Origin of the sequence: Marinobacter sp. F3R08 (genome assembly GCF_018860425.1) — a bacterium.
In the GTDB taxonomy this organism is placed as follows: domain Bacteria; phylum Pseudomonadota; class Gammaproteobacteria; order Pseudomonadales; family Oleiphilaceae; genus Marinobacter.
The window spans coordinates 284,336-340,766 of record NZ_JAHKPI010000020.1 but is presented as its reverse complement, the minus strand read 5'-3'; the positions used below and the strand labels follow the sequence as shown (position 1 = coordinate 340,766).

Below are 56,431 nucleotides of genomic sequence, written 5' to 3'. Positions count from 1 at the left end.
ATGGGTCTGGACACCCAGTTCATGGGCACTTTCTGGTCTTCGGACAAGCTGATCATCGACAAGATGGGGGCCGATGCAGACGGCTACATGGGCGTGATGCCCTACAACTACTACGACAGTGAAGAGAGCGGGCCAGTGCTGGATGCCCTCCGGGCCCAGGCGGAGAAGAGTGACCCCGAAGCCGGCTACCGTCCTACTGGCTACATGCAAGGCTGGTTTAACGCCATGGTCTGGACCGAAGTGGTCAAGCGTACCCTGGACGCGGGTAAGGCACTGACCGGAGACAACATGGCAGAAGCGCTCGCGTCCATTGAGGACTGGGATACCGGTGGCATTATCGGCATCCCGGTCACTGTGCGGGACATGTCGTTCCCGGTTGGCCGTATCTGGCGAGTGAATGCCGAGGCAGGCCGTTACGAGCCGGTTTCAGACTGGATTCACCTCGACTGAGGGGCTGTATGGAAGCCTTACTGGAAATTGACAACATCGAGGTGGTCTACAACAAATCGGTGCAGGTCCTGCGGGGCCTGTCGCTGAGGGTGCCGGAGGGTGCCATTGTGGCGCTCCTCGGTTCCAACGGCGCCGGCAAATCCACCACACTGAAAAGCGTCTCTGGCCTGCTGACTCTGGAAGACGGGGAAGTGACGGCCGGTGAAGTGCGTTTCAGGGGCAAGGATGTAAAGGGCACCCCTCCCGAGAAGCTTGTGCGTAACGGCCTTTTCCATGTGATGGAAGGCCGCCGGGTGTTTGAAGACCTCACGGTAGAAGAGAACCTGATTGCCGCCACCTACGCACTCAGTGGCAGCAAGCCGTCCCTGACCGACAGCTACGAGCTGGTTTACAACTATTTCCCGCGCCTGAAGGAGCGCCGCAAACAGTTGGCAGGCTACCTGTCTGGCGGTGAGCAGCAGATGCTGGCCCTCGGGCGGGCATTGATAGCCCAGCCGGATCTGATCATGCTGGATGAACCATCACTGGGCCTGGCGCCCCTGCTGGTAGAGGAAATCTTCACCATTGTGGCCCGGATCAATCGTGAGCAGGGCACGGCCATTCTGCTGGTGGAGCAGAATGCGGCGGTGTCGCTGGCGATTGCCTCCTACGGTTACATCATGGAGAACGGCAAGATTGTGATCGACGGGCCGGCGGAAAAGCTCACCGCCAACGAGGATGTACAGGAATTCTATCTGGGTGTCGGTGGCAAGGAAGGTGAGGCCCGCAGTTATCGCGATATCAAGCACTACAAACGCCGTAAACGGTGGCTGTCATGACAACATCTTCCCTACCTGACCTGACCCTGACCCAGATGCTGCGGGCCCACGCCAAAGAGCGGCCGGATGCCCTGGCGCTCCGCCAGAAAGACTTTGGTATCTGGCAGGCCTATTCCTGGCGGGACTACTACGAGCGAGCACGGCATTTTGGCCTCGGACTTCGCGCCATGGGGCTGGAGCGAGGTGGCCATGTGGCCATCATTTCCGAAAACCGGGTGGAGTGGGTGATCGCCCAGATGGGCATTGGCCTGGTTCGGGGTATCTGTGTGGGTGTCTATCCCACCAGCCCCTGGAATGAAGTGGCCTACGTTCTGGAGCACAGCGATGCAGAGTTTGTCGTCTGTGAGGATCAGGAGCAGACCGACAAGGTGCTGGAGGCCTGGCCGGATCTGCCAAAGCTGAAGCACTGCATTGCCATCGATATGAAGGGCTTGCGTTCCTACCCGGAACCGCCTGCCGCGTTTGATGACATTGAAGCCCGCGGAAGGCAATACGAGGAGGCGCATCCCGAGCTGGTGGATCAATTGCTGGATACTCAGCAGATGGATGATACCGCTCTGATGATCTATACCTCCGGCTCCACCGGCCGACCCAAGGGTGCCATGATCAGTTGGCGGAACCTGCATGCAGCCGCGCCGGGACTGATTGAGCTATTGGGTGCCGACGAAAACGGATCCAGTCTCTCCTACCTGCCGCTATGCCATGTGGCCGAGCAGGCGTTTACCAATATTGCGCCGGTCTATGTAGGTAGCACCGTCAGCTTCGGTGAGAGTCTGCGAACGATTCAGGAAGATTTACGGGAAATTGCGCCGACCTTTTTCCTGGGCGTACCAAGAATCTGGGAGAAACTGCACTCCTCCATTTACATCAAGATCCAGGAAACCGGGCGGGTCCGGCAGGCGTTGTTCAACTGGGCGCTCAGGGTGTGCTCTCCCATGGCGGTCAAGCCGCGGTCGCAATGGAATCTGAAGGAGAGGTGCACATACAGCGTCAGTTACTGGCTGGTACTTCGTGCGTTGCAGAATTTCATCGGCTTGCGTCGATGCACGATCGCACTCACCGGTGCGGCCCCTATTTCGACAGGGATCCTCGAATTCTTCCGAACCATCGGTATCCCTCTGGTGGAAGTCTATGGCCAGACTGAAAGCACCGGCGTTGCCACCGCCCAACGTCCTGATGATGTGCATCTGGGAACCGTGGGTGCAGCTATTTCCGGTGTCGAGGTGAAGCTCGGAGAGTATAACGAGATCATCATGCGCGGTGGCAGCATGTTCCGGGGCTACTACAAAAATGAAGAGGCCACCGTCTCGACCCTAAAAGACGGCTGGCTGCATACCGGCGACGTGGGTGAATGGCGAGACGGTCAGCTCAAGATTGTGGACCGATTGAAAGACATCATGATCACCGCTGGTGGCAAAAACCTGTCACCCACGGAAATTGAGAACACCATCAAGGCCAGCCCTTACATCAAGGAATGCATTGTTATCGGCGAAGCCAGGAAGTTTGTTTCCGCGCTGATCCAGATTGACTTTGATACGGTGGCCAAGTGGGCGGAACAGGAGCGGATTGCCTACACCACCTTCCGGAGCCTGACCGAGCAGGAGCGGGTGAACGCACTTATTGAGGCTGAGGTGAACAAGGGCAACGATCGGTTGCCACAGGTGGCGCAGATCAAACGCTTCCATCTGCTTGGCAAGGAGCTGGACCACGACGACGATGAAGTGACGGCCACCATGAAAGTGCGCCGGAGTAACATCTACGAGAAATATACAGACGTGATTGAATCGCTTTACGCGTAACAGAGGCTGGCGTCAGAAACGGGCGCCTTCTTCCACCCGGACCCGCTCGAGGTAGTGGGTCAGGGCTGCGCTTAGCACCGCGAAGATCAGGAACAGCAGGATGCCCTTGGGCACCAGGGCGTGGATTTCCGGATTGGGGGCGGTGCTGGCGGTCACCAGGATCAGTCCCAGGATGTTGCGCGCCAGGCGCATGGTCAGCAGGGCACAGAGATACCCGGACTGTAATGCCGACTCAGCACCCTTGATTAACCGGCCGAAGGCAGGCATCAAATGCACGGTGTTGAACAGCAGACCAGAAAAAATAAGTAATTGAATAACGCTGTAAATGGTCATGACCAGAGACTACCAAACGACACTGCTGGTTAAGAAACGGGCAAAATTATCGCTGATTGAGCGAATTTAATCCAGTTCAGGGCCGGGTTGCGTTTCGGCTTTTCTTTCTTGAGGATAGGGGCAAATACTCGCTGGTACATCAAAGGAGGCATTCCATGTCACTGAAAGATGAACTGATCAGAAAAACCGAAGCGCAACTGGAAGAATGGGAGAAGCAAGCAGATTCCCTGAAAGCGAACGCCAAAGCCAAAGAAGCTGAGGCTGAGAACGAAAAGGCCAGCGCGGATATCCAGCAGAGTGCCTCGGATACCTTGCGTTCAATCGAAGACAAGATTTCTGATGGCCGCAAAAAACTGAATGAGTTGAAGCAAAGCGGAGAAGACAACGTAGATTCACTTCGCGAGCAGTTGTCTGATCTTATCGGGCCGGGAGACAAGCGTTAAGGCTGCATGGATCGGGGTAGTCCTACGTATGACCCGTAGATCCTACCCCTGATCAAGATGCTGGTCAGGTTCTGTAGGCATCAAGCTGTGATTGCAATTGTTCGGTGAGGTTCTTCAGTACCTCTGCTGCGTCATTGGTTGATGCCGCGTTCTGTTGGCTACTTCCGGCCATCTGGCGGATGTGCTCCAGACGCTGATTAATGTCCTCTGAAACCTGACTCTGTTCTTCGGCTGCGCTGGCCATTTCGATGTTTGTGTCCCGGATACCACGGACACTTTCCCTCAGGGCCTCAATCGCCTCGCCGGTTTCCCGGATCATTTCATTGGCTTCAGAAGCGTACTTGCTACCGAGATTGATCACTTCGGTGACACTGCTGACACCTTCCTGCAGGTGTTGGATCTGGTCCTGGATCTCCTTGACGGATTCCTGAGTGCGGCTCGCGAGATTGCGGACTTCGTCCGATACAACCGCAAATCCTCTGCCATGCTCACCGGCCCGTGCAGCTTCAATCGCCGCGTTCAGGGCAAGCAGGTTGGTCTGTTCTGAGATGTTTTCAATCACCGCCAGGATGCTGCCGATATTGTCGGAGGCGTCTTTCAGAGAGGCACTGGTCTGAACGGAGCGCTGATTATTATCGAGCTGGCTCTGAATGGTGGCCGTTGTCTGACCAATCAATGATTGCCCATTCTCGGCCAGGCCATCGGCATCCCTGGCAATGCTTTCTGCCCTGGAGGCACTCTCGGCAACGTTCTGTGCCGTTGCCGTCATTTCGTTCATGGCCGTGGCTACTTGCTCTGTTTGTTCTGTCTGGCTTGTGACCACAGAGGCGGAATCAGCGGCAATGCGTTTCAGATCACCAGAGGCGTTGCCCAGGCTTTCCGAGAACTTCTTTGTGTCTTTGATGGTCGCCTGCAGCCGGTCGAGCAAGCGATCGAAACCCTGAGCCATCAGACCCAGTTCGTTTTTGCTTGTGGAATTAAAGCGGACGGTCAAATCCCCTTCACCGCCGGCAATATCGTTGATTGCTTCAATCATTTCCCGCAATGGGCGGGAAACCACCAGTTGCGCCAGGAAACTCAGACAAACGATAAGAACGAGCCCGCCAATCAGGATCGCAACGATGGCTCCGAGGGTTTGAGTGCGGACCATGCCAGAAACCTCGTCCTCGGAATAGCCGGCAACGATCTGATAGCCCCAGGGCTCGAAAGCGGTCCGGTTCAGCATCCATGTCTCAGGTTGTGCGTCCAGAATGTCCTGTAACTGCTCGGCCGGGATTGTGTCCGAGTGCATGCGGAGTCTGTTCTTGTCGTCGAGAAGGCCAATGAACCCTTCGTCAAGCAGGCGAGCCGAGGTGATGGCTTCCTGGAGCTCCTCAAGATCCGCCGAGTAACCGACATACCAGATACCAATGATCTGGCTGGAGCTGTTTCGAATCGGGCTGTAGGCCGTCAGATAGGGATTTCCGAGAATATCCACCTGCCCGAAGTAGGCTTCGCCCCGACTGATGGCCTTGCCAGCAGCGCCACTCATATTGAGCTTTGTTCCGATGGCCCGTGATCCGTCATCTTTCTTGACGTTGGTTGATACCCGGATGAAATCTTGCCCATCGCGCACGAACAGAGTGGCGGTGCCACCCATTACCGTTGTTACACCATCAACCAGGTCAAAATTGTTGTTCACGAGTGTGCTGCCGAGAAACAGGGCGGGTGTTGGTTGTCCGGCAACGGTTTCCTGACCGTTGACGGTTGCCTGCCCCAGCCGGTTTCCCCTTTCAATGAGCAGGTTCAGAGAATTATGAACGCGTTTTGACATCAGATTGTCGGTAACGGCCAGAATGCTGCTGATCTCATCCGTCAGATCATCACGGTTCTCGAGCACCTCTGAGGTGATCGAATTCTGGGTATCAATCGCAATGAAAGCACTTGCGACCAGCGCAATGACAAAGAGAACGATGGATATGGAGACGATAAACAGCTTTCGGATGGACATGTCCACTCCTTTGATGGGGGTCAGCAGCCTGTACAACAACGATTAGCCTGGGTGGAGAAGACGCGATACCTTTCAGATTGTATTAACGGCAAGAATTGGGGAGCCGTTAAGTGCCAATGGGCATAAGGATATAGCGGATAGTTTTTCTGGAGTGTAAGACTCATCTGCCCAAAAGATCCGGGGGCAGGTTTCGGCTGGACGCGTTTGCACAGGATCGAATCGTTGGGGCGCTCATGCCAGACAAATACGGTAACGGGTGACGCCTGCACCCTCTTCCCTGATCCACTCAATCCGATGGCCGGTGATTTCACACAAGGCTTGCAAATCCTGACGGCCGGTAGGGTCATCGGCAAGAAATTCGACCTGTGTTCCGCTGGGAAGGTCTTTGGTGCGTTTTTTGAATCGTAGAATGGGAAGAGGGCATACCAGACCGATTGCATCGATCTGGTATGCCTCTGATTGCTCAGTCAAGGCGGACACTCTCGGCACTTGTCTGGTCTGCTGAGGACCAGCCAAACTGGTTCAGAACAGCGGGAGCTGTATAAGCAATAACAAGTGCTGCGACAAATGCAGAAATCATGACCTTCATGATGACGAGTCTCCTTTGCCTTGTTTGGCCTCGACTTCCGCGACCCACAGGTCATGGTGCTGGCGAGCCCACTCAAGATCCACCTGGCCGTTGCCCATGGCGTCGTATGCACCTTCCATTCCGACTGTGCCGATATAGATGTGAGCGATGATGGCCAGCATCATCACAAACGCGACGATCGAGTGCCAGAGGTTGGCGTATTGCATCTCCTCATGCGGAGTGAGATTGGTTGGCAAGCTGGTGCCCAGAACGCTGTTCACGAACCCGAAGGTGTCGGAAAACATCGGGATCTGGAACGGAAACAACAGTGACAATCCGGACAGAGAGACCGAGGCGCCGAGTAGCATCACTGTCCAGAAAACAACCTTCTGCCCCGCATTGAATTTCTTTGCATGGGGGTGAGATTTGGTGAAGATGCCGCCACCCACTTTGATCCATTGCCAGTCCAGCTTATTGGGAATGTTATGTGTGACCCACATGATGAACGTCATCACCAGTCCCAGCATAAAGGCCCATGCGATGTTGTTGTGCAACCATTTGGAGCCAGCCGCGAGGGTTGCAAAGACCTCTGGTCCCAGTACTGGGATCAGGAAGCTACGTCCCATCAGGGTTAGTAGGCCGGTCAGGCCCAGGGCGATAAAGGAACCTGCCAGCAGCCAGTGCCCAAATCGTTCGATGGCTTTGAATCGCTCGATGGTGGTGCCAGCGGGTCCGCCTTCGATCATGATTTTCCCGCGCACCAGATAGAACACCAGAAGCAACACGATAAGCCCGAGAAGCGCGCCGCCGCCATAACGGATGACGGGGCCTTCACGCAGCTTGTACCAGGGCATGCCGCCGTCCTGAATCAGAACGTTCGCCGCCGGTCCGCGGGACTGTGTACGGATATCGGTCTCGTTGTAGCGAATACCGCGCCAGTTTTCGGCGTCAGAAACCCCGCCCCGGCTACCCAGTTGATCTGTGGTCGGTGCTGCGTTGGCCGGATTGCCCGTGTTCTCTGAGCGAAAACGTTCGTCAACCTTCATCTGTTGCTGACGAGCCATGATATCTTCCAGGGTCTGCGCGCCCCCGGTAGCGGTGCGATCAACCTCGGGGGCATCCTGTGCCCAGGCAGGATTAATCAGCAGCATCACCAACATCAGACTGGCGACACTCAATAGTCTTTTAGTCATCAGAGCACTCCAGCGGAAATCTACAAGAAGAATTTACTGCCTCGTTGCATGCCAGGGCCCAAAGGGCCCTGGCATGCACAGGTCGGTTTATGCACCTTTCTTCTCGTAAGCTGTGCCCCATCCCCAGGCGCCGGAACCGAAACCACGATTCACCACACGCTGGCGATAGATGTCCGCCACCTCGTTGCCGTCGCCGGCCAACAGGGCTTTGGTTGAGCACATTTCCGCACAGATCGGCAGTTTACCCTCCGCAATACGGTTGCGACCGTACTTGGAGAACTCGGTAGCTGAATTGTCTTCCTCAGGGCCACCTGCACAGAATGTGCATTTGTCCATCTTGCCGCGGCTGCCGAAGTTGCCCGCTTGCGGGAACTGGGGCGCACCGAACGGACAGGCATAGAAGCAATACCCACAACCGATACACAGATCTTTGGAGTGCAGCACTACGCCGTCTTCGGTCTGGTAGAAGCAATCCACCGGGCAGACGGCCATGCAGGGCGCGTCTGAACAGTGCATGCAGGCTACCGAGATCGAACGCTCACCAGGCTTGCCATCTTCGATGGTGACCACGCGTCGGCGGTTAATGCCCCAGGGGACTTCATGTTCATTCTTACAGGCCGTTACGCAAGCATTGCATTCGATGCAGCGTTCGGCATCGCAAAGGAATTTTGCGCGTGCTTGTCCTTCAAGTGCCATGGTCTACACCTCTTGTTATGCCGGCATAATCGAACACAGGGTGGCTTTGGTCTCTTGCATCTGCGTGACCGAGTCATACCCGTATGTTTGAACAACGTTTGTAGATTCACCCAGAACGTAGGGGTCAGAGCCCTTGGGATATTTATCCCTCAGGGATTTACCTTCCAGGTGTCCGCCGAAGTGGAACGGCATGAAGGCGACACCTTCGCCAACACGTTCCGTCACCAATGCCTTGACCTTGATGCGACCGCCTTCCGGTCCGGATACCCAGACGTCCTTGCCATCGCGAATGTTCAGGTTGTTCGCATCCCGCGTATTCACCTCAATGAACATTTCCTGCTGTAGTTCTGCCAGCCAGGGGTTGGAGCGGGTTTCGTCACCGCCACCCTCGTACTCGACCAGACGGCCGGAGGTCAGAATGATGGGGAAATCCTTGCTGAAGTCGTTCTTCTGAATGGACTCGTACAAGGTGGGGACACGCCAGAACGTCTTGTCGTCGTACGTGGGGTAGTCTTTGACCAGATCGCGACGAGTCGTGTACAGAGGTTCGCGGTGGATGGGGACCGGATCCGGGAAGTTCCAGACCACGGCCCGGGCTTTGGCGTTACCAAAGGGCGCACATTCATGCTTGATGGCTACGCGCTGGATACCGCCGGAAAGGTCGGTCTTCCAGTTTGTCTTGGGCCCGGCGACCGCGTCGATGCTGGCGCGCTCTTCAGCGGTCAGGTCACCGTCCCAGCCCAGATCCATCAGCATCTGCATGGTGAATTCCGGGTAGCCGTCCTTGATATCGGAATTCTTGGAGTAGACGCCGTCGGCCAGCAGGCTTTCACCATTGCGCTCAACACCGAAGCGGGCGCGGAAGGTCAGGCCCCCCTTGGATACCGGCAATGACAGGTCATACAGGTTGGGCGTTCCCGGGTGGTTCATCTCCGCGGTGCCCCAGCACGGCCACGGCATGCCGTAGATGTCGCCATCGCAAGGCCCGCCATTTGCCCGAAGCGTGGTCCGGTCGAAGTGATGCTGGTACTTCATGTGTTTCTGAAGCCGCTCTGGCGATTGCCCTGTGTAGCCGATGGTCCACATGCCGCGGTTGAATTCGCGGGTGATGTCCTCAATTGAGGGCTCGTCGCCTTCAATGGCAATGTTGCGGAACATACGATCGGTAAAACCGAATTTGTCCGCAAAGAGCTTTATGATTTCGTGATCGACTTTGGAGTCAAACAGCGGCTCTACAACCTTTTCACGCCACTGGATTGAGCGGTTTGAGGCCGTGACTGAACCGTAGGTCTCGAACTGGGTCGTTGTCGGCAGCAGATACGCACCGTCTTTACGGTCGTGCAGTACGGCTGACACCGTCGGGAAGGGATCCACGACGACCAGAAGGTCGAGTTTTTCCATCGCCTCCTTCATCTCGAGCATCCGGGTCTGGGAGTTGGGCGCGTGGCCCCACAGCACCATGGCCCGGGTGTTATCAGGCTGATCCAGGTTTTCCTTGGCTTCCAGAACACCATCAATCCAACGAGATACAGGAATACCCTTCTCGTTCATCATGGCTTTGGATTTGCCGTTTTTGTCCCAGGTTGCGAACCGGCCTTTCAGATAATCCAGGTCTTCTTCCCAGACTCTTGCCCAATGGCCCCAGGCACCTGCGCTCAGACCATAGTAGCCGGGCAGGGTGTCTGCCAGAACGCCCAGATCGGTAGCGCCCTGAACGTTATCGTGGCCACGGAAGATGTTGGTGCCACCACCGGCAACGCCCATGTTACCCAGTGCCAGCTGCAATATGCAGTAAGCGCGGGTGTTGTTGTTGCCATTGGTGTGCTGGGTACCACCCATACACCAGATAACGGTGCCCGGACGGCTGTTGACCAGGGTGCGGGCGACACGCTCCAGTTGCGCTCCCGGTGCACCGGTTACACGCTCCACTTCTTCCGGATTCCAGCGTTTTACTTCTTCACGGATCTCGTCCATGCCGTATACGCGGGTGCGGATGAACTCTTTGTCTTCCCAGCCGTTTTCGAAGATGTGCCAGAGAATACCCCACACCAGGGCAACGTCTGAACCCGGGCGGAAACGCACGTATTCGTCGGCATGTGCAGCGGTACGTGTGAAGCGTGGGTCGCAAACGATGAGCGGGGCGTTGTTTTCTTCCTTCGCTTTCAGGATGTGCAGCAGCGATACCGGGTGCGCTTCGGCGGGGTTGCCACCAATCAGGAAGATGGCCTTGGACTTGTGGATGTCGTTGTACGAGTTGGTCATTGCGCCGTAGCCCCAGGTGTTGGCTACGCCAGCTACGGTGGTGGAGTGACAGATCCGGGCCTGGTGATCGACGTTGTTGGTGCCCCAGTAGGCGGCAAACTTGCGATACAGATAGGCCTGTTCGTTGTTGAACTTGGCACTACCGAGCCAGTAAACCGAGTCAGGTCCGCTTTCGTCGCGGATCTGCAGCATCTTGTCGCCGATTTCATTGATGGCGGTGTCCCAGGAAATCTTCTTCCACTGGCCGTCGACCATCTTCATGGGATGTTTCAGACGACGCTCATTGTGAGCGTGCTCGCGAACCGCAGCCCCCTTGGCGCAGTGAGAACCCATGTTGAAAGGGCTATCCCAGCCCGGCTCCTGACCAGTCCATACGCCATTTTCAACCTCGGCTTCAACGGTGCAGCCGACCGAGCAGTGCGTACATACCGATTTCTTGCGAACAACTTCGCCGCCGCCAGTCGAAGGGGTCGCTGCTTCAACCCGTCCCGACGTCAGCGACAATGCCGCCATGCCACCCACTGCAACGCCGGAGGCCGCCAGAAATTGACGACGATCCAGAGTCTTGGCAGTGAGAGATGAAAGCAAAGAGCCTGCACGGGGGCCTTTCGCTACCCCGTTGGTCTTCTTCCGTAACATGTCTCATACCTCTCTCATTTTTATTCTCGTTTTTCTGGAGGTGTGATCATTCAAGAGCATCACGCAACCTTGAATGAATCACGCTTCCTCAAAAGCGAGCCGATTCGAAATATTTGCGTGTATGTTCTGTGTCACGCAGGCCACGGCTTTTCGGGACGTCTTTGGTGACGACCTCGGCTGCGGCGTTCGGTGCAACCGTCATTGCAACGGCAGCCGGAGCTGCAGCTGCGGCCATTTGCAGGAAACGGCGACGGCTGTTTTCACGCTTCGGGTTGTCCATCGGACTTCTCCCCCTGGGTTAAGAGATCGTTCAGATCCCGGTTACTGAATTGCAAAAGCGTCTGTCTCTACACTTATGAAGGCCCGCCCCAACGATCCCACAGGTGCGTAGAAGACCGCGCTTTGCGCTTCTTCCAAATCTGTAAAAAACAAGGCTGCCCACTTGGCTATATGGGCTTCGAAAAACGCTTTCTGCGAAGAAAGGCCGCTATCGCAGGGAAACTCGCCGGTAATGATGCCCGCCATGATCTCGCACAGCGTGCCGATATGATCTTCGGGCTCTTTGACATCGCTGCGGGCCTGGATGCCACGGGACATTAAATCCGTGCGCAGCTCTGCCAGGGGCTTCTCGTTCAGAAATCCGGTGAGGTAATAGCTGGCGTATGGCAGCAATTCGCCACGGCCGAGGCCAACGAACAGGTTGTTGTACTCCCGCTCGGCATCGAAAGGATTGGTGCGTTCGGCAAGTGCAGCCAGGTTTCTGGAGGCCGCTCCCAGAGGGGTGTCGTCGCCCTGCAAAGAGGCCAATCCTTTTAGCAAGTCAGCCGAAGGCGGGCCGGCAAGCAGGACGCCCAGCAGCTGATAGATCTGGGCCCGGGCACGATCCTCATCGGTGATCGAGCGCGGACACTGGATTTCCGCAGTGTTACTCAAATGGTGTTCCTTCCAATTATTATTTGCGGTCTGTCTCACTATTCTAGTTCATATTCAGGAATAATTTCCTCAAATACGTGTCTGTTACCGGCTAGCCTGATGGCATTCTGTCAGTGGTCAAAACGCATCCGGGGTCGATAGCGCGGTTCCGGCGTTTCCTCCGACTGGTGACTCTCGTTCTGAATCAGCGAATGATCCGGAAACTGTGCCCGTGGGGCGGTGTGTTCGGAGTCAGCGCCAGCATCTGGCTCCGGGGTTTCAGCGACTGGCTGAACAACGTCTGGGCTGGGGGTGTCCGTTGGGGGTTCAGTCTGGCTCTTGAGCACGCCGTCGGCATCTCTGGCTTTCTCAACCAGGCCCTGGCCTACCTTGTACACGGTTTTCACGGTCTGACCGGCCGTGGAGGCCAAAGTGTAGTCCTCGTCGTAGTCATTCAGTCCGTCCAGTACCGCAAGAACCGGGTTGGATCTCCAGAGTCCTCGCAGGGCCTTGCGGCGCAGGAGTTCTGGAATCTCTTTTCGCATGAATCCGGTGATGTCTGTGCCAAGCTGGATGCTTTCCGGATCAGGAAGGCCGTATTTTTCCAGCAATTCGTGTTCCGGCAAGGCCTCGTTGATGGCAAGTTCCTGCTGTTCCGGCGTCGGCTCTGACTCAGTAACCGCAGGCGGAGACTGCTCAGTGCGCTTACCGGCTTCGGCTTTTTTACGCGCCCAGCGCTGCAGACGTGATTCGGCCATTACTGAATTCTCGGCTTTTTGATGTTTGCGGGAGCGCGGAAAACATCACTTTCCTGACGTATGCGGGGGTCGCCTTTGGCATCTTCAATGCCATCGACACGAATCTCGTCACGACGTCGTTTCTTGAACGGTTCTTCGATGTAGTGCTTGTCGATGAATTCCTTGATCCAGGCCGCCATGGACTCTGGAATCGGGACCGCTTCAACGATGCTCTCGCCACTGTCCAGAGCATCCAGTGCTTCGTGGGCGCTGGCCGTGATTGTGCTGACAACCCATCCGGAAGGCGACTGGCTCGTTACATCTCTGTCCAGGATAATCCAGGCCGAAGGGACGGCCATGTTCAGGGATACCAGATAGCCCTCGACATCGGCACGGAACAGCTCCATGGTGACCGTGCCCGCGTGAAAGTCGACAATCTCGCCCTCGCGAACCATTTCTTTCCAGAAGGCATCCGGTGCTCCCGGGATCACGGCAACCGGTTGCCAGATGTCACGGGCCCAGCGGGTCACGCCCGGTGACCTGCGAACAACGGCGCCGACCCTTAATTCGCGTCTCCAATCCTCTGTCCGACTGTTCATGCTTATTCTCTTCGTGTTATCGCTTAAAACTAACAGGAGCCAGACAATTATCCAATTGTTCAAAAGTAAATGCCTGTGGCATGCTCGCAAAGCGATACAACTGCGTATACGTAGAAAAACAACGTAAGAGTCAAACTCCTGATGACGGCAACCAAGACCCTACTGTTATGTAGCTGTGACAAATCACAGTCTTTCAACCCGCAGACACTGCAGAAGGCCGCGGCAGCCGAGCAGGTAATTGCAGTGGATCAACTGTGTGGCAAGGAAATGAGTATGGCCGCTGAGCATCTGGCTGCCAACAACGATGTGCTTATTGCCTGCGGTCAGCAAGCCGCTTTGTTCGAGCGACTCGCCGAGGATGTATACGCTGAGATTCAACATTCGGCGCCGCTCAGTACTATCGATATCCGGGATCGGGCGGGTTGGAGCGCGCCCAACGCGAACCCGGGGCGCATCCACGCCAAGCAGGCAGCCCTGATCGCCGCCGCCCAGCTACCGGCACCGATAGCCCCGGCGAAAACCATTCAGTCCAGCGGAGTGTGCTGTATTGTCGGTCCGACGGAATCGGCGATAAGAATGGCAGAGCTGGTTCAGGATGAGCTGGGTGTCACCTGTATTGTTAGTGATGCCGGTCCCATACAGCTGCCGTCCGCCGCCTACGATGTTGCCAAAGGGCAGCTCACAGGAGCTTATGGCGCGCTTGGTAATTTCAGGCTGGAATTTGCCCACTTGCAGACCCTGCATCCGGCCGGGCGAGGTGAACTGGGTTATGGCGAAGCAAAACCCACCGCCCGCAGTGAGTGCGATGTGTTTATCGACCTTCGCGGCGGCGCGCCGGCGTTTCCCAGTCATGAAAAGCGCAATGGTTATTTCTGGGCTGACCCGGACAAGACCGGGGAATTGGAGCGAATTGCCCTGACAGCCCGGGAGCGGGTTGGAGAATTCGAGAAAACCGTATATTTCAGGCTCGAAGAGTCCCTGTGCGCCCACTCGCGGGCGAACAAGCCCGGATGTACCCGATGTCTGGATGTGTGTCCCACCGAGGCCATTTTCTCGGCCGGGGACCACATCCAGATTGATTCGGATATCTGTGCCGGGTGCGGATCCTGCGCTGCGGTCTGTCCCACATCTGCAGTGACCATGAATGAGTCCCCGTTTGAGGCCCTGACCAGGGCCGTGGACGTGATGGCCAGGGTCTACCGCGAGCACACCAACGAGTCTCCCCGCCTGGTTTTCCATACGCTGGGCGCTGGCACCGAAGCCATTGCCAACCTGGCCCGGTACGATGATGGCCTTGCGGATGATCTGATCCCGATGGGGCTGGAGCACGTTGACCGGATTGGCCATGCCGAAATCATGGCGGCGTTCGGAGCGGGCTGCGCCGAGGTTCTGATCCTGGCGGATAACGAGACAGACCGGCGGGCAGTGACTGCAGAAGTCGAGCTCGCCCAGGCCATGCTCAAAGGGACCCACAACGCCCCTGGCCGGGTGCGGGTTATTTCCGCTATTGAGTTGTGCGCCGCCGGTGACAATGCCGGACGAGTGAGCGAGCCGGTGTTGCTGGTCGGGGGGCGCCGTGACATCACGCGGGTGACGGTTGCCGCGATGTCCGAAAACGTCGAAGAGCCGATTCCGCTCCCCGTGGGAGCACCGTATGGCGCGATAGCCATCGATTCCGATAAATGCACTCTGTGTCTGGCCTGTGTATCGCTATGCCCAACCGGTGCCCTTGGTGACCATCCGGATCGTCCGGAGGTGCAGTTCACGGAAAACGCGTGCGTTCAGTGCGGTATCTGCGACAGCACCTGTCCGGAAACGGCCATCACCCTCAAGCCTCAGCTGGATGTGTCCAAGGCGGCATTGAGCGCCCGGGCTCTGCATGGTGAAGATCCGTTCGAATGCATCAAGTGCGGAACGCCGTTTGGTGTTGCCAGCACGATTAACCGAATCGTCGAGAAGCTCGAAAACCAGCACTGGATGTATAAGAACTCTGATAACGTTCAGCTCATCAAAATGTGTGACGACTGCCGGATCAAAGCCCAGTTCCACGGGGACGGCGCACCTATGGCGGGCGGTGATCGTCCCCGGATCCGCACCAGTGATGACTATCTGGACAGCTAAAAACAACAGGACACAGCATGGTTGAGTACACCGAAGTAGGAAAAAAACCGAACCTGATCGGAACCGATGCCCCCCGGCCTCAGGACAAAAACCCCAGGGGTGTTGATCGGATCATTGCCATCGCCTCGGGCAAAGGTGGCGTTGGCAAGTCCACCGTGTCGTCCAATCTGGCCGTTGCCCTGGCTTCAAAAGGTCTCAAGGTTGGTCTTCTCGACGCCGATGTGTACGGCCCGAGCCAGCCCCGCATGCTGGGCGTTTCCGGCCGTCCTTCCAGCCCGGATGGCAGTACCATTCTGCCCCTGCGCAATCATGGCGTAACGCTGATGTCTCTCGGGCTGATGGCGCCGGATGATGAGGCCATTGTCTGGCGTGGGCCGATGTTGATGGGCGCCCTGCAACAGATGATGAATCAGGTGGAGTGGGGACGGCTCGATGTGTTGCTGGTGGATCTGCCACCGGGAACCGGCGATGTTCAGATGACCCTGAGCCAGAAATTCTATGTTGCCGGGGCGGTTGTGGTCTCGACGCCTCAGGACATTGCACTGATGGACGCCCGCAAAGGCATTGATATGTTCAAGCGGATGGACGTTCCGCTGTTCGGTCTGATTGAAAACATGGCCTCGTTTATCTGCGATGGGTGTGGCAAAGAACATCATCCGTTCGGACACGGTGGCGCGCGGGCGGAGGCTGAAAAACTTGGGTCCCCATTCCTTGGCGAGATCCCGCTGGATCTCGATATCCGGATCGGCTCCGACGGTGGCGTCCCGATTGTGGTGTCGAAGCCAGACAGTCCTCAGGCGCAGGCTTTCCAGCGTATTGCTGATGAAATTGTTGCTTCTGACCTCTACGCCCGGGCTGTTCAATGATCGAGTCACCCCAGTTTCCGCCGTTACTCACCGGAGAAGTGGTGCCAAGGCATACGGATCCGTTTGACAAGGCCGTCAGCCGGGCTATCGCAGGTGTTGATTCAGGTACGGTATTTTACTCCGAGGCGGCAGATACCTTGCGGGCCGCCCTGGTGCTAGCGCCTGAAACGCCTCTGGAAGAGGCGATTCAGGCGGTCTATGTTGCCGAGATCGGGCTGGCTGAGAGCCTGGGCGCGCTGGCCCCGCCCGAAGTGCCTGTGCACTTTCAATGGCCCGACCGGATCAAGGTTAATGGCGCCCTCTGCGGCAGTGTTCGTTTCGCAGCGGATGTTTCGGACCCCATGGCGCAGCCCAACTGGCTGATTGTTGGCATCGAGGTGCCGTTCAGCAGTATGAGCAGCGAGCCGGGAGAAAGTCCGAACGAAACCTGTCTCTATGAGGAAGGCTGCGTCGATATTGCCCCCATGGCGTTGCTGGAGAGCTGGTCCAAGCACACGTTGCTGTGGCTGACCTACTTCATGGACAGCGGCTTTGAGCGTGTGCATAACGAATGGCGGCCACGCTGTGACACTCTGGGCAAGATGATCGAACAGCCCCGGCCGGGCATCTTTGTTGGCCTGGATGAAAAAGGCCGGATGCTGTTGCGTCAGGATGTCATGACCGAGACATTGAGCTTGATTGAATTCGCGGAGCACCTATGAAGCTGGCCCGAACCCTGCAGCTGGATATATCGGACGAAAACGTCTTTGAAAAGCCCGCACCCAGTGGCGAATGGGCGATCTCCGGCGGTTTCGAGTTTTCCAACTGGACCGACGCAAACCTGACCGGCAAGGCCCGTCAGGCATTCAGCAATGGCTGGTACAGCGTGGAGTCTGGTGGCCGTGCCAGTTTCGTTGGTGTGTGCAATATCACCGAAGCCGAACTGGAACAGTTACGCACGACGCTGGCCCAGACGTTTGTCGACCACTACGGCGCGCCCAGTATCGACGCAGCCTATCCGGTCGCCTGTGAAGAGATCGACCAGATGCGCAGCATGTGCGAGGACTTCGAGGACAACACTCTGCTGATGGTCAGTCGTACGCTGACCGAGCTGGGAGTCGAGGAAACCTACCGCTCCCGTGCCCCGCAGGATGCGTCACTGGAGGCCTTTGCGGTTCACGGTAGTGTCGACTGACTAGAGCCCGAAACTGCCGTAGGGAATGAAGCGTACGGGAGTTCCCGGTTCGATCTGCCGGGCGCTTTCATCCAGTTCCACCAGTCCCTCGGACCAGGCCAGACCGGTGACCCGGCCGGAACCTTCTGAGCCGAATACCTCAACCTGACCATCCCTTGTCCGTGCCCGAAGCATCTCACTGCGTCCGGGTTTTTTGTTCTTCGAGAAGTTGGCCGGCATGACATAGGCCTGGGGTTCGAACCATTCCCCTCCGGCCAGTAATGCCATGGCCGGTGCGCCAAATCGCAGGGCGCAGACCCAGGCCGCCACCGGATTGCCTGGCAGACCTAACACAGGCGTTCCCTGGAACATGGCGAGTGCCAGAGGTCGGCCAGGTTTGATGGCGATGCGCCAGTTGCTGATATCGCCGTGCGCTTTCAGCATTTTCGATACATGATCCTCGTCACCGGCAGAAACACCGCCGCTGGTCAGGATCAGGTCGCACTGTTCAGCGCCTCGCTCCAGGGCCGCTTTGACCTCTTCGGCCCGGTCCGGCGCATGACCCAGATCCACCAGTTGATAGCCGAGTTGTTCCACCAGGGCACTGAGCATAGGGCGGTTGGCATCGTAAATCTGCCAGTCGGTAACCGTTGAGCCGACTGGCTTCACCTCGTCACCCGTAGACAAGACACCAATACGGAGCCTCTGATACACCTCAACGGATTCGACTCCGACGCTGGCCAGCACGGAAATCTGGGTGGGCGTCAGACGCGTACCCGCCGCCAGAATCCGATCCTCGGCCTTGATGTCCTCACCGGCTTTACGTGCATTGGCGCCCGCTTTCAGCGTGCCGTTCAGCTGCAGGTGACCATCGATAACCTCACAGTCTTCCTCCAGGACCACGGTATCCGTACCCGCCGGAATAACCGCGCCCGTCAGAATCCGGATAGCATGACCGTCAGGCACGATGCCCGTGTAAGGCTCCCCGGCCGCACTGCGGCCATCGACGAGAGGCAGGGTGCAGGGCACCTCGGTTAACGGCCCTGCAAACGCATAGCCATCGACCGCGGAATTGTTACTTGGCGGATGAGCGCGAGGTGCATGGACATCACGCGCCAGTATCCGCCCATTGACCTGTGACAGCGGAACCGGGCGATCGACCCCCACCACAGGGTGCAGGCGTGAGCGCAACCGTTCCAGAGCCTCGTCGACGGGTGTCCAGTTGACGCCGGGGGGCAGGGCAAAACAGTCATTGCGAAGCGGGTTCATTGCTTTACCGTTATTGTGAGTACTGTTCATGTTTGTTCAGCATTCAGAATGAAGTCAGCCATGCCGGGGACATCGTCCGGATCAAAAATGGGGCCGGGAAAGTCGGCGGCATAGTCGGCGGCCAGAGCGATAATGTTGGCATCTTCCGGGTACAGGGGGGGGCGGGAGTTTTCCTGCCTGTGTATCTCAATTTTGGGGTGCGAATGGCCCTTGAAGCCCTCGACCACCACCCAGTCAGAGGGGCCCAGACGGGTCAGTAATTCGTCCAGCGTCGGCTCTTCGGCGCCGCGGAGCTCATGCATGATGGCGAATCGCTGCCCGCCAGCCAGGATAACCTCGCGCGCTCCGGCATCGCGATGCTTGTAGCTGTCAGTGCCGGGCTGGTCTATGTCGACCGCGTGATGGGCGTGCTTGATCGAGTTGACGGTTAATCCTCTGGCGGATAACTCGCGAATCAATGCGCTGGCCAGAGTTGTTTTCCCCGAATTTTTCCAGCCTACGATGCCGATAACGTTCACTTCAGATGTGTCTCCGCCCAGGCCAGATCTTCCGGCGTATTAATGTTGAAAAAGTCGTTTTCAGCAAACACCACCAGTGTCTCTCCCTGGGCCTGTGTCCACTGACGAATCTTGCGAACACCGTTGTTCAGGGCGGAGCGCAGATCGTGCCGCAGTGCGACCTGCCAGCGGCCAAAGGTCGGTTGAGGCAATCGCCCGCGTTCCGGGTCCGGGGTGGCTGCCAGTACCACCGGAGTATCATATTCGGCCAGTCTTGCAGCCAGATCCCGAGGAAAGCATGGCGTATCCGCAGCGACGCTGATCAGCCATTCATGACCCTGCTCGGCGGCCCAGTCCATACCCGCGAGCACGCCAGCCAGAGGACCCGGGAAATCACCAATCGAGTCGGCCACCACGGGCAGGCCCAGATCATCAAACCGGCTCAGATCCCCGTTGGCGTTCAACACGACAGCGTCGACCTGTGGCGTGATCTGATCGATGACTCGCTCGATCAGTGACTGATCGCCCAGCATCAATCGTCCTTTATCACCACCGCCCATCCGGTTGGCCTGGCCGCCGGCCAGAATGACGGCACATTCAGTCATGGTCAGCCCCTTTTCGACGCAATTTCCTGTCTTCATCAGGAACCTGCGACAAGTCCTGGTCGAACACCAGGCGGTGCTGTCCGCTGAGGCAGGTGAATTTCTTGCCGCGCATCCGTCCGATCAGCGTCAGGCCCACCTGGCGAGCAATATCGACACCCCAGGCGGTAAAGCCGGAGCGGCTGATCAGGGTCGGAATGCCCATGAGCGATGTCTTGATGACCATCTCCGAGGTCAGCCGCCCGGTGGTGTACAGGACTTTGTCGGCCGCGGAAACGTTGTTCAGGTGCATCCAGCCTGCGATCTTGTCGACGGCATTGTGACGACCGACATCCTCCATATAGGCAAGGATTTCCCGGCCCTGGCACAGGGCTGTACCGTGAATGGCGCCGGTTTCCATGTACAGGCTGGGCGTGTGGTTAATCTGGTACGAGAGATCGTAAAAGGTGCTGGTGTGCACCGGTGTGTCCGGTAATGAGAGGCCTTCGAGCCCGGCCATCATGTCACCAAACACGGTGCCGACGGCGCAGCCGGAGGTCCGGGTTTTCTTCTCCAGTTTGTCTTCGACATCGGTTACGCCCGCTGTGCGCACCACGACGACTTCAAGCTCTTCATCGAAATCGATCCCCGTGACCTGATCGCTCTGTTTCAGCATGCCCTGGTTCAGCAGGAAACCGAGCGCCAGGTACTCCGGGTGATCACCGATGGTCATTGCCGTGACGATCTCCTGACTGTTCAGGTAGATGGTCAGGGGGCGCTCTTCGATGACACTGATCGACTTTGATTGACCGGTTTCATCAACACCATCGACAGTACGGGACAGTCGAGGATCTTTGGGATTGGGGAACAGAAGGTTAATGGTCATTTTGTTATAGCCGTTTCATGGACGCCGCAGAACCGAATATTGACGGACAATGGCAGAGATTAGCCTATTTGGCATTCAGGAAAAACAGAGGCTGCCCCCCAATAAAAAAACCCCGGTATTACCGGGGTCAGGTCGGGTCAGGGTAAACGGGGCTGAATCAGAAGACCCAGGCCCCTTCGGACTACTGCGCGTTCGGGAAAAACAGCTGTTGTCCGTCCACCTTGAAGTCAGCAATTGCCTGCTGGCCATCGTCAGACAGCAGCCAGTCATGCCATTTTTTAGCCAGCTCGTGCTTCAGATGCGGATGCTTCTCTTGGGACAGCAGCAAGCTCCCATACTGGTTGAACAGAACCTTGTCGCCTTCAAAGAGCAATTTGAGATTCTGGCGGTTTCCAAAGGCCACCCAGGTAGCGCGATCCGACATTACATAGGCATCCATGGCGGCGGCTGTGTTGAGTGTGGGACCCATACCGCTGCCGAGTTCCCGGTACCATTCGCCATCGGGCTCAACGCCGGCGTTTTTCCAGAGCCGCAATTCTGCGCGATTGGTGCCGCTGTCATCGCCCCTTGACGCAAACGGAGCTTCGGCCTCGGCGATCGCCGCGAAGGCTTCGGCAGCGTTCGTTGCTGCGCCGATATTGGCCGGATCATCAGCGGGGCCAATAAGCACGAAGTCGTTGTACATGACGTTGGCTCGCTCAGTGGCGAAGCCATTTTCAACAAAACGCTTCTCACCTGCGGTATCGTGTACCAAAAGGCTGTCGGCGTCGCCCCGGCGAGCGATTTCAAAGGCCTGGCCAGTGCCAACAGCCACCACCCGAACTTCGATACCGGTGCTGTCTTCGAACTTCGGCAATATGGATGCGAATAACCCGGAGTTTTCGGTCGATGTGGTTGAGGCCAGGGTGATATGGTCCTCGGCACAAGCACTGAATGCCAGGCCTATACTTGCTATACCCGCCAATACCAGGTTAAGCGTCTTTTTCATCTCGTTTTCTCCTATTGATTAGAAAAGCCGAACTACTCGACCAGTTCTCCTGCGATATACGCCTGTGCCTCTCGCGACACGGGCTTGTCAAAGAAGGTTTCTGAGGGTGTGTGCTCACGGAGGATTCCGCCTGACAGAAAAAGAACATCGGCAGCGAGGCGCCTGGCCTGGTGCAGGTCGTGGGTGGTCATCACGATACGCGTACCCCGCTGATGAAATTCCCGCACGGCCGCTTCTACGGCTTTGATGGCCGCCGGGTCGAGTGCAGCGGTGGGTTCGTCCAGGAACAGTACCTGGGGTGAAAGCACCCAGGCGCGTGCCAGTGCCAGACGCTGTTGTTCACCGCCGGAAAGTACGCGCGCTGGCGTGTTGCTGCGGGCGGTGAGGCCAAAACGCTCAAGGGCATCGTGTGCCAGTTTCGTGCGCATTTTCCGAGGCACGTTATTTACCGCGAGGGCATGAGTCAGATTGGCTGTGGCTGACCGGCGCAAGAGTACGGGGTGCTGAAATACCATGGCCTGGCGGGGGCAATGTTCGCCGGACCATGTGACCTGACCCCGAGTCGGGACCAGGAGGCCGTGAGCGAGGCGCAACAGGAGACTCTTGCCGGCGCCATTTGGACCCATCACGAGGGTAGGGCCAAGGCCTTCAAGGGTGAATGAGCAAGGGCCCAGCAGTACCTCGTTGCCTTTGCTGAACATGACGTCATCAAAGCACAGCGCCGGCGGTGAAAGGATGGACGACGCGAGTCGCGGAACCTGGAATGAGGTCATCCTACTCGCCTCCTGGTCAGTTCGCCTACCAGATATGCCCCGGCGTTAATGAGCATGACCAGCCCGAGCAGAACAATGCCCAGCCCCAGTGCCAGAGGCAGGTTGCCCTTGCCGGTTTCCAGTACGATGGAAGTCGTCATGACCCGAGTGACACCTTCAATATTGCCGCCAACCATCATCACAGCGCCTACCTCGGCACTGGCGCGGCCAAAGCCGGCAAGCAGAACGGTTAATAGTGCAAATCGGGCATCCCACAACAAGGTGGGCATCATTCGTGAGCGCGACATGCCAAGCGATACGAACTGCTCGCGGTATTCACCCAGGAGGTCTTCCACCTTCTGGCGTGAGAGCGCGGCCAGAATTGGCAGGACCAGCACCACCTGTGCAATGACCATGGCTCCGGGGGTAAACAGCAGGCCCCATTCTCCCAGGGGACCTGCCCGCGAGAGCAGCAAATACACCATCAGCCCGGCCACCACGGGAGGCAAGCCCATGAGCGCGTTAAGCACAACGATCATCCCGCCACGTCCGGGGAAGCGCCATAGGGCCACCGCAGCGCCCAGAGGAAAACCCAGCACCGCAGCAATCAGGACGGCGAGAAGCGAAACCTGTAATGAGAGCGCCACGATCCCGAAGAGTGAGGCGTCAAAATTGACCAGCAGCGACAGCGCCACATAAAACGCATTATTTTCCACAGACGCGTCTCCTTGATGTTGAGCATCGTGGCGTTTCTAGCTACGCTTTGCACAGCCTGTCGGAAAATATGCAGCAAAAAACAGCCTTGTGCTCTTCCCGCGTTGCAGGAGAAATTGATGTCCCTTCCCGCCTACCTCACCACGGCTGAAGCTGCCGAGTATTTGCGCCTGAAAGAGCGCAAGGTTTACGACCTGGTCAGTCAGGGTGTTATTCCCTGCGTTCGGGTAACGGGGAAGCTGTTGTTCCCGCGCCAACGCATTGATCTGTGGCTCATGAACCATCTGGAGGGCGACGATGCTGTGAGTTCGCCGATACCGCAGGTGCTGGCGGGCAGTCAGGACCCCCTGCTGGAGTGGGCAGTGAAAGAGAGCGGTGCCGAGCTGGCTCTGCTGTGCCAGGGAAGTGGTGATGGCGTACAGCGGCTGGTTGACCGGCGTGCGATGGTCGCTGGTATGCATATCTGGCATGCCGATAATCAGCGCTACAATGATCCGGTGACTCTCGGGTTGAGCGGCATGCGCGACCTGGTACTGATTCGCTGGGCAAAACGTCAACAGGGCCTGCTTCTGGCAGCCGATAATCCACACGGGCTAGTACGGCTTGAAGACATTGCGCGCCCTGGCATACGGGTTGCGCATCGCCAGCCGGATGCCGGTGTTAGCCATCTACTGCAGAGTCTGCTGGCAAACCACCGCATTGATGCCAGGCAACTTACGTGGGCCGCTCATCCGTCACTCAGTGAAGACGATCTCGCTTTGGCCATTCGCCAGGGCGAAGCGGATGTTGGTGTGGGCATAGAGGCTGCAGCGCGGCGCCAGGGACTGGCCTTTATCCCTTTGCAGCAGGAGCACTTTGATCTGGCCATGCGCCGGCGGCACTACTTTGAGAGGGCCATACAACGTCTGCTCGCGTTTGCTGCCAGCGAACGCTTTGCCCAGCGCGCCGAGGCGCTGGGCGGGTACGATATCAGTGATCTGGGCAGCGTTATCTACAATGCGTGAATAGCGCCCATAGTAAAAAACAGGCGGAATAATGACGTCTTCAGTACCAAAAACGCTGATAAGGGATGCCGGCGGAGCACTAGGTGATCTTGGCACCCTGATTCCTCTGGGGCTGGGGGCTATCGGGTTGGCGGGTCTGGCGCCAACACCGGTCCTGCTGGGATTCGCCCTGTTCTACATTGCAACCGGGCTGTATTACCGACTGCCTGTACCGGTTCAGCCCATGAAGGCAATTGCGGCATTGTTGCTGACCACCCAGGTGACATCGCAGAGCCTGGTGGCCAGTGGTGTCCTCATCGGGGCAATCCTTCTGGTGCTGGGACTGACTGGCTGGATCAACGGTGCGGCCCGTCTGATCCCTCGCTCGGTGTTAAGCGGCCTTCAGTTGGGCCTGGGACTGATGCTGGCTCAGATGAGTCTCGGTTTAATGGCCACCTCACTACCCCTGGGTATTGTCACCCTGGCGATTCTGGCGATTACCCTGAAACTTGTGCCGAACTGGCCGGCGGCGCTGACAGGGCTTGTTGGGGCTATCGCATTGGGTCTGGTGCTGGGGGCACCCGGGCTCATGCTTCCGGTTGCCGATCCCGTTGTTTTTTCATGGTCCGGGTTCCCGGGCGTTGATGACTGGAAACAAGCGTTTTCTTCGCTGGTGTTACCCCAGTTGGCCCTGACGCTGACCAATGCCGTTGTGCTGACGGCATTGGTGGTTGGCGATTACTTCGGCCAGCCATCGAATCGTGTCACGCCGGCCGGGTTGTCGATTTCCTCCGGACTGGCCAACCTCTTTCTGGTGCCTCTTGGCGCTCTGCCTATGTGTCATGGCGCAGGTGGTGTGGCTGCGCATCACCGCTTCGGGGCCCGCACAGGCATGGCACCGATCCTGCTCGGAACAGGTTTGATCCTGGTCGCTCTTGTGCCCGGTGGTCTTGCGATGATTGCGGCCATTCCAATAGCCGGTCTGGGGGCTCTGTTATTTGTGACGGCTGCCGAGCTGGCTTTGTCCCGGCGCCTGTGGAAGGCCAAACCGTCGTGCTGGCCTGTCATAGTGATCACTGCATTGATCACCGTGTGGGTTGATCCATTTTTCGGATTGCTGGCGGGTGTCGCTTCTGAGACGCTTCGGGCCGCGTGGCTCCGGAGGGCCGGTGACGGTTCTCTTCAGGATTAGCGAAGCCTCCCGGGTCACAACACGATTGCGCGTATTCGGTGATGTTCGCAGGTGACAGCATCCTCCTGGTTGTCCCCGGAACAAAATGAATCGAGCTGGTGCAACCGAGGCTCGTGGACCCAAATTGGTGCTTTTACTGGAAAACCTTAGAAAGCCGGGCAGTAAAAAGCACGCGTAATCAATGCTGTAAAAAACCTGAGCAATTGGCCAGCTTTTTGCTGGGTTTTCCGTCTGGTAAACGATCCAAACGAAAAGCACAACGAGCCAAACACTCAGGAGAGTATCCATGAAACTGAAATCGAGCCTGGTACTTGCTGCCACACTCAGTCTGTCCATGCCCGTCATGGCAGAAGACCCGATGAAAGTGGGCTTTGTCTATGTAGGCCCCATCGGGGACCACGGCTGGAGCTATCAACATGATCAGGGACGTCTTGCGCTTGAAGAACACTTCGGAGACAAGGTCGATACCACGTATGTTGAAAACGTCAGTGAGGGCGCCGACGCAGAACGGACCATCCGCCGTCTGGCCCAGGCCGGCAATGATGTGATCTTTACAACCTCCTTCGGGTTCATGAACCCGACAGCCCGGGTTGCGAAGGAGTTTCCGGATATCACCTTCCTGCACGCAACTGGCTACAAACAGGCAGAAAATCTGGGTACCTATCTGTCAGTTACCTACGAGGGTCGTTATGCGACCGGCACGGCTGCCGGCCTGGTCACTGAAACCGACACCCTGGGCTACATTGCCTCTTTCCCGATTCCTGAAGTGATTCGAGATATCAACGCAGTCTATCTTGGCGCCAAGGAAGTAAACCCGGATATCGAGCTCAAGGTGGTTTGGGTGAACACCTGGTTTGATCCGGCCAAAGAGGCGGATGCCGCCAATGCCCTGATGGATCAGGGGGTGGACGTGCTTGTCCAGCATACCGATAGCCCGGCGCCGCTGATCGCGGCAGACAAGCGAGGCAAGTGGGGTGTCGGTCAGGCTTCCGATATGCGCAAGTTTGGTGGCGATGCGCATCTGCTGTCCGTGGTCAACGACTGGGGCCCGTACTACATCGACACGGTGCAGTCGGTTATGGATGGTTCATGGGAACCAGCCGATTATTGGGGCGGTATCTCTGAAGATATTATCCAGGTTGTTGGCATCTCCGACCGTCTGACGGAAGAGCAGCGAACCAAGGTTGAATCGGTAATTGATGCCATCGACAAAGGCGAGTTCCATCCGTTCACTGGTCCTCTGAAAGACCAGTCCGGCGAGCTTCGGGTGCCTGAAGGCGTGACCATGACCAAAGAAGAGCTGGCGACGATGGACTGGTACGTTGAAGGAATGACTGCGACGCTTCCGGAGTAAACGGGGGCGCTTCACAAAAAAACCGGCGGGTGCCTAACCCGCCGGTTTTTTTTGATTCCCGGCCAGAATCAGCCGTTATCGAGGAGTTGCAGGACGCTTTCCTGCACGTTCCGGGTTAACTCGGCCTCGTCCAGGCCGCAAATCTGCCCATCGTTCACGATGCGCCGGCCCTGCACAAAACTGTCTCTGACGTGCACCGGCTCACCACACATGAGTGGTGACATCAAAGGAACGTGTACCCCTGCGAATCGGGGTTTGTCGATATCATACAACACCAAGTCCGCCGCTTTTCCAACGGCCAGGCGACCGGTATTCTCCAGGCCAAGAAGGTCTGCGCCACCCTGGCTTCCCCACTCAAGAACCTGTTCCAGTGTTGTAGCATCAGGGCCGTTCTGAGCCCGGTGAATCAGCCAGGTCAGGTTCAGTTCCTGCAGCATCGATCCGGATTCGGCAGAGGCCGAACCGTCTACTCCCAGGGAAATGGGCACACCCGCTTCCGCCATCCGGATTACCGGCGCTATCCCGCTGCCAAGGCGGCAGTTTGAGGTGGGACAATGGGCGATGCCGGTCCCGGTGGCGGCAAGCCGCTCGATGGCGTGGGTGTCACTGTGGACCAGGTGCGCGTACCAGACGTCCTGTCCCAGCCAGCCGCAGGATTCCGCATAATCGATCGCGCTCTGACCATATCTCTGATGGGCCTGGATCTCGTCGAAGTCCACCTCCAGCAAGTGCGAGTGCATTCTCAATTTGTTTTCCCGTGCCCACTGCGCCTGAGCTTTCAGACCTTCCGGTGAACTGGAGTGGATCAGGCTTGTTGGCGCCACAACCAGTTTTTTCATGGCGTCGGGCCCGGTCTGATGATGTTTTTTTCGGGTTGTGTCGAGACGCTCAATGATCTGGTCGATGCTTTCCGGCTCGATCCTGTGTTCTATCATGCCTTCATGGGAGCCGGTTTCCGTGGCACTGCCCCGGCACAGAACCATCCGGATGCCAAGCTCCTCGGCTGCCTGCCAGACGGCGTCTTCCAGCTCCGGGCTGGTGGTGCTGTGATAAAGGTAATGGTGATCGGCGCAGGTGGTGGCGCCGGAACGGATCAGTTCATACAGTCCCAGGCGAGCGGCATGGTACATAAGTTCTGGCGTCACTTTCGGCCAGAAGCGGTAGGGTACGCTGCTGAGCCAGCCTCCAAGATCCTGATTCAGCCCTTCCGGTACGCCTTTCATGATGGACTGGGCAAGGTGATGGTGAGTGTTTACCAACCCGGGCCAGACCACACAGCCAGACGCATCAATGACGGTTTCCGGATCCTCCGGTGTGGGAGCCAGGGCGTTACCCAGCTCGGTAATGTATCCACCCCGGATGCGCAGGTCCCGGGCATCCGGAAACCCGGTAGACGCGACTGCGACGGCGTTCTTGATAAGGTAGTTCAATGGTTGCTCCTCTTGGTGTTCAAGAGCAATGTCCCGAGGTGTTGCCGGTATCGCGCGTTCCTCTGACCGCTTCTACTCTTCTGAATGATGGTTACCCTGGACTGCAATGCAAGATTGCGTCCATTTGCTGACCGGTTGGTCAGAGAAGGAGGCTGGCTCACTGGCGGCGGTTTTTGTGCGCCTTTCTGGTGCGCAACATCCGAAGGCTGCACTTGAATGGTTCTCCTGAAGCCTGCCCTGATACGTCGTGCAGGCCCAAGCCCCTGAATTTCAAAGCGGTTGCAGAGACAGTCGTATGGCACAAATGCTGCTTCTTTTTGCATGGCAGGTCAGATTCCTTAGGGGATAGCCTGCGAGTCTGAGTAGAAGCAGTCAGGAATCGCCAGATGAGCGAATTCGGGTCATTGCTCAGTCGTCGACCGGAAGTGCCTGCAGGCGCGGTTGGCGGCGATGGCCATGTACTGCCTCCCGCATTTCCGCCCTGTTTGCCTCCGGAAACCGATCCATTTATTGACGATATGCCGGGAGGTACAATGACTCACACTGCAGAAAAATACGCGCTGAAAGAACTGAACCTGGAAACGACCTTTGGAGGTATGGGCCGGGAGGTTGAAGGGGACATACCCGTTATCGATCTGTCCGACTTTGAGCGCCGCCGGGAAGAGATTACCGATCAGCTTTGGCAAGCCGCCACCGACGTGGGTTTTTTCCAGCTGTCCAATCATGGGCTTGAACTTGATCTGATCAAGCAGGCTTTCGCTTTGTCCGAGCGATTTTTTGCGTTGCCTGAAAGCAGCAAGCAACAGTATCCGCTGAAAAAAGGGCTGAATTCCGGTTGGGAGTTCAGGTCACAGGTACGGCCGTCCACTGGAACGGCGGATGAGAAAGAGTCGTTCCAGATTACCCTTCCACACATGGATGATCTCTGGCCGAACCAGACGGTGGTGCCGGAATTCAGCCGGGTGATGCTGGATTTCGAGAACCGCGCCTGGCAGCTGGGTATGACCGTGCTGTCGTGTTTTGCCGAGCGTCTCGGGTTTGAGCGGGACTTCTTTACCCGGGCCCATGATCGCCGTCTGGAAGATTATCAGAGCACACTCCGGTTGCTGCACTATTTGCCCCTGGCCGACGACGCTCGCCTGGATGAATCCATCTGGCGCGCCGGGGCCCATACCGATTTTGATTGCCTGACCATGGTGTTTCAGCAGGAAGGTCAGGGTGGCCTGCAGGTTAGCCCGGGCAAAGACGCCGAGGGCAAGGGCGATGACCGGGAGTGGTTCACTGTGACACCGAAAGAGGACCGGATAACCTGCAATATCGGCGACATGCTGATGCGCTGGAGCGATGACCGCCTGAAGTCGACCCTGCACAGGGTCAGGATGCCGAAAGAAGGCGACTACAAGGGGCCTCGTTACAGCATGGCGTTCTTCTGTCAGGCGAACAAAGAGCAGATTATTCAGGGGCCGGAAAAGAAATACCCGCCGATCTCTGCACGGGACTATCTGTTGCAGCGGATCCAGGCCAACTTTGATGCTGCAGAGAAGGCGGCCGAAGCCCGGAAGTGATCGGGATAGAAGGTCCCAAACCAAAAAGGGCCTCCTGCGGGAGGCCCTTTTTTCAGGGAAATGTCAGGGTTGGTTGTGCTGCAACCATTGCCCCAGTTGCTGGCGTTCCTCGTCCGTCATGCCGGTCAGGTTGCCCAGGGGCATGTAGTGAGAATCGACCGCTACCTGGCGTACCTTGTCGGCGTGCATGGCCAGCAGCGACAGGTTCTCCAGTTTGATGCCCGCTGGCGGCGCCTGAAAGGCCGGATGGCCGGGGCTGGTGGCATGACAGGCCACACAGTGGGTGTTGATGAGAGCGGTTGCGACCTCATCACTGACCTCCGGGTGGTCTGCCGTATCCAGCGTGGTTGCCGGGGCAGGGGCCACAAGCCAGATCAGGGCAACGGTGAGCACGGCGGCGACCGCCAGTATCCAGGGCTGGTTGATATCCCTGTGACGGAGGTTGAAGTAATGCCGGGCGAAGGCCGTGATGAACCCGATGGCCGCCAGGATTGCCCACCCGTGGGGATTTCCATACAGCAGCGGGTAGTGGTTGCTGATCATGATGAAGATGATCGGCAGCGTCAGGTAGTTGTTGTGGGTCGAGCGCAGCTTGGCGAGCATGGCCAGGCGTGCGACCTTTTCGTTGGCTTCTTCGCCTGCCCGGACTGAGGCGACCAGCGCCCGCTGTGAGGGAATAATGCCAAGAAAGACGTTCGCCACCATGATGGTGCCGATCACCGCCCCGACGTGGATAAACGCGCCCCGGCCTGAGAACACCTGAAACAGACCCCAGTCGACGAGAACCAGAATGCCGAACAGAATCAGCGCAAACGCCTTGCCTTTGTCAGCAAGAGGGCTTCGAATCAGGGTCTCGTAGATGGCAAGGACCACGGCAATGGTGCCGAGGCCAATTGCGATGGCGGCACCGGTACTGAGATCGGCCTTGGCCGGATCGATCAGGTAACCGGGAGAGCCCATGTAGTAAACAACAAACAACAGGGCCAGACCGCTGAGCAGGGTTGAATAGGCTTCCCATTTGAACCAGTGCAGTTCCCGTGGCATTTCCTTCGGCCCCAGTCTGTACTTGGCGATCTCATAAAAACCACCGCCGTGAATGGCCCACAGGTCGCCCTTGATGCCCTCTTTTTTCTTCCATTCCGGTGGTTCCCGCAGGTGATTGTCCAGCCAGATGAAGTAAAACGATGCGCCGATCCAGGCAACGCCTGCGATAACGTGAAACCAGCGGACCAGAAGGGACAACCATTCGCTGAGGTAGGCTTCCATGGCTCAGGCTCCTTGCGTGAGGTAGGTGGTGGCAGCGTCAGTTCCTGCTGCCTGGTGGCGTAGTTCACCGGCCACGATGGTGGCGGTGATGGCCCGGTCGTCCCCCAGAATCATCAGATTGAAGAGGGTTTCGAAGGGCGTGTGTGTGAATTGCTGCTTCATGGCCAGCTGAGGTGTTCCTCCCGGATCAAGGACGACGAAGTCGGCATGGCGCCCGGGTTGGAAACTGCCGGTCTGCTGGTCCTGATGCAGGACCCGGGCATTGCCGAGTGTGGCTAGGTAGAACGCCTGCCAGGGCGTCAGGGGCTGGCCGCGAAGCCGACAAACCTTGTAGGCCTCGGCCATGGTAGCGAGCATCGACAGGCTGGTGCCTCCGCCAACATCAGAGGCAAGACCGACCGAAACCCCGGCTTCGCGGGCTTCCCGGAAGTCGAACAGTCCGCTGCCCAGAAAGGTATTTGAGGTGGGGCAGAAAGCGATGCGGGTGCCTGTCTCGGACAGTCGTTTGCGGTCGACATCATCGATGTGAATGCCGTGAGCCAAAACGGTGTGATCGCCCAGGAGGCCGTAGTGATCGTAGACATCCAGATAGCTGGAACGCTCCGGGAAGAGTTCCCGGATCCACTGGATTTCGCCGGTGTTCTCCGCCCAGTGTGTCTGCACCATGACATCCGGATGCTCAGCGGCCAGCTTGCCGGCAAGTGACAGCTGTTCCGGCGTCGACGTGGCGGCAAACCGGGGAGTGATTGCGTATCGTTGCCGTCCGCGCTTGTGCCAGGTTTCCAACAGCGCCAGGCTGTCGTCGTAGCTGCCCTGGGCGGTATCCGTGAGGTTCTCGGGGGCATGGCGATCCATCATGGCCTTGCCAGCGGTCAGAGCCATTCCCCGTTGCTCTGCCGCCTCGAACAGAGCATGCACCGATTCCGGGTGGGAGGTGCAGAACACCAGCCCGGAGGTGGTGCCGTAGCGCAGCAGCAGGTCGGTAAACCGGTTGGCTTCAGACCGGGCCCAGTCGATATCGCTGAATCGGGCTTCGTGGGGAAAGGTGTAGGTTTCCAGCCAGTCCAGCAACTGGGCACCGTAACTGGCCATAACCCCCAGCTGGGGCATGTGCACGTGAGTGTCGATAAACCCCGGCAAGAGCAGCTTGCCCTTCCAGTGGGTTACTTTGGTGCCTTCAGGCAACCGGTGCAGCCATTCGCTGGCGTCACCGGCTGCCAGCACCTTGCCCTGGTGCACAATCAGGAGGCCGTCTTCAAAGAAGGCCACGCTGCCTACCGCCGGCTCCAGTTCATTGCCCGGGTCCTCCAGGAAATGGAGCACCGTGCCCCGGTGAGCCTCGCAGCCTGCAGGAAGGTGTGGATCTGTCACTGTGCTCATCAGCTACCCCGATACGTTGAGTAGCCCCACTGGTTCAGCAGCAGGGGAACGTGGTAGTGGGCGTCCGGATCGCTGACGCGGAAATCCAGGCAGACCTCGGGGAAAAAGGTGTCCATTCCCCGGCCCTGATACCAGTCGCCGGTTGCAAACCGGAGCTGATAGTGGCCGGCTTCAAGAGTGCTATCGAACCAGTTGATCACGCGGCCATCGGCATCGGTCGTCCCGCTGGCAATGGCCGTTTGATCCTGGCCATCAACCCGGTAGAGGCTGACCGCTACACCGGCGGCAGGCTGGCCGCTGCCGAGATCAAGAATGTGAGTCGTTATGGGGCTTTTGGCGCTCATAGCAGTTTCTCCAGTCGCAATTCGGTAATCCTGGCCTGTTCTCTGGCCGCGTTCTCAAGTTCTTCGGCGCGGCTGTTGGGCAGGCGGGCTTCGAGCAGTTCCAGCATTTCGCTGGCGGACTTGCCGGAAGCGCAGACGATGAAAATGAAACCAAACCTGGCCAGGTAGGTATCGTTACCGGCCTTCAGGCGTTGCAGAATGTCCTCGGACGCTGTGCTGGCGCCGGCCTGTTCGCCACTGGCCAGGGCTTTTGTGCTGGCGTACTTTGCGCGCAGGCTGTCGACGTCTCCGATCTTTGGGTGGGCTTCAAAGGCGTCGAGCCAGTCTTGCTCGGTCAGTTCTGACCAGAGTTCATGGCTGCGGGCGAGCAGGGCTTCGGCACTGGCGTAGGGGCGGGCGTCGAGCATGCCCTGAATCCAGGGCTTCGCCGCGCAGCAATCCCGGAACCGGGCTTCGGCTTCGTCATGGTGCAGGGCGTTGAGTGTTTCAATGGTCATTCGTTGTCTCTTTCGCATCGGTGTTCTGAATCAGGCCCCGCAGTTGTTGCCAGGGCAGGCCCCGTCGGGCGGAGGCTGTCTGCCGAGGTGTGGTCAGGGCCAGCAGTTCGGCACTGATCGAAACGGCGACTTCCATCGGCCGTTTACCGGGGACATCGGGGTGGCCAACGGGGCAGCGGAGGGAATTGATGGCATCGGCACTGAAACCCCGGTGGTCCAGACGCTTGCGGAACCGATCGGCCTTGGTGTCGGAACCGATCAGGCCCAGGCTTGCGCAATCGCCGGCGGTGAGCAGCGCGCGGCAGAGATCAAAGTCCAGCTGGTGGTTGTGGGTCAGGATCAGAACCTGTTTGCCGGAGCACAGATCGGGTGCATCACTGACGGGATCATCGGAATGATGAATATGGACATTGGCTGGTACGTCGGATGGAAACTGATCCAAACGTTCGTCCACCCAGGTGATTCGCCAGGGTAACTCGGCCAGGATGGTGACCAGTGCCTTGGCGACGTGGCCGGCACCGAACAGCACCAGTTCCTGCTCAGACCCCGGCTGCGCTTCCAGCAGCACCGACACGCTGCCGCCGCAACACTGCCCCAGGCTGGCGCCAAGCGGGAAGTGCGCCAGATCGCTGGTATAGTCCCGACGGGCGAGCCTTTCCCGGGCCTGCTGGCAAACCCGGTACTCCAGGTGCCCGCCGCCAATAGTGTCGTAACTGTGTTCACCGGTGACCACCATCTTGCTGGCGGGCTCCCGGGGAACCGATCCGGTCACGCCCAGCACCGAAATCAGGACGTAGGGCTCACCCCTCGCTTCGCAGTCTGCAACGGCCTGATACCAGAGCTTTCGACGTCCCATCATGAGGCCTCCTGTTGCTTGCCGGCCCAGGCCTGGCTTGCAGTGACGGCATTCAGCACGCGCTCCGGTGTGGCGGGCGTGTCCAGGGGCGGGCTGAAGCGATAGTCGGTGAGGCTGGAGACCGCATCACGCAGGGCGCTCCAGACGGCAATGCCGAGCATCAGTGGCGGTTCCCCGACGGCTTTGGAATGAAAAATCGTGGCTTCACGATTCGGACTGTCGGGCAGCAGAGTCACCCTCAGATCCGGGGGACAGTCCGAGACCGCTGGAATCTTGTAGGTGGCGGGACCGGTTGTCAGTAGTTGGCCGTCATCGCTGTAGACCAGTTCTTCGGTGGTCAGCCAGCCCATCCCCTGGACGAATCCGCCTTCGATCTGGCCAATGTCGATATCGGGATTCAGGGAGCGTCCGGCATCAAACAGGATGTCGGTGCGAAGGACCCGGTACTCGCCAGTCAGGGTGTCGACCACCACTTCGGAGCAGGCGGCGCAGTTCGAGTAATACAGGAACGGATGCCCCTTTCCGCTTTTCGGGTCATAGTGGATCTTGGGTGTGGCATAGAAACCGGAGGAGGACAGCGGTACCCGGTTCATATAGGCCGCCTGGACAAAGGTTTCCCAGGGCATTTCCAGATCGCCGATCTGCACCTGGTTATCCGAGAACCGGATAGCGTCTGGCGAGACCGACCAGTTCCGGGCAGCAAACCCGGTCAGGCCTGCGAGAATCTTTTCACAGGCGTCCAGTGCCGCCATGCCGTTCAGATCGGAGCCGGACGAGGCGGCGGTTGGCGAGGTGTTGGGCACCTTGTCGGTGCGTGTGGCCGACACTTTGACGCGCTCCAGATCGACCTGGAAGGCGGACGCAACCACCTGTGCCACCTTGATATAGAGCCCCTGGCCCATCTCGGTACCGCCGTGATTTACATGAATGCTGCCATCGGTATAGATATGAACCAGAGCGCCCGCCTGGTTCAGGTGCTGGGCAGTGAAGGAAATGCCGAATTTCACTGGCGTCAGTGCCAGGCCGCGTTTGAGTACCGGGCTGGACTGATTGAAGCGGGTGATGTCCGAACGCCGCTCCCGATAGTCTGAACTGGCTTCCAGCTTTGCCAGAAGTTCTGGAAGTACATGTTGCTCGATGGTCTGGTCGTAATGGGTGACGTCCCGTCCGGGGCGATACAGGTTGCGCTTACGGATATCCAGCGGATCCTGGCCCAGATGGCGGGCAATATCATCCATCGCCTGTTCGATGATCATCATGCCCTGTGGTCCGCCAAAACCCCGGAATGCGGTGTTCGAAACGGTGTGGGTCTTGCAGCGGTGGCCGGTGACCCGGGCCTGATCCAGATAATAGGCGTTATCGGCGTGGAACATGGCACGATCAACGATGGCATCGGACAGGTCCGGTGAGTAACCGCAACGGCCGGCTACCATGATGTTGGCTCCCAGGATCAGGCCCTCATCATCAAAACCGATGTCATAGGTGTTGAAAAAGTCATGCCGTTTGCCGGTCTGGATCATGTCGTCGGGGCGTGACAGACGGTACTTCACCGGTCGGCCGGTTGCATTGGCCAGCAGGGCTGCAACGCAGGCGACCGGAGCTGCCTGGGTCTCTTTCCCGCCGAAGCCGCCGCCCATCCTCCGGACCTCGGTCTGAACCTCGTGAATGGGCAGCCCCAATACCTCAGCGACCAGTTTCTGTACCTCGGAAGGGTGCTGGCTGGAGGTGTGAACGAACATACCGCGGTCTTCGGTGGGTTCTGCCAGACAGGCCTGGCCCTCCAGGTAGAAGTGCTCCTGTCCACCGACGACCTGTTCGCCGGTCAGTCGGTGAGGTGCCTCGGAGAGTGCTTGATCCGGGTTGCCCCGGACCTGGGTCTGACTCGGGCGGACGAACAGTTCTTTGTCCAGGGCCTGATTGACGGTAATGACGGCGTCCAGAGGTTCGTATTGCACCTTCGCCAGCTTCGCTGCCTTGCGTGCAGCTTCGTGGGAGGTTGCAGCGACGGCGAACAGGGGCTGTCCGATAAATTCCACAATGTCATCCGCAAGTACCAGATCACCGGGAAACACCGGGCCGATGTCGATATGGCCCGGTACATCGCCGGCAGTAATCACGGCAACGACCCCGGGATATGCGCGGACAGCCTCCAGATCCATGGACAGTATCCGGGCATGGGCCTGTTGGCTGTGGCCGACCGCCGCATGCAGGATGCCTTCCGGCATGGGTAGGTCGTCAATGTAGCGGGCCTGACCACTGACGTGTTTCCAGGCGCTGTCGTGCCTGGCGCTGTGTCCGGCCAGCCCCTGGGCAGTGTGGGCGGGCGTGGGTGTGTTCAGGGGCAGTTTACGCATAGTCGGTCACCGTCAGTTGCTCGCGTGGAAGTGAGTCCGAAGACAGCCAGGCGCGGCGCAACAGATTGCCGGCAACCTGAAGCCGGTAAGAGGCCGAGGCCCGGACATCACTCAGGGGTGAAAAGTCGCTGCCAAGGGCATTCATCGCAGCGGCCACGCTGTGGTCATTCCAGGGTTGCCCCCTGAGCGTCGTTTCCGTCTTCAGTGCCCTGGCGGGCGTGGCAGCCATGCCACCGAAGGCCAGACGGCAGTCACTGACCACACCGTCGGTTATGGTCAGCCGGAAGGCGCCCAGAACGGCAGAGATATCATCGTCCAATCGCTTTGAAACCTTGTAGATGTGCAGGGTCTCGTTGGTTTTTGGTGCGGGAATCCGTACAGAGTGAAGGAATTCGCCCGACTTCAGGGCCGTCTTTTTATAGCCCAGGAAAAACTCTTCTGCGGGCATCGAGCGTTGTCCGTCCGGGCCATCCAGCACCAGGATGGCATTGAGTGCGATCAGCGGTGGCGGCATGTCGCCGATGGGCGAAGCGTTGGCAATGTTGCCACCCAGGGTGCCCCGGTTGCGGATCTGCAGTGACCCGAGGCGCTCGAGCATAGGGTCAAACGCTGGCCAAAGCTCGCACAATGAGGCCCGGAATGCCTGGTAAGTGGTGGCCGCACCGATCACCAGTTCGTCGCCCTCCAGAACACAGCCTTTCAGCTCCGGAATACGCTCCACACTGACAAGATGATCGAGGGAGGCCAGTTGCTGGGTAATTTCCAGTGCCAGATCCGTGCTGCCGGCAACCAGCCTGGACTCGGGATAGGCGCGGCGCAACGAACGCAGGTCCTCAAGGGAGACCGGCGCGTCGTACCGGGCACCTCCGGCTGCTTTGATGGTGATGTTGTTCTGGTGAATCCGGCTCAGGGCAGATTCCGACGATCCGGGGGCCATTCCAGCGGCCGGGTGCTCAGTATCCGGTGTCCATTCTTTCACCATGGCATCCTGTCCGGCCTCTATGATCGGACGGTAGCCGGTACAGCGACAGAGATTGCCGGACAGGGCCTCAAGAATCTGTTCATGGCTGACCGTGCCGTCCTTGCGATTGGCATGCAGGGCCGTCAGCGACATCACGATGCCGGGCGTGCAAAAACCGCACTGGGCACCGTGCTTTTCCATCATGCCCTGCTGGACTGGATGGCGTGGTTCCTGCTGGAAGGCTTCGACAGTAATCAGTTCTTTGCCATGAAGGCTTCCCAGCAACGTGATGCAACTGTTGACTGCGTCGTAATGGGTGCGGCCATCCTGGTCAGCGGTTCCGGTAATGACCGTGCAGGCACCGCAGTCGCCGGAGGCGCAGCCTTCTTTGGTGCCGGTAAGGCGCATTTTGGTGCGTAACCATTCCAGGATGCTCAAATTTGGGTCGAACTGGTCAACTTTTTCAATTCGGCCGTTCAGAAGAAATTCGATCACGGTTCTCTCCGCTAGCAGGCTATTTGCGGTATTTCGCGGCACCCCATTCCTCTGTTGAGGCGGGTTTTCCACAGCGTCTGCAAGGCTTTCTGCAAAAAGCTGACCAACTGGTTCATTTAAGGGTTTTTTCGTTTTTATTAACTATTGGCAAGCATATTGCTCGCATTTGAAATGTTGATTACTTGGTCAGTTTATTATTCGGCTGGCCAGGCATGCATAACGGAATAAGAGGCTGTGTATGACTGCGGCGTTGCGCCTGAAACTGGAAAACATCGTCAAGGAATACCCGGGTTGCCGGGCCAACGATGGAATTGACCTCACGGTGGAAGCCGGAGAGATCCATGCGCTTCTGGGTGAAAATGGCGCCGGTAAAAGCACCCTGATGAAGGTGATCTATGGTGTTGTTCAGCCGGATGAAGGCCGGATGCTCTGGAATGGCCATGAAGTCAGGGTGAGCAGCCCTGCTCAGGCGCGGAGTATGGGGATCGGTATGGTGTTCCAGCATTTCTCCCTGTTTGAAACCCTGACCGTCGCTGAAAACATTGCCCTCAGTCTGCCTCCTTTCGAAGCCCGGGATCGTAAGCGCCTGGACGAGCGCATCCGTGAAGTTTCAGAACGCTATGGTATGGCGCTGGATCCCCGGCGCTATGTCAGTACCTTGTCTGTCGGGGAGCGTCAGCGGGTGGAGATCGTCCGTTGTCTGATTCAGGAAAGTACCCTGCTGATTCTGGATGAGCCAACATCGGTGCTGACCCCCCAGGAAGTGTCGTCACTGTTTGCCACGCTGAGGCAGCTCGCAAGCGAAGGCTGCAGCATTCTGTTTATCAGTCACAAGCTGGAAGAGGTGCGCAACCTGTGTCACAACGCCACGGTATTGCGCCAGGGTCGCGTGAGCGGTGACTGCCGGCCGGCGGAGGTGTCGGCGAACGATATCGCGAGATTGATGGTTGGCAACGATACGCCGATCTCAACCCAGGTGCCTGCAGCTGAGCCCGGGGAAGTACTGCTCAATGTCAGTGCCCTGGAGTGGAAGAGCAACGACCCGTTTGGCACCAGTCTCAAGAAAGTGGCCCTGGAGCTGCGCAAGGGTGAGATTGTGGGCATCGCCGGAGTTGCGGGTAATGGCCAGGATGAGTTGCTCAAAGCGCTGTCCGGAGAAATTCTGGTGGATACCGGCAGAATCAGCCTGGGCGGCGAGAACATTGAAAACCTGGCGCCGGATCAGCGCCGGGATCTGGGGGTCGCGATTGTTCCCGAGGAACGCCTTGGGCGAGGAGCGGTTCCGGATATGACTCTGGCGGACAACGCTCTGCTGACCGCCTCCGGTCAGGGGTTGGTGGAGCGGGGGTTGATTCGCTTCGGGCGGGTCCGGGAGTTTTCCCGGGAGGTGATCCGGCGTTTCGGTGTGCGTTGCAACGGAGAAAACAGTACCGCTGGCAGCCTCTCGGGAGGCAACCTGCAAAAGTACATTATTGGCCGTGAAGCGTTACAGAACCCTCGTTTGCTGGTGGCGTCGCACCCTACCTGGGGCGTTGATGTCGGCTCTGCTGTGGCTATCCATGAAGCGTTGGTCCAGCTGAGGGATGAGGGGGCCGCTATTGTCCTGATCTCGGAGGATCTGGATGAGCTCTACCAGCTCTGTAATAGGCTGGGCGCCTTGTGTGACGGGCGGCTTTCACCGCTTGCACCTACCTCTGAACTGAGCATTGAACAGCTCGGGCAATGGATGGCCGGAGAGTTCGAGTCTGCGGAGGTGAGCGATGTTGCTGCTTGAGCGTCGTCCCGTTGATTCCTCTTTGATGAAGTGGGCGTCGCCACTGCTCGCCCTGATACTGACCATCATTACCGGCTTCTGCCTCTTTCTGTCGATGGGCAAGGACCCTGTGGAAGGTCTGAAGTTCTTTTTCATTACACCGATCAGTGACCTGATGGGGCTTGCCGAGCTCGGGTTGAAAATGGCGCCGCTACTTCTGTGTGCGGCAGGTCTGACGGTCTGCTATCGGGCAAAGCTCTGGAACATCGGAGCGGAAGGGCACTTTCTGATGGGGGCGTTGGGTGCCAGCATCACGGCTGTCTGGCTGGTGGATGCCGACGGTTTCTGGGTGCTGCCGGTGGTTCTGCTGTCGGGAACCCTGGCTGGAATGTTGTGGGCAGCGGTTGCGTCGGGACTGAAAACGCACCTGCATTGCAACGAAATTCTCACCACCATCATGCTCAATTACATCGCACTGAATCTGCTGCTGTATGTGGTGCATGGACCTCTCAAAGATCCCTATGGTTTTGGCTTTCCCCAGTCCGTGATGTTTGCTGACTCGGCCCTGTTGCCAGCCTTGATTCCCGGCACACGGTTGCATCTCGGGCTGGCGTTCGGATTGCTGGCGGCGGTTGTGGTCTGGGTGCTGTTTGCCCGCAGTTTCATCGGATTTCAGCTCAATGTGGTAGGTCAGGATCATCGGGCCGCCGCTTTCGCCGGGTTTGGAGCCCGTCGTCTGACCTGGTTTGCTTTTCTGGTGGGTGGCGCCACCGCCGGCCTGGCCGGGGCCTCGGAGGTCACTGGTCCCATTGGTCAACTCGTGCCACAGGTGTCTCCCGGGTATGGCTACACCGCCATCATCGTGGTTTTCCTTGGTCGTATGCATGCCCTGGGCATTGTGGTTGCCAGTGCGCTGCTGGCGCTGACCTTCATCGGGGGAGAAATGCTCCAGATCGCCATGAATATGCCCAAGGCTGTTACCGGTCTGTTCCAGGGATTACTGCTGTTCTACCTGCTGACCTGTGACGCCTTTATCCACTATCGCATCCGTCTGAAACGGCCGGCGCGGCAAACCACCATGGCAGCCAAGACTGCCTCCGGGGAGGCCTGAAATGGAACTGCTGACGAACGTGCTGGCTGCCACTGTTGTTGCGGGAACTCCGCTGTTGCTGGTAGCCCTGGGTGAACTGATCTGTGAGCGCTCTGGAGTGCTGAACCTCGGGCAGGAAGGCATGATGCTGATGGGTGCCGTCGCCGGATTTGTCGCGGCCCTGACCAGTGGCAGTCTGGTGGTCGGTGTGGCGGCTGCGGTATTGGCCGGGATTGGCATGTCGCTGCTGTTTGCGTTCATGGCGGTGTCCCTGGCGGCCAATCAGTACGCTGCCGGATTGGCTTTGACCATTTTCGGTACCGGGTTAAGTGCCTTCCTTGGGGCCGGCTTTGTCGGTCAGTCCATTGACGGCTTCACCCGTGTCGCGATTCCGTTTCTGAGCGACATCCCGGTGCTGGGGCGTGTCCTGTTTGATCAGGATCCACTGGTGTATCTGTCCCTGATTATCTTTGCCGGTGTGGCCATTTTCCTGCGCCACACCCGTGGTGGCCTGTTGTTGCGGGCAGTGGGTGAAGACCCGGAAGCCGCCAATGCCAATGGCCTGAAAGTGCTGGTTGTACGCTATCTGGCAGTGGCATTCGGGGGTGGCATGGCCGGCCTGGCCGGTGCGTACCTGTCTCTTGCCTACACCCCACTCTGGACTGAAAACATGACGGCCGGGCGAGGCTGGATAGCCCTGGCGCTGGTTGTATTTGCTACTTGGCGGCCCGAGCGAGTTGTGTTGGGCGCCTACCTGTTCGGGGCAGCCAGTATTCTGCATCTGGTTCTGCAGGGCCTCGGCTGGAAGAGTTCTACCGAACTGCTGGCGATGCTGCCATACGTAGTCACGATTCTGATGCTGATTCTGTTGTCCTGGAATCCGGCCCGAACCCGTTTGAATACCCCCCTTTCCCTTGGCCAGCCCTATCGGCCAGGACGCTAACAATAACGATCCACCGTGCACCAACAATGTATCAAAAAGAATGTAACCTGAGAGGTAAGACCATGAATGCATTTCGTAAAACACTGATTGCTGGCTGTGTTGCTGCAGCTTCTTTCGCACCCGCAGCCCATGCTGAGAAATTCTTCGGCAGTTCCAGCATTTCCATTCTGCAAAGCAACCAGTATCAGGGAGTTCAGTTCGACGCCGGTGGTAATGGTGGTTTTGAGTACGAAGCCACGTATTTCACCTTTGAGAACGCAACGGCTCATAACTGGGGAAGCACCTTCTTCTTCATCGACCGTGATCAGGGTCAGGGCGATGTGGAAGGCTCTGACAACGTCTACGGGGAATTTGCACCCAACCTGAGCACCAGCTGGCTGACAGGCGCGGACATGAGCTTTGGTCCGGTCAAGGACGTAACTCTGGGTGCCCAGTACGAGTTCGGTGGTAGCACGCAGGTCAACAATTACATGGGTGGCTTGGGGCTGGTGTGGGATCTGCCTGGCTTTATCTATTTCAATACCTCTGTTTACTACGTTGATAACGAGCAAGTCAGTGACGATTACCAGCTGACCGTTACCTGGGGCGCGCCGTTGCAGGTGGGTGCTGCACTCTTCCTGATCGACGGCTACATCGACTGGTCCACTGCGCAATCTGATCACAAGTCCGAGTTCCAGTTCACACCCCAGATCAAACTGGACGTGAGCAACTTCTGGGGTGCGCCGGGCGTGCTTTATGCCGGTATTGAGTACCAGTACTGGAACAACAAGTACGGTCTTGGCGATACCCTGATTGACGATCAGAGCTCCGTCAGTGCTCTGGTGAAATTCCACTTTTGATCCTGTACAGGAGTCCGGCAGAATCTTTCTGTCGGACTCCTGAACAAATGGACAACAAGTGAGAGGCTCATGACAAACGATTCTGCTGCAGAAAGCTCCGTTGCGGTCAAAAAGGACAGCAAGGGAAAGAGCCGGACGTATCGCCCGGGAAGGATCCGGGAACGTAACCGGGAAAGGATTCTGATTGCCGCCGAAGAAGAGTTCGCTCTGAACGGCTACAAAGGTACAACGATCCAGAATATTGCCGAACGGGCCGGGCTGCCAAAGTCCAACGTGCTGTATTACTTCAGCAACAAGAAGCGCATGTACGGGGCCATGTTTGACGACATTCTCGCGCGCTGGAACAAAGTCTTCACCGAGATCAGTCCGGAAGATGACCCCGCGGAAGCCCTGGCGACGTTTATCCGGAACAAGGTGGAAATGTCACGCAAGTATCCGCTGGCGTCCCGGTTGTTTGCTATGGAAATTATCCAGGGCGCACCCTTCCTGCTTGATCATCTGCGTACCAATATGCGCGAGTGGGTCCGGGGCAGGGCAGAGGTGATCCAGTCCTGGATCGATGACGGACGTATGGCTCCGGTTGATCCTGTGCAGCTGATTTTTCTGATCTGGTCTTCAACCCAACATTACGCCGACTTCCAGGTGCAGATCCTGATGGTGGAAAACAAAGCCGAATACGAGAAGCGTGACTTCGACCATGCGGCGGAGTTTCTGACCGGTGTGATCCTCCGGGGGTGTGGTCTTGAGAGTCCGAAATGAAAGCATGTGTTTCATATCCAAGGGATATGCGGGGCTACGGTGAACATCCGCCCCATGCCCAGTGGCCCGGAAATGCCCGGGTTGCGGTTCAGTTTGTACTGAATTACGAAGAGGGTGGGGAAAACTGTGTGCTTCACGGTGATGAGCACTCGGAAACCTTTCTCTCTGACATCATTGGCGCCGATGCCTACCGGGACCGGCACATGAGTATGGAATCCCTCTATGAGTACGGATCCCGTGCCGGTGTCTGGCGTATTCTGAAAGAATTCCGGAAGCGGGAACTGCCGCTGACCATTTTCGGGGTCACCATGGCGTTGGCCCGTAATCCGGACGTTGTTCAGGCGTTCCTGGACGACGGCCACGAAATTGCCTGCCACGGTCAGCGCTGGATTCATTACCAGGACATGAGCGAATCGGAAGAGCGCCGGTACCTGGAGCAGGCGATCGAACAGCATGCCCAGCTAACCGGGCAGCCCCCTCTGGGCTGGTATACCGGTCGGGACAGCCCGAATACACGCCGGCTTGTCGTGGAGCAGGGCGGCCTGGAATACGACAGCGACTACTACGGTGATGACCTGCCATTCTGGACCACCGTCGAGACCAGCGCAGGCGAACAGAAACCCCATCTCGTGGTGCCCTATACGCTGGAGGCGAACGACATGCGTTTCTGTTCACCTCAGGGCTTTAATTCCGGAGAGCAGTTCTTCCAATACCTGAAAGACAGCTTTGACGTGCTTTATGAAGAAGGTGCGGAGGCTCCGAAAATGATGTCAGTTGGCCTGCATTGTCGGGTTGTCGGGCGTCCGGGCCGGTTCCGCGCATTGCAGCGATTTCTTGATTATATCCAGCAACACGACCGGGTCTGGGTGTGCCGGCGTATTGATATCGCCCGTCACTGGAAGCAGGTGCACCCTTACCAACCCGATTGATACCGGAGTGTTCGAATGACCGATGCTGTTGTGGCCCCTGTTGTGGAAGGGCCGGAGTTTACCCGCCTGGGCCTGAATCTGGCAGATCGCAGTCTGGGAGCGGAAGTGACCCGGGTGACAGATGAGTTTTTTGCACCCAGGGATCGCATGCTGGACCCGGCACAGCCTGTATTCTATCCCGACCGCTATGACGACCATGGCAAGTGGATGGACGGCTGGGAAACGCGTCGCCGCAGGACAACCGGTCACGACTGGTGCATCGTGCGTCTGGCCATACCGGGCGTTCTGATGGGTGTTGATTTTGATACCAGCTTTTTTACCGGAAATTTTCCTCCGGCGGCCTCTCTGGAAGCCTGTTTCAGTCCGGACGGCGATCCGGATGAACACGCCGGCTGGCAAGTGTTGGTGCCCGCGACCGGGCTGAGTGGTAATGATCACCGGTTTTGCGCCATTGAATCCGATCAGCCCTGGACACACCTGCGCCTGCATATCTACCCGGATGGCGGACTGGCACGCCTGCGCGTCTATGGCAAACCCTTCTGTGACTGGGAAATGATGCTGGCGGACGGTGAGAGCCGGAATCTTCTGGCTCTGGAATATGGCGCAGATCAGGTGGCCTGGAGCGACGCCCACTACGGCGAGCCGCGCAAGTTACTGCGACCGGGGCGGGGCCTCAACATGGGCGATGGCTGGGAAACCCGCCGGCGGCGTGAGCCCGGTAACGACTGGTGCATTCTGGCCCTCGGTCACAAGGGTATTGCTGAACGCATAGAGGTGGATACGGCGCATTTCAAAGGCAACTTTCCAGCCGCCTGCTCCATTCAGGCGGCCTGCGTGGAGGAGGGGGCCGGCACGGCACAGTCTCTGATCACCCAGAGTATGTTCTGGCCAACCTTGATGGATCAGCAGCCGTTGACGGCAGACAGTATCCATCAGTTTCAGGCGCTGGAGGATCTTGGCCCGATTACCCATATCCGGTTCAACAGCATTCCGGACGGTGGCGTCAGTCGCGTTCGCCTGTTCGGAAAACCCGTGTCATGAGACAGTCCCGACGCCTTGTTGCCGAGCCTTTGACCCGCGAATCTTTCGCTCCGTTCGGGGATGTGATTGATACCGATGGTGCCGAGTCTTTTCCCATTAACCGGGGACGTACCGAGCGTTTTCATGCCTTGTCCACTGTGACGCTTTCGGGTGCTACAGACCGGGGCATTCTTTCGATTTTTCGTGGCCAGCCTCTTGTGCCTCTTGAGATAGATCTGATGGAGCGTCATCCGCTGGGCAGTCAGTCGTTTATCCCGGTGAACCATGTCGACTTCCTGGCAGTCGTCGCACCGCCGGGCGATTTTGATGAAACCGCCGTGCGGGTTTTCCTGGTTAAAGGCCATCAAGGGGTCACATACCATGCGGGCACATGGCACGCGCCGTTGCTCCCTATGACGTCCGATGCCGATTACCTGGTGGTCGACCGTCAGGGACCGGGTCAAAATTGTGACGAGATCGACCTGCAACAATCCATCATACCCATTCTGGCCAACCGTTAAGGTATCCCCGTGTCAGACTCGCTATCCAACTTGAACCCGGTGACCGCGCGACGAGCAATCCGGGTCCTGCGTCCCGATTCTCCCGACCAGGCGGTCAGTCTGGCCAGGCAGTTCAGTGCGTCTTATACCGCTGGAGGTACCTGGCTCCAGCCAACCCATGAGCGGGATCAGTGTTGGCCGGAAACCCTGGTGGCACTGAATTCATCCTGGCCGGGCTTCCGGGGGCTGGACGCGGGGCCAAACGGGCTGACCGTGGGTGCGCTGACCTCGCTGGCTGAACTGGCACGGCAGGCCCTGATTCGGGACTATCTGCCGCCGCTGGCCATGTTTCTGAACCGGGTGGCGGGACCGGGTGTCCGGACCCTGGGAACGGTGGGCGGGAATCTGATCGTGGGTGGTGATCTGTCTGCCCTGGCAATGGCGCTTGATGTTCGGGTGGACGTCATCAACCACACCGGCGAGCGGGCACTGCCATTTTCCCGGTGGTTGAGGGAGCGGGCATCGGACGATCTGTTGCGCGGCTTTACGATTCCGGATTGCAGGGGTTGGCGGATCTCGCTGGAAAAACTCGGCTATCGGGAAAGGTTCAGTCCGACCCGCGCGACCCTGGCTTGTGTTCATGATGGTGATCGGGTGCGTCTGGCGGTATCGGGTGAAGGCGGTCTGCTTCGCCTGGTGGCGACGGAAACGTTTGTTAATGATCGGGCTGATCTGGCATCGGGTGATGTCGGGGCGGTGATCGACCGCGAATTGGCCGCTCATGGTTGGCAGGACGCCCATCTGCGGATGGCGTTGCGACGAATGACAACGGAGCTTCTGTCGGAGGTGGCTCTTGGAACTTAAACCCCAGCCCGGTATGGCGGGAACCGGTGTTCTTGAACGTATAGAGGGGCGGTTTGGCTACGCCACGGACCAGCACCACCTTCCCGGTTTATTGCACGGAGCCATCCTGCGCAGTCGGCACGCGCATGCCCGTCTGCTGCGGGTGGATACCTCCCGGGCCCGATTGATGCCTGGCGTCAGAGCGGTAGTGACGGCGGCAGATGTGCCGGGCCTGAACCGCTTCGGCATTGTAGTGCGTGATCAGCCTGTGTTGTGTGAAGACCGGGTCCGCTATGAGGGTGATGCCATTGCGGCGGTGGCCGCCGATACGGTGGAGCAGGCTCGGGCGGCGTTGGAGGTGATTGATGTCGACTACGCGCCCCTGGCGGTCGTCGATCAGGCTGAAACGGCAGAACAGATGTCTCCCCTGCATGGCGAGAGCAACCTTCTGGCCCGGGAGGCCTTCGAGCGGGGCGATACCGACGCAGCCTTTGCCCGATGTGAGGTGATCGTGGAGCATCATTATCAGACGCCCCGGCAAATGCACGCGTTCATGGAGACCGAGGGTGGCGTAGCCATTCCGGATAACAACGGTGGTGTGATCTTTCGGGTCGGTTGTCAGTCAGGCCACCGTGATGCCGAACAGCTGGCCGACATTCTCGGACTCAAACCCTCTCAGGTTACGGTGGAGGCAACCCCGACGGGGGGCGCATTTGGTGGTAAGGATGAGCTGACCATTCAGCCGGCGGCCGGCATCCTGGCCTTACAGACCGGTTCCCCGGTTCTGATTCATCTGGATCGTTTCGAGTCCTGTCGCACCGGAATCAAGAGACACCCTGTGTCGATGATCATGACCACCGGGTGTGACCGCCAGGGCCGGATTCTGGCCCACCGTGTCGACGCGCTGCTCGACACCGGTGCCTATGCAAGCCTGGGGCCGGCAGTGCTGGAAAACTTCCTGGATCATGCCACGGCGCCCTTGTACCGGATCGAGGCGTATTCTGTTTCCGGTCGGTTGGTTTACACCAACAATGGCGTTTCCGGAGCCTTCCGGGGATTTGGCGGGAATCAGGCAACGTTTGCCGTGGAATCACAGATCGACGCCCTGGCCGAAAAGCTGGCTATGTGCCCGATGGAGCTTCGCAGAATCAACCTGCGCACGGTTGATGAGCCCGGAAGCCGGGGTCAGGTGGTGCGCTGGACTGCACCGCCGAGCAATGTTCTGGCCGAGGCTGGCGCCTCCCCCCTCTGGGCGCCCGCGGGTTCCGATCTCCGCAGGCGTTGGCTGACCGGTACCGGTATGGCGATGGGGGCTCAGGGTAACGGACTCGGCGACGGTCTGCCTGACAGTGGCGGCGGCCGGGTGAGTCTGACCGCTGAAGGCCGGATTCGTCTGGAATTTGGCTTCTCCGACTATGGCCAGAACCTTGCCGAAGCGATCACCTGCCTCGTTTGTGAGACCCTGGGTTGCGTGGCCGGCGATATCGACGTGGTGCTGGGGAACTCGCGGGGGCCGGATTCCGGTCCCACCAGTGCTTCGCGCAGCTCTGTTCTGATTCATGGTGTCCTGGCTGACATTCTTCCCCGCTGGAACGATTGTGTGCGGGATCAGGCCGCAGCGCTGACCGGTCTGCCTCGTGATCAACTGCACAGCGGCCCGGGAGGCTTGTTCGCCGGGGGGCGCCAGGTGCTGAGCTACAGGGAACTGGCTGAAAAAGGACAACCTGAACAGACCTTGATTGATGCCAGTCAGGCCTTTCCTGTTGCTCCGGAAGGAAATCAACCCGTGGGTCGTTACCTGCAGTTGCAGATTTCGACGGTGGCCAGGGTTGCCGTAGACCGCCTGACCGGTCGGGTCCGGGTGACTGATCTTCACCACATAACCGCGGCGGGCCGTGTTATCTACCCTCCCGGCTATCTCGGCCAGATTGAGGGAGCCGCCATCATGGGGCTGGGCATGGCGCTCAGCGAGGACATGCCGACCCGGCAAGGGCACTACCTTGCTGACAACCTGGACCAGTACATAATTCCCACCATGCAGGATGTGCCTGACCAACGTGTGGATGTCCTGGATAACACGCCAACTACTGATCGCTTTCCGGTTCGAGGAGTTGGAGAACTGGGTATTGAGGCGGTGGCGCCGGCCATCTGCTCGGCGATTGAGGCGGCCACCGGTATCCGGGTCCGGCACCTTCCGGTGGATGCCGGATACCTGTTGGCCGAGCTTTGTGCCCAAGAGGAAACCTGTTCATGACCCGACATACTCAGCCGGAACCCTGCGCGCCGGAGCAAGTGACGTTTGAACTGAACGGCGACGTTATTTCACAGTGGGTATCGCCGGCAACGACGTTGCTGGACATTCTGAGGGGCTCCGGGCGGATCACCTCTGCCCGTGCCGGATGTCGTATCGGCAGGTGCGGGGCCTGCACGGTGTTATTGAACGGTCAGGCTGTTCCCGGGTGTCTGGTGATGGCCTGGCAGGTCTCGGGAGGCACGGTGGAAACAGTTGAAGGTTTGGCCGAAGACCCGGATTTCGTCCAGGTAAGAGACGCCCTGGCGACCGAAAGCGCGTTGCAGTGTGGCTATTGTACGCCGGGTATCGCGGTGTCGCTGGTTTCAGGTTTGCGTCAGCAGCAGAACGGCGATGTTGTTGATCTTGAAGAGGCCGTGACCGGCAACCTGTGCCGATGCACCGGATACGGTGGTCTGAAACGTGCCATTGCTGTGCTTACAGAGGCGAGTTCTGAAACCTAGGGGGTGCTATGTCCAGTTTTGCAATCTGTCATGCCGCGATCTTCACTGTTGACCCGGACAATCGGGTGATTGCAGATGGTGCGCTGGTGGTCGAAGACGGTGTGATCCGCCAGGTCGGCGAGTTCAGGGAAGTGACCATCCCGGAAGGCGTAGAGGTGATTGATGCCGGCGGCCATGCCTTGCTGCCTGGTCTGATCGACTGTCATTCCCACTCCAGCCTGATGCGTGGAGTAACTGAAAACATGCCTCTGATGGAGTGGTTGCCCTGGTATCAACTGGAGCACCGGGCCATGACCGAGGAGTACGCTTACCATTCCGCCCGCCTCTGCTACCTCGAGGCCCTGCAGTCCGGCATTACCTGCGTGATGGATATGTTCCGGTACATGGATCGCTGCGCGGATGCGGCGGCGGATCTGGGGCTGCGGGTGCAGCTGGCACCTTACGTGGCTGACAGACCTGGCAAGGACTTCTTCTCGACCCGGGACGAGAACCGGCAACTGATCCGGTCTCACCATGAAAGTCAGAATGGCCGCATTCGTGTCTGGATGGGGCTGGAACATCTGTTTTACTGCACGGAAGATGCCTACCGGGACGCCGCCCGATTAAGTCGTGAGTATGGCGTGGGCATCCATACCCACTGCAGTGAGCAGAAGGAAGAAGAGCAGGCAGTCACGGCCGAGTTTGGACGTCGATCTCTGGCAATGCTGGATCACTACGGCATTCTTGGGGAGCGGACCCTGCTGGCCCACTGTGTGTGGCTCAATGATGAGGAGATTGCACGGGTGGCGGATACCGGCACCAGCATCGCTCACTGTCCGGTAAGCAACGCCAAACTGGCCAGCGGTGTGGCCCGTGTGCCGGAAATGCTGGCGGCAGGTGTCACCGTGGGCCTGGGTACCGATGGGCCGGTCTGTAACAACAGCCTCAGCCTGTTTGAGGAAATGAAGTTTGCCTCCCTGATTCAGAAGGCAACGCGGCTGGATGCCACGGTACTTCCTGCCGAGCAGATTCTGAGAATGGCAACGATCAACGGAGCCAGGGCACTGGGCCTGGATCGGGAAATCGGCTCCCTTGAAGTGGGCAAGAAAGCCGATTTGCTGTTGCTGGATCTGGGGGGCGCCAATATGGCACCGGTGTCGGTGAACGAGCAGGGAGGAAACCTGCTCTGGAACCTGGTGTTTGCGGCCGGTCCGGGCAATGTGTCCGGTGTCTGGGTGGACGGGCGGCAATTGCTTCGCCGTGGTGAAGCGGTGCGAGTCAGCCAGCAGGCGGTCATTGCCGATGCCCAGCGGCAGGGTCTTGCGCTGCATGAGGCCTGTCGGAAACTGGCCCACACACGAATGTCCATGGTCTGACAGCGAGCATATTCAGGAGATCACGATGTCTGCATTACCCATTATTTCCCTGGCCGGCCTGCGCAGCGACGACCCGGCTCAGCGTCGGGCCACCGCCGCTGAGCTGGGGCGGGCCTGCCGGGAAGTCGGCTTTTTCTACGCTACGGATCACGGAATCCCACAGGCGGTCTGCGAGGATGCGTTTACCCTGGCAAAGGAGCTCTTTGCGCTGCCGATCGCCGATAAAGAAGTGCTGTCGATCAAGCGCTCACCCCACAACCGCGGATACGTGGCGATGGCGGATGAGAAGCTGAATCCGGAGTCTGGTGCGGATATGAAGGAAGCCTTCAATATCGGAACGGATTTTCCGGAGGATCACCCGGATGTCGTGGCAGGAAAACCGTTTCGCGGCGTCAACTTCTGGCCCCCGATCGACGGCTGGCGTCAGCGTGCACTGGACTATTTCAACCACTGCCTGGAGCTGGGAAGAACCATTCATCGTGGTTTCAGTATGGATCTGGGGCTGGATGAAGAGTTTTTTGCCCGGCATCTGTCATCGCCGATTGCCACCCTGCGCATGCTGCACTATCCACCGAGCGCCGATACCAACACCCGGGAAGACGGTGGTGCCGGAACCCACAGTGACTACGGCAACATCACCATTTTGGCGACGGACAAGGTGGCCGGGCTGGAAGTGCTGAACCGACAGGGCGAGTGGATTCAGGCCCCCCACGTGCCGGGAGCCTTTGTCTGTAACATCGGTGATTGTCTGATGCGCTGGAGCAACGACGTTTATGTCTCCACCCCGCACCGGGTCAGGCCGCCTGCGCAGGAGCGGTACTCTATCGCGTACTTCCTGGAAGTAAACCCGGACTCCGTTGTGGATCCCCGGGATGTCGTACCGGACCAGGCGCCCAAGTATCAGCCGATTACCTGTGCGGATTATCTTGCGTCACGGTTGAACGCAACCTACGAGCACCGGGAACCGGAGTGATCAGGACGCTGTCCGCATCACGCTGACGTGGGCAGCGACAACCTTCCAGCCATCCGGGAACCGTGCCCAGGTTTGCATCTGTCGGCCCTGATCGTCTGTTTGGCCATCGCTGAACTGCGTGCTGACGGTCGCAAAAGAGTCACCGAAGGTCGTCACCAATGTGCCATGGAGGGTGCGCCCCGGACCTACCGGCTGGCAGAGCCGGCGATAAGCCTGGATGGCTTCAGCGCCATAGAGATTTTCTGCCACTCCGAAGCGAATGGTGAATTCGGATGTCCAGAAGTAGCTGTCGAGAACGTCAAGATCATTATCCAGAAGCGCTTTTTCATAAGTCTCAAAGGCGTCTGTGACGGCGGCTACAATGTCTGGGGCGTTAATGGTCATGTCGGTCATTGCTGAACTCCGTAGGTTATGAGGGTAGCTCGGAAAGAGACTCGAGCCGTTGTATCAGGCTTTGGGAATCGGTGACCGCTCCAAACACGCCACCCTGCATCTGAATCATCTTGATGGCATGGTCATGGTTTGCCTGGTCGGTGGCGCCACAGCAGTCTTCAACCAGCACGCACTCCAGACCCCGATCATTGGCGTCGCGCATGGTGGTGTGCACGCAGACATCGGTGGTAATGCCCGTAAGTACCAGATTTCTGATGCCGCGGGTCCGGAGTATCAGCTCCAGGTCGGTGGCATAGAATGAGCCTTTGCCAGGCTTGTCGATGATCGGTTCTCCGGATTCTGGTGCCAGTTCCGGAATGATGTCCCAGCCCGGCTCACCCCGGACCAGTATGCGTCCGCAAGGTCCCGGGTCACCGATACCTGCGCCAATCTGCCGGGAGCGCCAGCGTTTGTTTTCGGGCAGGTCGCTGAGATCAGGGCGATGTCCTTCGCGGGTGTGAATCACCGGCATTCCCAGTTGCCGGAATCGGGCCAGTAGCCGGCCGATCGGTTCAATGGGGGCGCGTGTCAGCGAAAGGTCATAGCCCATTGTGTCGACATAGCCACCCTTACCACAGAAGTCGGTTTGCATATCGATGATGATCAGGGCTGTATTGTGTCTCGTCAGGTTGTTGTCGTAGGGCCAGACATAGGGGCGAGAGTTCAGGGTTGCAGTCATCGCAGGTTACTCCGGAAGCGTGTTTGATAGGGCCAGGGCGGTGAGAAGCTGCTCTGATGTCGCCGTGGCACCGAACATTCCGCCTTGCATTTCGGTCATGCTGAAAATGGCATCCCGGTGGCGGGTTTCTGTGGCGGCCGTGCAGTCTCTCAGGATCAGTGTTTCCAGCCCCCGGTCATTGGCGTCACGGACGGTGGTGTGCACACACACATCGGTGGTCAGGCCTGCAAACACCAGGTGGGTGATCCCCTGAAGCCGCAGTACGTGATCCAGGTCGGTGGCGTAGAAGGCGCCCTTGCCGGGTTTATCGATTACGATCTCATCCGGCGTTGGAGCAAGTTCCGGAATGATTTCCCAGCCGGGTTCGCCGCGCACCAGAATCCGGCCCAGTGGGCCGGCATTGCCGATGCCGGGGCAGACCTGTTCGCTGCGCCACTGCTTGTTGACGGGAAGGTCTGCCAGCTGCGGCCGGTGACCTTCACGGGTGTGAATGACCAGGGCGCCTGGCAGCGCGCGGAACGCTGCCAGTACCCGCTGGATTGGTTCGATGGTGGCCCGGGCGGGGGTCAGATCGACGCCCTGGGAGTCGATGTACCCTCCCGGGGCGCAGAAGTCCTTCTGCATGTCGATAATCACCAGGGCCAGCCGGTGGGGGGCCACCGGCGCGATGCAGGGCCACGCGTAGGGCTGTGCATCGGGAACCGTGACAGGGTGGGGCGTGGTCACTTCAGACGACCTTTCACGCCGTTTACGAGGAAGTCCATCTTCTCGGTTTCTTCCAGGGTCATGACGTCACCTTCTTCAACCAGCACCGTGCCATCCTGAGCGATAACCGGGCCAGCCCAGACCTGGAACTCTTCGTTCATAATGGCTTCCTGGCGGTCCAGTACCGTTTGCTGATCCTCATCGCTTACTGCGCTGCCGAAATCGCTGAGTTTGGCTGCGCCAGTCAGGAGGTCGCCACGCAGGTGCTCGGATTTCCAGGTGCCGTCTTCTGCCGATTTGACGATGTCCACCATCATCGGGCCCCAGTTCCAGACCGCACCCACCAGCCAGCCTTCTGGTGCAAACTGGCTGGCATCGGCGTGATAGCCCACGGAGTAAACGCCACGGCGCTCAGCAACCTGCACGTAGTTGATGGGCGAGTCAACGTGACCGGTCAGTACGTCAGCGCCGTCGCTGATCAGCGCTTCTGCGGCTTCGGCTTCTTTGGTGGGGTCGGACCAGTTCGAGGTCCAGATCACCGAGGTTGTCACCTCCGGGTTCACGCTCTGGGCACCCCGGGTAAAGGCATTGATGTTACGCAGTACCTGAGGGATCGGGTGGGCTGCGATAAAGCCCAGTTTATTGGTTTTGGTGGTCAGGCCAGCGGCAACACCGGACAGGTACATGGCCTGATCAATTTCGGCGAAGTAGGTCATCAGGTTGTCGGACGTCTTGAGGCCGCCGGAGTGGGCGAAATGTACCTCAGGATACTTCTCCGCTACTTTCAGGGCATGATCAAGGTAGCCGTAGCTGGTCGGGAAAACCACTTCAACACCGGAGCGAACCATGCGCTCCATGACACGCTGAACATCGGCATTCTCTGGAATGTTTTCGAAATGGACGGTTTCCACATCGTCCATGTGTTCTTCCAGATAGAGACGGCCCTGATCCTGGGCGTAGTTGTATCCATAGTCAGATTTTGGTCCAACGTAGATGAAGCCGACTTTGGTGTCGGCAGCAGCCTGGACACTGACTGCGAGGATTGAGGTGGCTAGCAGGGTGCGGATCGCTTTTTTCATAATCATTCTCCGTTTAATGGTTTTTAAGTCGGTTATCGGGCACTTTGGAATACCACCCTGAGACCGGCCGGCATACCGCCACCACTGGCCCGCAGGCCACGGTAGCTAAGCATCAGCACGCTCAGGGGAATCAGATAGGGAAGCGTTGCCAGAAGGTAGGGCGAGATGGGCACCCCCCAGGACTGCAGCTTCAGATTCAGGGCTTCAGAGGCCCCGAACAGCAGCGCTGCCGGCAATGCGTACCAGGGGTTCCAGCGGGCAACAATCACCAGGCCGACGGCCACCAGCCCCCGGCCTGCGGTCATGCCCTCTACCCAGTTGGCGGTGTAGTCCACAGCGAGCGCGGCACCGGCAAAGCCTGACATCAGCCCACCGAAAGCAATGGCGGCTAACTGGTAGGGCACCGGGCTGTGGCCCAGATTGCGAGTGATTTCCTGGGATTCGCCGGTAGAACGCCAGCGCAGCCCGGTGCGGGTGCGGAACAGGAAAATGGATATGGCCGGAATCGCCAGCAGTGTGATCAGTACAGTAGGTGTTATGGGGCCCAGGAACTGGCCCAGCAACGGAATGTCGCTGACGAAGGTATGATTCAGGTTGCCGAGGGTGTCGATCTTGTTGCCCACGAAAGGAATACCGTAGTAGGCACTGAGCCCACCTCCGAGAATCAAAACGGCTACCCCGCTGGCAATCTGGTTGGCCCGACAGCCAAGCACCAGAATGGCGTGAACCATCGACAGGGCAATGCCCGCACCGCATGCGGCGAGCACGCCCAGCCAGGGATCGCCGCTTATGGACGCCACCGCGAAACCGGTCATCGCCCCCAGCAGCATCTGGCCTTCCACCCCAAGGTTGATAACGCCGCTGCGTTGAGTCATGGCTTCACCCAGAACGACTGCCAGTACCGGGGTGGCACTTCGAAGGGCAGCAAAGAGCAGGGTCAGCAGTTCAGTTACAAACGATTCCATACAGTGTCCTTTGAATAGCTGTCGGGCCTGGCGCGATCAGGCCTTGGGGCGATTGGGCCACAGGCTGGCAACAGCCAGCACGATGATGAACAGCAGCGCCTGTAGAATATCGGCGCTGGCCTTGGGGAGCTGGGCGTACAACTGGAGCGAGTCGGCAGACGCCAGAAGGCCACCCATCAGCACCGATAACGGGATAATGCGAAGGAAGTGCTGGCCGGCGAGCCAGGCAACCAGGAAGCCCGTCATGCCGTAGCCGCTGGCAAGACCGTCCTGCAGGCGGTTCTGGATCACCGAGGCTTCGGCGATACCGGCGAGGCCGGCCAGCAGCCCGCCGATGGCCATCACGATCAGCACGTTGCGTTCATAGGAAATACCGGCGGTGGCGCCGACGCGCGGATTGCTGCGACTGACCTGGAGACCGAGTCCCCAGCGACTGCGGGTCACCAGAATGTGAAGCATGATGGCCGCAACCACTCCGAATATCAGTCCCATGTGAACCCGGGTATCAAAGAACTGGGGCAGGATGGCGCCTTGCGGGAACTCGATGGTGGCCGGCCAGCCCAGTGAATTCGGGTTCTTCCAGGGACCATGGACTACAAAACTCACCAGTAACACGCCCACGTAGTTCAGTAGCAGGGTTGAGATGGTTTCGTTGACACCAAGACGGGTCTTGAGCAATCCGGGAATGACGCCCCAAAGGGCGCCGCCTGCCATGGCGCCCATCAGCATGAGTGGCATCAGCAGCCAGCCGGGCTGGTCAACGGCGGCCAGCACAGCGCCGGTGCCGAACAGGGCGCCAAGGTAGAGCTGACCCTCGCCGCCGACACTGATCAGACCGAGTCGGGCAGGCAATGCGACGGCCAGTGCCGT

General features: G+C 58.5%; 57 protein-coding genes (2 of these 57 cut by a window edge). 25 read left to right on the top strand and 32 right to left on the bottom strand.

Annotation, left to right across the window (positions count from 1 at the left end; all coding sequences use genetic code 11):
- The 3 genes in view from KO499_RS13910 to KO499_RS13900 are tightly spaced (at most 8 nt apart) and all read left to right on the top strand, a layout consistent with a single transcriptional unit that may run on beyond the window.
- Positions 1 to 450: the 3' portion of an ABC transporter substrate-binding protein gene (locus tag KO499_RS13910; RefSeq protein WP_215984352.1), read on the top strand. Its footprint begins 759 nt before the window's first position; only the last 450 of its 1,209 coding nucleotides appear in the window; its start codon lies off the left edge, out of view; its stop codon occupies positions 448 to 450.
- Between the two features lie 8 nt (positions 451 to 458).
- Complete coding sequence (locus KO499_RS13905) at positions 459 to 1,268, top strand: ABC transporter ATP-binding protein (protein ID WP_215984351.1); 810 nt, start codon at positions 459 to 461, stop codon at positions 1,266 to 1,268.
- Positions 1,265 to 3,067 carry an AMP-dependent synthetase/ligase gene (locus KO499_RS13900; RefSeq protein ID WP_215984350.1) on the top strand — a complete coding sequence of 601 codons (1,803 nt, stop codon included), beginning with the start codon at positions 1,265 to 1,267 and terminating at the stop codon, positions 3,065 to 3,067. Before KO499_RS13905 ends, KO499_RS13900 begins: the two co-directional genes overlap by 4 nt.
- A 12-nt stretch (positions 3,068 to 3,079) precedes the next feature.
- On the opposite strand, the gene KO499_RS13895 is transcribed toward KO499_RS13900, so the two are convergent.
- Positions 3,080 to 3,400 (bottom strand): hypothetical protein, encoded by a 321-nt coding sequence (locus tag KO499_RS13895; RefSeq protein WP_215984349.1) that lies wholly within the window; start codon positions 3,398 to 3,400, stop codon positions 3,080 to 3,082.
- 155 nt (positions 3,401 to 3,555) lie between these two features.
- Between KO499_RS13895 and KO499_RS13890 the strand changes: the two genes are divergently transcribed.
- Positions 3,556 to 3,843 (top strand): hypothetical protein, encoded by a 288-nt coding sequence (locus KO499_RS13890; RefSeq protein WP_215984348.1) that lies wholly within the window; start codon positions 3,556 to 3,558, stop codon positions 3,841 to 3,843.
- 64 nt (positions 3,844 to 3,907) lie between these two features.
- Here the strand turns inward: KO499_RS13890 and KO499_RS13885 are convergent, their stop codons facing one another.
- From KO499_RS13885 to KO499_RS13845, 10 genes are all read right to left on the bottom strand, one after another.
- On the bottom strand, positions 3,908 to 5,833 hold the full coding sequence (locus tag KO499_RS13885) for a methyl-accepting chemotaxis protein (RefSeq protein WP_215984347.1): 1,926 nt from the start codon (positions 5,831 to 5,833) through the stop codon (positions 3,908 to 3,910).
- A 231-nt stretch (positions 5,834 to 6,064) separates the two neighbouring features.
- Positions 6,065 to 6,313, bottom strand: a complete 249-nt coding sequence (locus tag KO499_RS13880) for a sulfurtransferase TusA family protein (RefSeq protein ID WP_323133349.1) — start codon at positions 6,311 to 6,313, stop codon at positions 6,065 to 6,067.
- Positions 6,297 to 6,422, bottom strand: coding sequence for a hypothetical protein (locus KO499_RS19845; protein WP_266100645.1), 126 nt, complete (start codon positions 6,420 to 6,422; stop codon positions 6,297 to 6,299). Before KO499_RS19845 ends, KO499_RS13880 begins: the two co-directional genes overlap by 17 nt.
- The gene (locus KO499_RS13875) at positions 6,419 to 7,594 is read right to left on the bottom strand and encodes a formate dehydrogenase subunit gamma (protein WP_215984345.1); all 1,176 of its coding nucleotides are present in this window, start codon (positions 7,592 to 7,594) and stop codon (positions 6,419 to 6,421) included. Before KO499_RS13875 ends, KO499_RS19845 begins: the two co-directional genes overlap by 4 nt.
- A gap of 87 nt (positions 7,595 to 7,681) precedes the next feature.
- Complete coding sequence (fdh3B, locus tag KO499_RS13870; protein WP_215984344.1) at positions 7,682 to 8,290, bottom strand: formate dehydrogenase FDH3 subunit beta; 609 nt, start codon at positions 8,288 to 8,290, stop codon at positions 7,682 to 7,684.
- Positions 8,291 to 8,305: 15 nt separating this feature from the next.
- Entirely contained in the window at positions 8,306 to 11,191 is a 2,886-nt protein-coding gene (locus tag KO499_RS13865) for a molybdopterin-dependent oxidoreductase (protein WP_215984343.1), read from the bottom strand.
- Positions 11,192 to 11,279: 88 nt separating this feature from the next.
- Positions 11,280 to 11,471: a twin-arginine translocation signal domain-containing protein gene (locus KO499_RS13860; RefSeq protein ID WP_215984342.1), complete on the bottom strand. Its 192-nt coding sequence runs from the start codon at positions 11,469 to 11,471 to the stop codon at positions 11,280 to 11,282.
- A gap of 41 nt (positions 11,472 to 11,512) precedes the next feature.
- Positions 11,513 to 12,124: a TorD/DmsD family molecular chaperone gene (locus tag KO499_RS13855; RefSeq protein ID WP_215984341.1), complete on the bottom strand. Its 612-nt coding sequence runs from the start codon at positions 12,122 to 12,124 to the stop codon at positions 11,513 to 11,515.
- A 110-nt stretch (positions 12,125 to 12,234) separates the two neighbouring features.
- Positions 12,235 to 12,861 carry a DUF3306 domain-containing protein gene (locus tag KO499_RS13850; protein WP_215984340.1) on the bottom strand — a complete coding sequence of 209 codons (627 nt, stop codon included), beginning with the start codon at positions 12,859 to 12,861 and terminating at the stop codon, positions 12,235 to 12,237.
- Entirely contained in the window at positions 12,861 to 13,439 is a 579-nt protein-coding gene (locus KO499_RS13845) for a DUF3305 domain-containing protein (RefSeq protein WP_215984339.1), read from the bottom strand. The genes KO499_RS13850 and KO499_RS13845 overlap by 1 nt, the downstream gene beginning before the upstream one ends.
- Positions 13,440 to 13,580: 141 nt before the next feature.
- Between KO499_RS13845 and KO499_RS13840 the strand changes: the two genes are divergently transcribed.
- From KO499_RS13840 to KO499_RS13825, 4 genes are read left to right on the top strand one after another with little or no spacing between them, the layout of a single operon-like run.
- Complete coding sequence (locus KO499_RS13840; RefSeq protein ID WP_215984338.1) at positions 13,581 to 15,560, top strand: 4Fe-4S binding protein; 1,980 nt, start codon at positions 13,581 to 13,583, stop codon at positions 15,558 to 15,560.
- 17 nt (positions 15,561 to 15,577) lie between these two features.
- Positions 15,578 to 16,426 (top strand): Mrp/NBP35 family ATP-binding protein, encoded by an 849-nt coding sequence (locus KO499_RS13835; RefSeq protein ID WP_215984337.1) that lies wholly within the window; start codon positions 15,578 to 15,580, stop codon positions 16,424 to 16,426.
- Complete coding sequence (locus KO499_RS13830) at positions 16,423 to 17,127, top strand: biotin/lipoate--protein ligase family protein (protein ID WP_215984336.1); 705 nt, start codon at positions 16,423 to 16,425, stop codon at positions 17,125 to 17,127. Before KO499_RS13835 ends, KO499_RS13830 begins: the two co-directional genes overlap by 4 nt.
- Positions 17,124 to 17,600, top strand: coding sequence for a DUF6505 family protein (locus KO499_RS13825; RefSeq protein ID WP_215984335.1), 477 nt, complete (start codon positions 17,124 to 17,126; stop codon positions 17,598 to 17,600). The genes KO499_RS13830 and KO499_RS13825 overlap by 4 nt, the downstream gene beginning before the upstream one ends.
- On the opposite strand, the gene KO499_RS13820 is transcribed toward KO499_RS13825, so the two are convergent.
- The 7 genes from KO499_RS13820 to KO499_RS13790 all read right to left on the bottom strand — a co-directional run bounded on the left by KO499_RS13820 (position 17,601) and on the right by KO499_RS13790 (position 23,268).
- Positions 17,601 to 18,878 (bottom strand): molybdopterin-binding protein, encoded by a 1,278-nt coding sequence (locus tag KO499_RS13820; protein WP_228339956.1) that lies wholly within the window; start codon positions 18,876 to 18,878, stop codon positions 17,601 to 17,603.
- Positions 18,875 to 19,366: a molybdopterin-guanine dinucleotide biosynthesis protein B gene (mobB, locus tag KO499_RS13815; protein WP_215984334.1), complete on the bottom strand. Its 492-nt coding sequence runs from the start codon at positions 19,364 to 19,366 to the stop codon at positions 18,875 to 18,877. The genes KO499_RS13820 and mobB overlap by 4 nt, the downstream gene beginning before the upstream one ends.
- Complete coding sequence (gene mobA, locus KO499_RS13810; RefSeq protein ID WP_215984333.1) at positions 19,363 to 19,950, bottom strand: molybdenum cofactor guanylyltransferase MobA; 588 nt, start codon at positions 19,948 to 19,950, stop codon at positions 19,363 to 19,365. The genes mobB and mobA overlap by 4 nt, the downstream gene beginning before the upstream one ends.
- Positions 19,943 to 20,812 (bottom strand): formate dehydrogenase accessory sulfurtransferase FdhD, encoded by an 870-nt coding sequence (locus KO499_RS13805; RefSeq protein ID WP_215984332.1) that lies wholly within the window; start codon positions 20,810 to 20,812, stop codon positions 19,943 to 19,945. Before KO499_RS13805 ends, mobA begins: the two co-directional genes overlap by 8 nt.
- Before the next feature lie 181 nt (positions 20,813 to 20,993).
- On the bottom strand, positions 20,994 to 21,800 hold the full coding sequence (locus KO499_RS13800) for a substrate-binding domain-containing protein (protein ID WP_215984331.1): 807 nt from the start codon (positions 21,798 to 21,800) through the stop codon (positions 20,994 to 20,996).
- A 32-nt stretch (positions 21,801 to 21,832) separates the two neighbouring features.
- The gene (locus KO499_RS13795) at positions 21,833 to 22,573 is read right to left on the bottom strand and encodes an ATP-binding cassette domain-containing protein (RefSeq protein ID WP_215984330.1); all 741 of its coding nucleotides are present in this window, start codon (positions 22,571 to 22,573) and stop codon (positions 21,833 to 21,835) included.
- Complete coding sequence (locus KO499_RS13790) at positions 22,570 to 23,268, bottom strand: ABC transporter permease (protein ID WP_215984329.1); 699 nt, start codon at positions 23,266 to 23,268, stop codon at positions 22,570 to 22,572. The genes KO499_RS13795 and KO499_RS13790 overlap by 4 nt, the downstream gene beginning before the upstream one ends.
- Before the next feature lie 117 nt (positions 23,269 to 23,385).
- Here KO499_RS13790 and KO499_RS13785 point away from each other — a divergent pair, with 117 nt between their 5' ends.
- The 3 genes from KO499_RS13785 (at position 23,386) to KO499_RS13775 (ending at position 26,795) form a co-directional block, all read left to right on the top strand.
- Positions 23,386 to 24,270, top strand: coding sequence for a helix-turn-helix transcriptional regulator (locus KO499_RS13785; RefSeq protein ID WP_215984328.1), 885 nt, complete (start codon positions 23,386 to 23,388; stop codon positions 24,268 to 24,270).
- A 31-nt stretch (positions 24,271 to 24,301) separates the two neighbouring features.
- Complete coding sequence (locus tag KO499_RS13780; RefSeq protein ID WP_215984327.1) at positions 24,302 to 25,441, top strand: putative sulfate/molybdate transporter; 1,140 nt, start codon at positions 24,302 to 24,304, stop codon at positions 25,439 to 25,441.
- A 286-nt stretch (positions 25,442 to 25,727) separates the two neighbouring features.
- On the top strand, positions 25,728 to 26,795 hold the full coding sequence (locus tag KO499_RS13775) for a BMP family ABC transporter substrate-binding protein (protein WP_215984326.1): 1,068 nt from the start codon (positions 25,728 to 25,730) through the stop codon (positions 26,793 to 26,795).
- A gap of 68 nt (positions 26,796 to 26,863) precedes the next feature.
- On the opposite strand, the gene KO499_RS13770 is transcribed toward KO499_RS13775, so the two are convergent.
- The gene (locus KO499_RS13770; RefSeq protein WP_215984325.1) at positions 26,864 to 28,225 is read right to left on the bottom strand and encodes an amidohydrolase family protein; all 1,362 of its coding nucleotides are present in this window, start codon (positions 28,223 to 28,225) and stop codon (positions 26,864 to 26,866) included.
- Between the two features lie 386 nt (positions 28,226 to 28,611).
- Between KO499_RS13770 and KO499_RS13765 the strand changes: the two genes are divergently transcribed.
- The gene (locus tag KO499_RS13765; RefSeq protein WP_228339955.1) at positions 28,612 to 29,790 is read left to right on the top strand and encodes an isopenicillin N synthase family dioxygenase; all 1,179 of its coding nucleotides are present in this window, start codon (positions 28,612 to 28,614) and stop codon (positions 29,788 to 29,790) included.
- 63 nt (positions 29,791 to 29,853) lie between these two features.
- On the opposite strand, the gene KO499_RS13760 is transcribed toward KO499_RS13765, so the two are convergent.
- The 7 genes from KO499_RS13760 to xdhA are packed head-to-tail and all read right to left on the bottom strand — an operon-like array spanning position 29,854 to position 37,943.
- Positions 29,854 to 31,056 carry a urate hydroxylase PuuD gene (locus KO499_RS13760; protein ID WP_215984324.1) on the bottom strand — a complete coding sequence of 401 codons (1,203 nt, stop codon included), beginning with the start codon at positions 31,054 to 31,056 and terminating at the stop codon, positions 29,854 to 29,856.
- Positions 31,057 to 31,059: 3 nt separating this feature from the next.
- Positions 31,060 to 32,436 (bottom strand): guanine deaminase, encoded by a 1,377-nt coding sequence (guaD, locus tag KO499_RS13755; protein WP_215984323.1) that lies wholly within the window; start codon positions 32,434 to 32,436, stop codon positions 31,060 to 31,062.
- Positions 32,436 to 32,780: a hydroxyisourate hydrolase gene (gene uraH, locus KO499_RS13750; RefSeq protein WP_215984322.1), complete on the bottom strand. Its 345-nt coding sequence runs from the start codon at positions 32,778 to 32,780 to the stop codon at positions 32,436 to 32,438. The genes guaD and uraH overlap by 1 nt, the downstream gene beginning before the upstream one ends.
- Positions 32,777 to 33,277 carry a 2-oxo-4-hydroxy-4-carboxy-5-ureidoimidazoline decarboxylase gene (gene uraD, locus KO499_RS13745; protein ID WP_215984321.1) on the bottom strand — a complete coding sequence of 167 codons (501 nt, stop codon included), beginning with the start codon at positions 33,275 to 33,277 and terminating at the stop codon, positions 32,777 to 32,779. The genes uraH and uraD overlap by 4 nt, the downstream gene beginning before the upstream one ends.
- On the bottom strand, positions 33,267 to 34,136 hold the full coding sequence (xdhC, locus tag KO499_RS13740; protein WP_228339954.1) for a xanthine dehydrogenase accessory protein XdhC: 870 nt from the start codon (positions 34,134 to 34,136) through the stop codon (positions 33,267 to 33,269). The genes uraD and xdhC overlap by 11 nt, the downstream gene beginning before the upstream one ends.
- The gene (gene xdhB / locus KO499_RS13735) at positions 34,133 to 36,487 is read right to left on the bottom strand and encodes a xanthine dehydrogenase molybdopterin binding subunit (RefSeq protein WP_215984320.1); all 2,355 of its coding nucleotides are present in this window, start codon (positions 36,485 to 36,487) and stop codon (positions 34,133 to 34,135) included. Before xdhB ends, xdhC begins: the two co-directional genes overlap by 4 nt.
- Positions 36,480 to 37,943, bottom strand: coding sequence for a xanthine dehydrogenase small subunit (xdhA, locus tag KO499_RS13730; protein ID WP_215984319.1), 1,464 nt, complete (start codon positions 37,941 to 37,943; stop codon positions 36,480 to 36,482). The genes xdhB and xdhA overlap by 8 nt, the downstream gene beginning before the upstream one ends.
- Positions 37,944 to 38,181: 238 nt before the next feature.
- Between xdhA and KO499_RS13725 the strand changes: the two genes are divergently transcribed.
- The 13 genes from KO499_RS13725 (at position 38,182) to KO499_RS13665 (ending at position 51,701) form a co-directional block, all read left to right on the top strand.
- Positions 38,182 to 39,717: an ABC transporter ATP-binding protein gene (locus tag KO499_RS13725; RefSeq protein WP_215984318.1), complete on the top strand. Its 1,536-nt coding sequence runs from the start codon at positions 38,182 to 38,184 to the stop codon at positions 39,715 to 39,717.
- Positions 39,704 to 40,807, top strand: a complete 1,104-nt coding sequence (locus KO499_RS13720; RefSeq protein ID WP_215984317.1) for an ABC transporter permease — start codon at positions 39,704 to 39,706, stop codon at positions 40,805 to 40,807. The genes KO499_RS13725 and KO499_RS13720 overlap by 14 nt, the downstream gene beginning before the upstream one ends.
- 1 nt (position 40,808) lies before the next feature.
- Positions 40,809 to 41,729: an ABC transporter permease gene (locus tag KO499_RS13715; protein WP_215984316.1), complete on the top strand. Its 921-nt coding sequence runs from the start codon at positions 40,809 to 40,811 to the stop codon at positions 41,727 to 41,729.
- Positions 41,730 to 41,791: 62 nt separating this feature from the next.
- Entirely contained in the window at positions 41,792 to 42,568 is a 777-nt protein-coding gene (locus KO499_RS13710; RefSeq protein WP_215984315.1) for an outer membrane protein OmpK, read from the top strand.
- Between the two features lie 69 nt (positions 42,569 to 42,637).
- Positions 42,638 to 43,327 carry a TetR/AcrR family transcriptional regulator gene (locus KO499_RS13705; RefSeq protein ID WP_215984314.1) on the top strand — a complete coding sequence of 230 codons (690 nt, stop codon included), beginning with the start codon at positions 42,638 to 42,640 and terminating at the stop codon, positions 43,325 to 43,327.
- Complete coding sequence (gene puuE, locus KO499_RS13700) at positions 43,324 to 44,256, top strand: allantoinase PuuE (RefSeq protein WP_215984313.1); 933 nt, start codon at positions 43,324 to 43,326, stop codon at positions 44,254 to 44,256. The genes KO499_RS13705 and puuE overlap by 4 nt, the downstream gene beginning before the upstream one ends.
- A gap of 15 nt (positions 44,257 to 44,271) precedes the next feature.
- Positions 44,272 to 45,297, top strand: a complete 1,026-nt coding sequence (gene alc / locus KO499_RS13695; RefSeq protein WP_215984312.1) for an allantoicase — start codon at positions 44,272 to 44,274, stop codon at positions 45,295 to 45,297.
- Complete coding sequence (locus KO499_RS13690; RefSeq protein WP_215984311.1) at positions 45,294 to 45,797, top strand: ureidoglycolate lyase; 504 nt, start codon at positions 45,294 to 45,296, stop codon at positions 45,795 to 45,797. Before alc ends, KO499_RS13690 begins: the two co-directional genes overlap by 4 nt.
- 9 nt (positions 45,798 to 45,806) lie before the next feature.
- A complete protein-coding gene (locus KO499_RS13685) occupies positions 45,807 to 46,640 on the top strand; it encodes an FAD binding domain-containing protein (RefSeq protein WP_215984310.1) in 834 nt (277 codons plus the stop codon).
- The gene (locus tag KO499_RS13680) at positions 46,630 to 48,873 is read left to right on the top strand and encodes a xanthine dehydrogenase family protein molybdopterin-binding subunit (RefSeq protein ID WP_215984309.1); all 2,244 of its coding nucleotides are present in this window, start codon (positions 46,630 to 46,632) and stop codon (positions 48,871 to 48,873) included. Before KO499_RS13685 ends, KO499_RS13680 begins: the two co-directional genes overlap by 11 nt.
- On the top strand, positions 48,870 to 49,373 hold the full coding sequence (locus KO499_RS13675) for a (2Fe-2S)-binding protein (RefSeq protein WP_215984308.1): 504 nt from the start codon (positions 48,870 to 48,872) through the stop codon (positions 49,371 to 49,373). Before KO499_RS13680 ends, KO499_RS13675 begins: the two co-directional genes overlap by 4 nt.
- Positions 49,374 to 49,381: 8 nt before the next feature.
- Positions 49,382 to 50,728: an amidohydrolase family protein gene (locus KO499_RS13670; protein WP_215984307.1), complete on the top strand. Its 1,347-nt coding sequence runs from the start codon at positions 49,382 to 49,384 to the stop codon at positions 50,726 to 50,728.
- Positions 50,729 to 50,753: 25 nt separating this feature from the next.
- Entirely contained in the window at positions 50,754 to 51,701 is a 948-nt protein-coding gene (locus KO499_RS13665) for an isopenicillin N synthase family dioxygenase (protein ID WP_215984306.1), read from the top strand.
- Here KO499_RS13665 and hpxZ read toward each other — a convergent pair whose 3' ends face one another.
- The 6 genes in view from hpxZ to KO499_RS13635 are tightly spaced (at most 36 nt apart) and all read right to left on the bottom strand, a layout consistent with a single transcriptional unit that may run on beyond the window.
- Positions 51,702 to 52,085 (bottom strand): oxalurate catabolism protein HpxZ, encoded by a 384-nt coding sequence (hpxZ, locus tag KO499_RS13660; RefSeq protein WP_228339982.1) that lies wholly within the window; start codon positions 52,083 to 52,085, stop codon positions 51,702 to 51,704. It lies immediately after the preceding gene.
- A gap of 25 nt (positions 52,086 to 52,110) precedes the next feature.
- Positions 52,111 to 52,812, bottom strand: coding sequence for a cysteine hydrolase family protein (locus tag KO499_RS13655; RefSeq protein ID WP_215984304.1), 702 nt, complete (start codon positions 52,810 to 52,812; stop codon positions 52,111 to 52,113).
- A gap of 6 nt (positions 52,813 to 52,818) precedes the next feature.
- Positions 52,819 to 53,538 (bottom strand): isochorismatase family cysteine hydrolase, encoded by a 720-nt coding sequence (locus KO499_RS13650; protein WP_215984303.1) that lies wholly within the window; start codon positions 53,536 to 53,538, stop codon positions 52,819 to 52,821.
- Positions 53,535 to 54,596 (bottom strand): BMP family ABC transporter substrate-binding protein, encoded by a 1,062-nt coding sequence (locus KO499_RS13645; RefSeq protein ID WP_215984302.1) that lies wholly within the window; start codon positions 54,594 to 54,596, stop codon positions 53,535 to 53,537. The genes KO499_RS13650 and KO499_RS13645 overlap by 4 nt, the downstream gene beginning before the upstream one ends.
- Before the next feature lie 32 nt (positions 54,597 to 54,628).
- Positions 54,629 to 55,561, bottom strand: coding sequence for an ABC transporter permease (locus tag KO499_RS13640; RefSeq protein WP_215984301.1), 933 nt, complete (start codon positions 55,559 to 55,561; stop codon positions 54,629 to 54,631).
- A gap of 36 nt (positions 55,562 to 55,597) precedes the next feature.
- Positions 55,598 to 56,431, bottom strand: partial view of an ABC transporter permease gene (locus KO499_RS13635; protein ID WP_215984300.1) — the 3' portion only. It continues 225 nt past the right edge of the window; 834 of the gene's 1,059 nt are visible here — the last part of the coding sequence; its start codon lies off the right edge, out of view; its stop codon occupies positions 55,598 to 55,600.

Coding starts and splice junctions, on each gene's coding strand:
- KO499_RS13905 (WP_215984351.1), top strand. CDS start 459: ATGGAAGCCTTACTGGAAATTGACAACATCGAGGTGGTCTACAACAAA.
- KO499_RS13900 (WP_215984350.1), top strand. CDS start 1,265: ATGACAACATCTTCCCTACCTGACCTGACCCTGACCCAGATGCTGCGG.
- KO499_RS13895 (WP_215984349.1), bottom strand. CDS start 3,400: ATGACCATTTACAGCGTTATTCAATTACTTATTTTTTCTGGTCTGCTG.
- KO499_RS13890 (WP_215984348.1), top strand. CDS start 3,556: ATGTCACTGAAAGATGAACTGATCAGAAAAACCGAAGCGCAACTGGAA.
- KO499_RS13885 (WP_215984347.1), bottom strand. CDS start 5,833: ATGTCCATCCGAAAGCTGTTTATCGTCTCCATATCCATCGTTCTCTTT.
- KO499_RS19845 (WP_266100645.1), bottom strand. CDS start 6,422: ATGAAGGTCATGATTTCTGCATTTGTCGCAGCACTTGTTATTGCTTAT.
- KO499_RS13875 (WP_215984345.1), bottom strand. CDS start 7,594: ATGACTAAAAGACTATTGAGTGTCGCCAGTCTGATGTTGGTGATGCTG.
- fdh3B (WP_215984344.1), bottom strand. CDS start 8,290: ATGGCACTTGAAGGACAAGCACGCGCAAAATTCCTTTGCGATGCCGAA.
- KO499_RS13865 (WP_215984343.1), bottom strand. CDS start 11,191: ATGTTACGGAAGAAGACCAACGGGGTAGCGAAAGGCCCCCGTGCAGGC.
- KO499_RS13860 (WP_215984342.1), bottom strand. CDS start 11,471: ATGGACAACCCGAAGCGTGAAAACAGCCGTCGCCGTTTCCTGCAAATG.
- KO499_RS13850 (WP_215984340.1), bottom strand. CDS start 12,861: ATGGCCGAATCACGTCTGCAGCGCTGGGCGCGTAAAAAAGCCGAAGCC.
- KO499_RS13845 (WP_215984339.1), bottom strand. CDS start 13,439: ATGAACAGTCGGACAGAGGATTGGAGACGCGAATTAAGGGTCGGCGCC.
- KO499_RS13840 (WP_215984338.1), top strand. CDS start 13,581: ATGACGGCAACCAAGACCCTACTGTTATGTAGCTGTGACAAATCACAG.
- KO499_RS13835 (WP_215984337.1), top strand. CDS start 15,578: ATGGTTGAGTACACCGAAGTAGGAAAAAAACCGAACCTGATCGGAACC.
- KO499_RS13830 (WP_215984336.1), top strand. CDS start 16,423: ATGATCGAGTCACCCCAGTTTCCGCCGTTACTCACCGGAGAAGTGGTG.
- KO499_RS13825 (WP_215984335.1), top strand. CDS start 17,124: ATGAAGCTGGCCCGAACCCTGCAGCTGGATATATCGGACGAAAACGTC.
- KO499_RS13820 (WP_228339956.1), bottom strand. CDS start 18,878: ATGAACAGTACTCACAATAACGGTAAAGCAATGAACCCGCTTCGCAAT.
- mobA (WP_215984333.1), bottom strand. CDS start 19,950: ATGACTGAATGTGCCGTCATTCTGGCCGGCGGCCAGGCCAACCGGATG.
- KO499_RS13805 (WP_215984332.1), bottom strand. CDS start 20,812: ATGACCATTAACCTTCTGTTCCCCAATCCCAAAGATCCTCGACTGTCC.
- KO499_RS13800 (WP_215984331.1), bottom strand. CDS start 21,800: ATGAAAAAGACGCTTAACCTGGTATTGGCGGGTATAGCAAGTATAGGC.
- KO499_RS13795 (WP_215984330.1), bottom strand. CDS start 22,573: ATGACCTCATTCCAGGTTCCGCGACTCGCGTCGTCCATCCTTTCACCG.
- KO499_RS13785 (WP_215984328.1), top strand. CDS start 23,386: ATGTCCCTTCCCGCCTACCTCACCACGGCTGAAGCTGCCGAGTATTTG.
- KO499_RS13780 (WP_215984327.1), top strand. CDS start 24,302: ATGACGTCTTCAGTACCAAAAACGCTGATAAGGGATGCCGGCGGAGCA.
- KO499_RS13775 (WP_215984326.1), top strand. CDS start 25,728: ATGAAACTGAAATCGAGCCTGGTACTTGCTGCCACACTCAGTCTGTCC.
- KO499_RS13765 (WP_228339955.1), top strand. CDS start 28,612: ATGAGCGAATTCGGGTCATTGCTCAGTCGTCGACCGGAAGTGCCTGCA.
- KO499_RS13760 (WP_215984324.1), bottom strand. CDS start 31,056: ATGGAAGCCTACCTCAGCGAATGGTTGTCCCTTCTGGTCCGCTGGTTT.
- guaD (WP_215984323.1), bottom strand. CDS start 32,436: ATGAGCACAGTGACAGATCCACACCTTCCTGCAGGCTGCGAGGCTCAC.
- uraH (WP_215984322.1), bottom strand. CDS start 32,780: ATGAGCGCCAAAAGCCCCATAACGACTCACATTCTTGATCTCGGCAGC.
- uraD (WP_215984321.1), bottom strand. CDS start 33,277: ATGACCATTGAAACACTCAACGCCCTGCACCATGACGAAGCCGAAGCC.
- xdhC (WP_228339954.1), bottom strand. CDS start 34,136: ATGATGGGACGTCGAAAGCTCTGGTATCAGGCCGTTGCAGACTGCGAA.
- xdhB (WP_215984320.1), bottom strand. CDS start 36,487: ATGCGTAAACTGCCCCTGAACACACCCACGCCCGCCCACACTGCCCAG.
- KO499_RS13725 (WP_215984318.1), top strand. CDS start 38,182: ATGACTGCGGCGTTGCGCCTGAAACTGGAAAACATCGTCAAGGAATAC.
- KO499_RS13720 (WP_215984317.1), top strand. CDS start 39,704: ATGTTGCTGCTTGAGCGTCGTCCCGTTGATTCCTCTTTGATGAAGTGG.
- KO499_RS13715 (WP_215984316.1), top strand. CDS start 40,809: ATGGAACTGCTGACGAACGTGCTGGCTGCCACTGTTGTTGCGGGAACT.
- KO499_RS13710 (WP_215984315.1), top strand. CDS start 41,792: ATGAATGCATTTCGTAAAACACTGATTGCTGGCTGTGTTGCTGCAGCT.
- KO499_RS13705 (WP_215984314.1), top strand. CDS start 42,638: ATGACAAACGATTCTGCTGCAGAAAGCTCCGTTGCGGTCAAAAAGGAC.
- puuE (WP_215984313.1), top strand. CDS start 43,324: ATGAAAGCATGTGTTTCATATCCAAGGGATATGCGGGGCTACGGTGAA.
- alc (WP_215984312.1), top strand. CDS start 44,272: ATGACCGATGCTGTTGTGGCCCCTGTTGTGGAAGGGCCGGAGTTTACC.
- KO499_RS13690 (WP_215984311.1), top strand. CDS start 45,294: ATGAGACAGTCCCGACGCCTTGTTGCCGAGCCTTTGACCCGCGAATCT.
- KO499_RS13675 (WP_215984308.1), top strand. CDS start 48,870: ATGACCCGACATACTCAGCCGGAACCCTGCGCGCCGGAGCAAGTGACG.
- KO499_RS13670 (WP_215984307.1), top strand. CDS start 49,382: ATGTCCAGTTTTGCAATCTGTCATGCCGCGATCTTCACTGTTGACCCG.
- KO499_RS13665 (WP_215984306.1), top strand. CDS start 50,754: ATGTCTGCATTACCCATTATTTCCCTGGCCGGCCTGCGCAGCGACGAC.
- hpxZ (WP_228339982.1), bottom strand. CDS start 52,085: ATGACCATTAACGCCCCAGACATTGTAGCCGCCGTCACAGACGCCTTT.
- KO499_RS13655 (WP_215984304.1), bottom strand. CDS start 52,812: ATGACTGCAACCCTGAACTCTCGCCCCTATGTCTGGCCCTACGACAAC.
- KO499_RS13645 (WP_215984302.1), bottom strand. CDS start 54,596: ATGAAAAAAGCGATCCGCACCCTGCTAGCCACCTCAATCCTCGCAGTC.
- KO499_RS13640 (WP_215984301.1), bottom strand. CDS start 55,561: ATGGAATCGTTTGTAACTGAACTGCTGACCCTGCTCTTTGCTGCCCTT.